Below are 55,167 nucleotides of genomic sequence, written 5' to 3'. Positions count from 1 at the left end.
ACCTGCCGTTGCTGCTGGTGCCGGAGGAGGGGCGGTTCGGCACGCTCTACGGGCATGTCGCCCGGGCCAATCCGCACGGGCGGGTGCTCGCCGAGGGCGGTCCGGCGCTGGCGGTGTTCAGCGGGCCGGATGCCTACGTGAGCCCGTCCTGGTATCCGGCGAAGGCCGAGCACGGCAAGGTGGTGCCGACCTGGAACTACATCGCCGTCCACGCGCAGGGTCGCGCCGAGGTCTTCGACGAACCGGCGCGCCTGCTCGACCTGCTCGCCCGCCTCAGCGATCGTCACGAGGGCGGGCGCGCGAAACCCTGGGCGCTGGGCGATGCGCCGCGCGACTATATCGATGCCATGCTGCGCGCCATCGTCGGTTTCGCGTTGCCCATCGAGCGCCTGGAAGGCAAGTGGAAGCTCGGCCAGAACCGCAGCGCCGCGGACCGCCAGGGCGTGCGTGTCGGTCTCGGCGCCAGCACCGACGCGCGCGACCGGGAACTGGCGCAGCGCATGCTTGAAGAACCCTGAATCCACGCAGAAGGAACCCGCATGTCCACCCTCGAAATCCGCGCCGTCACGGCGGCCGACCACGACGCCTGGCTGCCGCTCTGGCACGGCTACCTGAGCTTCTACAAGAGCGAACTCGCCGAAGGCACCACGCCGGTCACCTGGCGGCGCTTCCTCGACCCCGCGGAGCCGATGCACGCCGCGCTGGCCTGGCAGGACGGCCGCGCCGTCGCGGTGGTGCACTGGATCTTCCACCGCTCCTGCTGGACGCTGGGCGACTACTGCTACCTGCAGGACCTGTTCGTCGCCGGCGACCTGCGCGGCGGCGGCATCGGCCGGCGGATGATCGAGCACGTCTACGCCGAGGCCCGCGCCGCCGGCGCCTCGCGCGTGCACTGGCTGACCCACGAAACCAACACCGACGCCATGCAGCTCTACGACCGCATCGGCGACCGCTCCGGCTTCGTCCAGTACCGCAAGCTGTTCTGACCAGGAAGTGCCCCATGACTGCTGAACGACACCTCGACTGGCAACCCGTCGCCGCGCCGTCGCACACTCCCATCGACGGCCGTTTCGTGCGGCTGGAACCGCTGGATAGCGCACGCCACGGCGACGATCTGTGGCGGGCGCTGCAGGGGCCGGAGGCCGACCCGCTGCTGTGGGAATACCTGCCCTATGGGCCATTCGCCGAGCGCGCGTCCTTCGATGCCTGGCTGGCGGGCAACCAGGCCAGCGCCGATCCGCTGTTCTTCGCCGTCATCGATCGCGCCAGCGGGCGCGCGGTCGGCCTGCTCGCCTACCTGCGCCTGGCGCCGAAGGACGGCTGCATCGAGATCGGCCACATTGCCTTCGGCCGCGTCATGCAGCGCACGCCGGGCTCGACCGAGGCGGTCTACCTGCTGGCGCAACGGGTGATGGGCGAGCTGGGCTACCGCCGCCTGGAATGGAAGTGCAACGCGCTCAACGCCCGCTCGATGCGTGCGGCGCAGCGCCTGGGCTTCGTCCACGAAGGCACCTTCCGCCAGCACATGGTGGTCAAGGGGCGCAACCGCGACAGCGCCTGGTTCTCCCTGCTCGACAGCGAATGGCCGCGCTGCCAGGCGGCATTCGCGCGCTGGCTGGGCGAGGACAACTTCGATGGGGAAGGGCGCCAGAAGCAGAGCCTGGAAGCACTGCGCGGCTGAGGGGCGGCCGGCGCTTCAGGCCGCCGGTTCGTTGCTCAGCCTGAGCGTCACCTTGTTCTGGTTCAGGCACTGCAGCAGCTTGCCGGTGGGCTGCTGGTCGGTGATCAGGCAGTCGACCTGGTGCCAGGAGGCGTAGCGACCGGGGAAGGTGCTGTTGAACTTGGAATGGTCGGCGACGATCAGCGTCTTGCTCGAACGCTGCATCATCGTGCTGTACACCGCGCTGCAGTCGATCAGCGCATCGCTGGCGCCGTCGTCCGACAGGCCGCTGGCGCCGAGAATCGCGTAGTCCGCTGAGAAGCCGTTGAGGAAGGCGATGGTGTGCGCGCCGACCATCGCGCCCTCGGTGGCGTGGTACTCGCCGGGCAGCACGAAGACGCGGATGGTCGGGTTGATCGACAGCACCGTGGCCACGCCGAAGGAGTGCGTGAGCACGGTGATGTCCTTCATCTCGGTGGCGATGCGCCGGGCCACGTGCACGGTGGTGGAGCCGGAGCCGAGCATGAGGATCTGCGCATCGGCGATCAGCTGCACGGTGGCCCGCGCGATGCGTTCGCGCTCGTTGATGTAGAGGCGGTGGCGTTCGGTCAGCGAGGGCTCGCTGGCGATGGCGCGCACGGCGCCGCCGTAGGTGCGGTTCAGGTGGCCGCCCTGGGTCAGCTCGTCGAGGTCGCGGCGGATGGTTTCGGTGGACACGTTGTGCAGGCGGGCCAGGTCGACGATACGCAGGCTCGGCGCATTGTTGAGTTCCGCCATGATCTTGGCCTGGCGTGCGGTTTTCGCTCTGGACATGTGCCCTCGAATCGCTGCGTTGAAGGTGGGCGCCAACTGTGGGATTCACCACAAAAAGGCCGATGGATTGCGCATGGTAGATCATTCGCCCCCGTGCGGGAACGCCCGGCGCCGTCACCTGACTGCGCGGCGTTGAAGGCTTTCCCGTCGCCCGAAATGGGGTCGTCTCGCCATGAAAATGTTGCAAGCGCAATATTTAATCTTGTTGCAGTGGTTCAAATGTTGTACTTCTAGCGCACCAAGGTTGTGGGGTTTGTCATGTTGTACGAAAGCGAATTTCTTCAGCGGCTCGAAGCCGGGCTGCGCGGGGCGCTGCCGAACTGGGGGCTGCCGGGGGATGCGGCGGTCAGATTGCTGGCGATCTCGGAGAACGCCACCTATCTGGTCGAGGACACTGCCACAAAACGCCGGCAGGTGATTCGCGTGCAGCGCCCCGACTATCACAGCGTCGCCGAGATCGAGTCCGAGCTGAGCTGGATTCTCGCGTTGCGCGAGTCCGGCCTGGTCAGCGCGCCGGCGCCGATTCCCACCCTCGACGGACGCCTGCTGTGCTCCTTCGCCGATGGCGACAGGGTGCGCCACGTCGCCGCCTTCGAGTGGATGCCGGGCAGCGAGCCGGACGCCGCCGGCGACCTCGCCGAGTGGTATCGCGTGCTCGGCCAGATCAACGCGCGCCTGCACCAGCACAGCCGCAGCTGGGTCAAGCCAGAGGGCTTCGTGCGCAAGGTGTGGGACTTCGACACCATCATCGGCCCGCGGGCGCACTGGGGCGACTGGCGCCAGGCGCTGGGCCTCGATGCGCACGGACGCGACGTGCTGGAACGTACCCAGGCGCTGCTGCGCGCGCAGACCGCGGCCTACGGCACCGATGCGCAGCGTTTCGGCCTGGTCCACTGCGACATGCGCCCGGCCAACCTGCTGGTGCATGGCGACCGCCTCAGCGTGATCGACTTCGACGACTGCGGGTTGAGCTGGTACGCCTACGACTTCGCCGCCTGCGTCAGCTTCCTCGAGGAAGACCCGCGGATACCGGACTTCCTCGCCGCCTGGCTGGACGGCTATCGCAGCGTTGCCGAGTTGCCCCGGGAGGACGAGGACGCCATTCCCATGCTGCTGATGCTGCGTCGCATGCAACTCACCGCCTGGATCGCCAGCCACGCCGAAACGCCCACCGCGCAGTCGATGGGCGAGGACTACACCCGCGGCACCGTTGCCCTGGCCGAGCGCTACCTGAGCGCCTATGCAGAGAAGGACCCGAGATGACCGAGTCGAAGCAAATCCTCCAGTTGAACCGCTTCGACATGGCCAGCGCCGAGCGCCTCGACGCGCGCCTGGCGACGCTGGTCGAGCGTCGCCGCGCCTCGTTCGGCGCCTCCTCGGTGCTGTTCTACCAAAAGCCGCTGGAGATCGTTCGCGCCGAGGGCGTGACCATGTTCGACGCGGCCGGCAAGGCCTACCTGGACGTCTACAACAACGTGCCCACCGTCGGCCACTGCCACCCGCAAGTAGTCGAGGCGATCAGTCGCCAGGCCGCGCTGCTCGCCACCAACAGCCGCTACCTGTACGAGAACCTGCATACCTACGCGGAAACCCTGCTGGCGACCTTCCCGGCGTCGCTGTCGAATCTGGTGCTGACCTGTACCGGCAGCGAGAGCAACGACATCGCCCTGCGCATGGCGCAGACCCACACCGGCGGCAACGGCTTCGTGGTGACCGAGACGGCCTATCACGGCAACACCACGGCGGTGATGGAAATCTCGCCGTCGTCGTACCGCAAGGGTAGCCCGCTGCCGCCGCACATCCGCACCATCCCGGCGCCGGACAGCTATCACCTGGAGCCGGGGCAGGAGGTCGGCAAGGTGTTCGCCGCGCACCTGCGCGCGGCCATCGGCGACCTGCAGAACAACGGCATCACCTTCGCCGGGCTGGTGGTGGACACGGTGTTCTCCAGCGACGGCGTGTTCGCCGATCCCGCCGGCTTTCTCGCCGAGGCGCTGGCCGTGGTGCACGAGGCGGGCGGGCTGTTCATCGCCGACGAGGTGCAGCCGGGCTTCGGCCGCACGGGCAAGGGCCACTGGTGTTTCGCCCGGCACGGCATCGAGCCGGACATCGTCACCCTGGGCAAACCCATGGGCAACGGCTACCCCATGGCCGGTGTCGTCACGCGCCCGGAACTGCTCGAGGCGTTCTGCGCCGAAACCGGCTACTTCAACACCTTCGGCGCCAACCCGGTGGCCGCCGCGGCCGGTCTCGCGGTGTTGCAGGTGATCGAGCAGGAGGGGCTGATCGCCAACGCCGACCGGATCGGCACGCTGCTGCGTGACGGCCTGCGCGACCTCGGTCGTCGCGACGAGCGGATCGGCGACGTGCGTGGCGCCGGCCTGTTCATCGGCCTGGAGTTCAGCCGTGGCCAGCGCGAGCCGGATGCCAGCCTGGCGGCTTACGTGATCAACGCGATGAAGGAGGAGGGCATCCTGATCGGCGCGGCCGGCGCCTACGGCAACGTCCTGAAGATTCGTCCGGCGCTGTGCTTCGGCGAGGACAACGCCGGCTTCTTCGTCGAGACGCTGGAGAAGGTGTTGCGGGCCGTGTGAGCCGCGCTTGACCATAGGGCGGGTTAGCGGCGCGCGACATTTCCTTCGCCGCATCACCGGCGGGCGCCTTCACCCACCCTACGGCCCGCGGCGTACCTGGTTGGCGGCATACCGAAGCCGAGGATTCACCCCGAATCACCCACCGCTTAACCCACCAGGCGGAGTCGCGTGAACCTCCGCTCCGCGTGGGTTGCGGTGCTACGCATTTCCTTCGTCGCATCACCGGCGGGTGCCTTGACCCAGCCTACGGCCCGCGTCGTACCTGTAGGGTGGGTTAGCGGCACCACGGGCCCGAGGGGTTCATCCCGAATCATCGCCCGCGTAACCCACCAGGCGGAGTCGAGATGAGCCCATCCTGCGGTCCTCAACCCAGCGCGGCACTGGATTCGGGGAGGACCTGGCCGCCGTCGATCACCAGCGTCTGGCCGGTGATGAAGCCGGCTTCGCGGGTGGAGAAGAACAGCACCGCGTTGGCGATGTCGTCCACCGAACCGAGGCGGCGCAGCGGGATCGAGGCGGCCATTTCCGCCTGGTAGTCGGCGCCCATGCCGTCCAGGCCTTCGGTGAGGATGTTGCCGGGCATCACCGCGTTGATGGTGATCCCGGCGCTGGCCAGTTCGATGGCGGCGGTGCGCATGAAGCCCAGTTGCCCGGCCTTGCTCGCGGCGTAGTGCGACCAGCCCGGATAGCCGGTGATCGGGCCGGTGATGGAGGAGGTGAGGACGATGCGGCCGAAGCCGTTCTTCTTCATCACCGGCAGGACCGCCTTGGTGCTGAGGAAGCTGCTGCGCAGGTTGGTGGCGATCACGTGGTCGAAGTCCGCCGTGGTCATGTCCTCGATGCGCGCCGAGGGAAAGATCCCGGCGTTGGCGGCGAGCACGTCCACCGAGCCGTAGCGTTCCACGGCGGCGTTCACCATCGCCTGGCAGGCCGATTCCTCGCTCACGTCGGCGGCGAACGCCGAGGCGTTGGCGCCGATGCCCTCGGCCACCGCCTGCGCGTCGGCGAGCGAGCGCGACACCACCAGCACGTTCAGCCCGGCCTGGCCGAAGCGTTTGGCGATGCCCAGGCCGATCCCGCGGCTGGCGCCCGTCACGATGACGGTTTTGTTTTGTAGTGACTCAAACATTTGGTGGTCCTCTCTGAATAGTGAGAGATCTCTGGCAAAATACAGACCACCAATCAAATATAGAAAAATCAATATCTTATGGGTCATACTCTGAAATCGAACGGATTTCGTGCTGCTTTTTAGTGCGTGAAGGTCCACATCTGGTGCGAAAAAAAATGTTGAACCTGCCTCATTCGTGAGTTCTACTCGACGCATCGCTGAACCACGCCCCCGTCCGGGTAGGAGAGAAGATGAACGATCTGTCGAGAAGGAAATTGCTGAAGATGATGGGGGCTGGCGCCGGTGCGATGGCGCTGGGCGGTGGCACGCTGCTGGGCGGCTCGTCGGCCTTCGCCGCGGCGCGCAGCAAGGAGCTGAACATCCTCTGCTGGGAAGGCTACAACTCGGCGCAGGTGCTCGACCCGTTCCGCTCGATGACCGGGGCTACGGTGAAGGCCGAGAGCCTCACCAACGACCCAACCATGATCAACCGCCTGCGCGGTGGCGAGACCAACGTCTGGGACCTGATCAACGTGAACAACCCCTGGGCGCGCAAGGTCATGGCGCCCGCTGGGCTGATCAAGTCGCTGCCGCGCGCCGAGTTCGAGCCTTATTTCGACGCCATGCTGCCGGAGTTCAAGGCCCCCTATAAGTGGGCGATGAGCGAGGACGGCAAAGACCTGCTGGGCATGGCGCAGCGCTTCGGGCCGTTCAATTACGTGGTGAACACCAAGAAGATCAGCCGTGCCAGCGCCGAGGACACTGGCTGGGACCTGTTCAACGACAAGGCTCTTGCCGGCAAGTACGGCATCCAGGAGTCGGACGACTGGAACGTCTTCGACATCTTCCTGATCGCCGGCATCAACCCCTTCGTCAAGCACACGCCGGCGGAGATGGAGCTGTTCCAGCAGACCGCGGTGAAGGTCTTCAAGGGCGCGAAGATGGTCGGCGACGTCGCCAGCCTGAACCAGGCGATGATCTCCGGCGAGATCGACCTGTACCTCACCGGCGGCACCTACACCGCCTCGCCGGCACGCGCCGACGGCTATCCGGAAATCCGCGGGATCACGCCGCTGCGCGGGCCGATCGACGGCAAGGGCGGGGTTTCCTGGATCGAGATCACCTCGGTGGTGAACAACCCCAACGTCTCGCCGCTGGCCACCGAATTCCTCAAGTACGTGCAGAAGCCCGATGTCGCCCACCAGGTGGCGTTCGCCGAGGGCACCTTCAACCCGGTCAGCCAGATGGGCAGCCCGGAGTGCTTCAAGCTGTTCACCCAGGAAGAGCTGGACATCATCCAGTGGGACAGCCTGGCCGAGGAGATGAGTCGATGCGTCGAGTACGACATCGTTCCCGAGTACGCCGAGGCACTGGACATGATCACCGCCGCCAAGCGCATGCGCTGATCGCGACACCCGCAGGCCGGGCGTCGCCGGATGACGCGCGCCCGCGCCGCCGAATGGCCCCATCGCCCGCTCACGCGGCTGCTGCTTGCCGGCGCGTGGGCGGGACCCTGCACGTCCCGTAATCGAACAAGGCACGACTATGAGCAGCGCATTGAATGATGTCGCCAAGGCACCGCTACCGATTCTGCAACTGGTGGATGTCTACAAGCGTTTCAACGAGTTCACCGCGGTCAGCGGCATTTCACTGAACATCCTCGACGGCGAGTTCCTCACCGTGGTCGGCCCGTCCGGCTCCGGCAAGACCACGCTGCTGCGCATGCTGGCCGGCATGGAGGCGCCGAGCGACGGCAACATCACCCTGCGCGGCGAGCTGATCAACAACGTCCCGGCGAAGCAGCGGCCGACCTGCCTGGTGTTCCAGTCGCTGGCGCTGTTCCCGCACAAGACCGTCGGCGAGAACATCGAATTCCCGCTCAAGGTGAAGAGCGTGCCGCCAGCGCAACGCAAGGAGCGCGCGCTGGAGCTGCTGCGCATGCTGCGCCTGCCGGAGAGCTACTACGGCAAGAACGTGATGAAGTGTTCCGGCGGCGAGAAGCAGCGTGTCGCGCTGGCCCGCGCCTTCGCCTACGACCCCGACGTGCTGTTGTTCGACGAGCCGCTGTCGGCGCTCGACTACAAGCTGAAGAAGGTGCTGGAGAAGGAGCTCAAGGACCTGCACCGCGAGAGCGGCAAGACCTTCGTGTACATCACTCACTCGCTGGAGGAGGCGATGGTGATGTCCGACCGCATCGCGGTGATGAGTGCCGGCAAGATCGTCCAGATCGGTACGCCGGAGAGCATCTACGCGCGGCCGGAAACCGAATTCGTCGCCGAGTTCTTCGGCGAGGTGAACAAGTTTCCGCTGGTGCGCGACCCTGAGCGCGGATGGTTCAGCGCCGACACCGACAGCGCCGTGACCCTGACCCTGCCCGATTCGCTGCAGGGCGCCCAGGCGGCGACGGTGATCGTGCGCCCCGAGTACATGCGCTTCGCCAGTGCGCCGGACGAGTTCGACAACGTCATCCGCGGCAGCGTGTTCAACGAGTATTCGCTGGGTTCGCGCATCCAGTACCAGGTGCGTTGCGGCGAGAAGAGCGTGCTCATCGAGATCCCGCGCACCCTGGCGCGCGATGCGGCCCTGGACCAGCAGGTGATGATCGGCTGGAACGCCGCCGATGCCTTCGTGGCGGAGGCCTGAGATGCACGATTCCGACGCGCCACCCGTGGTTTCCACCGGCCTGCGCTACGCCAGCCCGGTGCTGCTCTTCCTGCTGCTGGGCTTCCTCGCGCCGCTGGTCACGGTTGTCGCCTACGCCTTCGCCTCGCCGAAGAGCTTCGAGGTGTTCACCTCGTTCACCCTGGCCAACTTCTCCGCGGTGCTGGATTCCTCCAACACCGTGTGGACCTCGTTCGTCTGGTCGTTGGGGCTGGCCGCGGCCTGCACGATCATCCTGGCGCTGATCGCCTATCCGATCGCCTACGGCCTCAACCACGCGTTCGGGCGTTTCTCCTCGCTGGTCAGCGTGCTCTTCGTGTTCCCGCTGTTCATCTCGGAAAACGTCCGTCTCTACGGCTGGGTGCAGTTCTTCATCAAGAACGGCGTGGTCGACGGCCTGCTCAACGCCCTAGGCCTGGGGTCGGGGCCCGAAGTGCTGTACACGCCGGGGATCACCCTGTTCGGCATGGTCTACGTGTACCTGCCGTTCATGCTGTTCCCGATGACCCTGGGCCTGTCGATGGTGCCGCGCGACCTGATCGACGCGGCCGCCGACCTCGGCGCCGGGCGCTTCATGGTCTGGCGCGAGGTCGAGCTGCCGCTGGCGATGCCGGGCATCCTCATCGGCATGCTGCTGACCTTCGTTCTCGCCGTCGGCGCGGTGGCCGAGGCGAAGATTCTCGGCGGGCAATCGGTGATCACCGTGGTGCACGACATCGAGATCGCCTTCACCTACGCCCAGGACTGGCCGCTCGGTGCCGCGCTGGCCGTGCTGCTGGTGCTGATCATTGGCGGGCTGACCCTGGCGGTGCTTTCCAGGCTGGACCTCGACCGCGTGCTGGGGAGACGCTGAGCATGAGAACCCAAGCGAAGATCCGTTCCGAATTCTTCATCCGCAGCTGGGCCGCCTTCGTGCTCATCGCGATCTACCTGCCGATCGTCTGCAGCGCGCTGGCCGGGCTGTCGAAGAGCCGCTACTTCCTGTTCCCGGTGCGCCAGTTCTCGCTGGACTGGTGGCAGCGCACGCTGGCCTCGCTGGAAGTGCAGACGCTGGTGCAGAACTCGATCACCGTCGCCCTGCTGGTGACGCTGATCTCAGTGCTGCTGGCGTTCTTCGGCGCGCTGGCGTTCGCCCGCTACGACTGGAAGGGCCGCAAGCTGTACCAGAAGCTGCTGCTGTTGCCGATCTTCTTCCCGCAGGCCGTGCTCGGCCTGGCGCTGCTGCTGTGGATGAACGCCCTGGGCATCACGCCGAGCTGGCGTACCGCGGTGGTCGCGCACCTGGTGTGGATCGTGCCGGTGGTGACGCTGGTGATCGCGATCCAGGTCTACAGCTACGACGCGACCCTGGAAGAGGCCGCCATTGACCTGGGCGCCGGCCGCCTGTTCATCTTCAGGGAGATCACCCTGCCGCTGCTGTGGCCGGGCATCTGGTCCGGCGCGCTGTTCGCCTTCCTGCTGTCCTGGGGCAACTTCCCGCTGTCGCTTTACACCGCCGGTGCCGACTCCACGGTGCCCAAGTGGCTGTACTCGAAGATGGTCGCCGGCTACACGCCGATGGTTCCGGCGCTCGGCACCATGAGCACGCTCAGCGCGGCGAGCCTGCTACTGCTGGGCGGCGCGGTGATCGCGGTGATCCGCCGGCGTCGGCAGAAGTAGCGCGTGCCTGGCGTGCGCCGGGCGCGTCGGCGGCGGCGATTGCACCTGCAAAAAGCTAGAGCGAAGGCTCTGTTCTCGGCATCATGGCAGGCTCAGGGAGTTTCCCGCCGCCTGACCCGGACAGTCGATGAGCCTTACCCCAACGCCTGGTAGCCTGACGCGCCTCGATGCCGGCGATGCCTCGACCCTGCGCATCGCCGGCGACTGGGTACTGGCCGACTACATGCGGCTGGAGCGCGAAGTCGTCTCGGCCCAGGGCGCCGAACCCCCACGGCATTTCGATCTCAGCGACCTCGGCCAGCTCGATACCGCCGGCGCCGCGCTGCTGGTGCGGCTGCTGGGCGTCGAACGCGCGGCCACCCAGGAATGCCTGCCGGCCAGGCAGCAGGCCTTGCTGACGCTGGTGGCGCGCTCGCAGGCGGATCAGGTGCCGCTGTCGCCGCCCGCGCCGCGCGCCGCCTACCTGGAATTGCTCGAGCGCATCGGCGCCTCGATGGTCGAGCACTGGTGCAACCTGGTGGAGATGCTCGGCTTCATCGGTCTGATCCTGCAGTCGCTGCTCGGCTACCTGCTGCGCCCGCGGCGCTGGCGGCTGACCTCGATAGTCGCGCACCTGGAGCAGACCGGGCTGAACGCGGTGCCCATCGTCGCGCTGCTGACCTTCATGGTCGGCGCGGTGGTGTCGTTCCTCGGTGCCACCGTGCTGCAGAGCTTCGGCGCGACCCTGTTCACCGTGAACCTGGTGGCCTATTCGTTCCTCCGCGAATTCGGCGTGCTGCTGGCCGCGATCCTCATCGCCGGGCGCACCGCCAGCGCCTTCACCGCGCAGATCGGCTCGATGCGCGCCAACGAGGAGATCGACGCGATCCGCACCCTCGGCCTCGATCCGGTCGAACTGCTGGTCCTGCCGCGCCTGCTGGCGCTGCTGGTCGCGCTGCCGATTCTCACCTTCGTCGGCATGCTCAGCGGCATCCTCGGCGGGCTGGCGGTGTGCGCCATCGCGCTGGACATCTCGCCCGGCATGTTCCTCAACATCGTGCACAGCGATATCGGCGTCAGCCACCTGGTGGTCGGCCTGGCGAAGGCGCCGCTGTTCGCCTTCCTGATCGCCGTGATCGGCTGCCTGGAAGGCTTCAAGGTCAGCGGCAGTGCGCAGTCGGTGGGCGAGCACACCACCATCAGCGTGGTGAAATCGATCTTCGTGGTGATCCTGCTGGATGCGCTGGTGGCCCTGTTCTGCATGGAGATGGACTGGTGAGCGAGGCGATCGTCGAAGTCCGCGACCTGAGCAACCGTTTCGGCCCGCAGGTGGTGCACGAGCACCTCGACCTGGATATCCGCCGTGGCGAAATCCTCGCCGTGGTCGGCGGTTCGGGCAGCGGCAAGTCGGTGCTGCTGCGCACCCTGATCGGCCTCAACCGGCCCAGCGCCGGCAGCGTGCGGGTGTTCGGCGAGGACCTGCTGACCCTGCCCGAGCAGCGTCGCTCGCAGCTCGAGCGGCGCTTCGGCGTGCTCTTCCAGCAGGGCGCGCTGTTTTCCTCGCTGACGGTGATCGAGAACATCGCCTTGCCGCTGATCGAGCACGCCGGCCTCTCGCGCGCCTCGGCCGAGCGCCTGGCCGCCGTCAAGCTGGCGCTGGCCGGGTTGCCGGCGAACGCCGGCGACAAGTACCCGGCCTCGCTGTCCGGCGGCATGATCAAGCGCGCCGCGCTGGCCCGCGCGCTGGCGCTGGACCCGGACATCCTGTTCCTCGACGAGCCCACCGCCGGGCTCGACCCGATCGGCGCGGCGGCGTTCGACCAGCTCATCCTCACCCTGCGCGAGGCACTTGGGCTGTCGGTGTTCCTGGTCACCCACGACCTCGACACCCTCTACGCGATCAGCGACCGCATCGCCGTGCTGTCGCAGAAGCGCGTGCTGGTGGCCGATCGCCTCGAGGTGGTGGCGGCGTACGACGACGCCTGGATTCGCGACTACTTTCACGGCCCGCGCGCACGGGCCGCCGAACACACCCATGCATCCCTGCGGGAGACGGATTGATGGAAACCCGAGCCCATCACGTATTGATCGGATTGTTCACGGTGATCGCCATCGCCGCTGCCATGCTCTTCGCCTTCTGGCTGGGACGCTCCGGGGAGGGCGAGTTCAACCGCTACCGGGTGGTCTTCAGGGAGGCGGTCAGCGGCCTTTCGCAGGGCAGCACCGTGCAGTACAGCGGCATTCGCGTCGGCGAAGTGGAGGAACTCCACCTCGACCCGAACGACCCGCGTCGTGTGGTGGCGCAGATCCGCATCGTCGCGACCACGCCGATCAAGCTGGACACCCGCGCCAAGCTGTCGATGAACGGCATCACCGGCACCTCGCAGATCCAGCTCAGCGGCGGCACGCCGGAAAGCCAGCCGCTGGTGGCGCAGAACGGCGAGCCGCCGATCATCGTCGCCGATCCGTCACCGATCGCCCGCCTGCTGGCCAACGGCGAGGACCTGATGACCGGCGTCACCCAGGCGCTGACGGGGATCAACCGGATGCTCTCCGAGGACAACGCCGAACGCATCAGCCGCACGCTGGACAACCTGCAGCAGGCCACCGCGATGATCGCCGACCAGCGCGACGACGTGCGCGAGATGGTCCACCAGCTGGCGCTGGCCAGCCAGCAGGCCAGCGCGACGCTGGAACAGACCACGCTGCTGATGCGCAATGCCAACCTTCTGGTCAACGACAAGGGCCGCGGGGTGCTGGACCAGGCCGAGCGGACGCTGGCCTCGCTGGAGGGCAGCAGCATGCGGCTGGACGGCATCCTCGCCGCCAACAGCGACTCGCTGGCCAACGGCCTGCAGGGCCTTGGCGAACTCGGACCGGCGATTCGCGAATTGCGCGAAACCCTGGCCTCGCTGCGCCAGGTCAGCCACGGCCTCAACGAAAACCCGGTGGGCTATCTGCTCGGGCGGGAACATGCACAGGAGTTCGAGCCATGATCCGCATTTTTCCGGGGCGCTCCCTAGCCCTGCTGGCCGGCGCGCTGCTGCTGGGCGGATGCTCGGCGCTGTCGCAGCCGGAGACGGTGGACACCTACCTGCTTCCCGGCGGCCACTTCGCCAGCGCGGCGGCGCCGGCCGGCGGCGAGGGTTCGCTACGCGTCACCCGGCCGAAAGCCGCCGGCGGGCTGGAAGGCACGCGCATCGCCGTGCTGCCGCAGCCGGACCGGCTGAGCTTCTACAAGGGCGCGCGCTGGAGCGACGCCGTGCCGGTGCTGCTGCGCGACCGCCTGATCGAGGCGCTGCGCGCCGGCGGCGGCATCGCCCGGCTGAGCAGCGACGACGACAACCTGCGCGCCGACCGCGAACTGGGCGGCAACCTGCGCGCGTTTCAGAGCGAGTATCGGGCTGGCCAGCCGCAGGTGCTGATCCGCTTCGACGCGCAACTGATCGATACCCGCAACCGCGCGATCCTCGCCAGCCGGCGTTTCGAGGTGAGCCAGGCGGTGCGGGGCCGCGCGGTGCCCGAAGTCGTCGACGCCTTCGGCCGGGCCAGCGACGACCTCGCCCTGCAAGTGAGCGGCTGGGTGTTGCAGGACGGCGAGTAACGGGCGCGAGCAGCACCGGTCGGCCGGGCGACGCGCGGTATCCGCTCGAATCGAACGAAAAACGGCCCCTCAGGGCCGTTTTTTGTCCGCGTCCGTTCGGCTAGCTGCGCTCGAAGGTGACGCCCAGCGAACCCAGGGCCTTCCAGTAGCCGGGGTAGGTCTTGCCGACGCATTCCGGGTCGAGGATGCGCACGCCGTGGATCTTCAGCCCGGCGAGGGCGAAGCACATGGCGATCCGGTGGTCGGCGTGGGTCTCGATCAGCGCGTCGCAGGTGCTGCCGGCCAGCGTCGGGTCGGCGGCCACCAGCAGGTCGTCGCCTTCCACGCTGGCGAGGCCGCTGCGGATCGCGTTGAGGCCGTCGTGCAGGGCGGCGACGCGGTCGCATTCCTTGACCCGCAGGTTGGCCAGGCCGACGAAGCGCACCGGGGTCTCGTTGAAGGCGGCGAGCACCGCCAGGGTCGGGATGGCGTCCTGCATCTGCGAGCCGTCGATCAGCGCCGGCATCCGCGGGAACTGGCGGATGAAGTCGTTGGCGCGGGCGTCCGGCTGGGTGAAGTCGGCATCCGCGACGCCGAGGTCGATGTCGCCCTCGCTGAGCACCTGAGCGGCCCACAGGTAGGTGGCGGCGGAGGCGTCGGGTTCGATGAAGTAGTCGCGCGCGACATAGCCGCCGGGCATTACGCGCCAGGTCATCTCGTCCTGCTGCTCGACCTGCGCGCCGAAGGCCCGCATCGCCGCCAGGGTCAGGTCTACGTAGCCACGGGCACCAATGTCCTTGCCGTGCAGGGCGATGTCCACCGGGCCTTCGGCGCAGGCGGCGGCCATCAGCAGGGCCGAGACGTACTGGCTGGAGAGGCCGGCGTCGACCTCGATGCGCCCGGCCGGAAAGCACCCGGTGCCGTGCACCGTCAGCGGCGGGCAGCCGCTGGCGCAGTCGACGCCGACGCCGACGCTGCGCAGTGCGTCGAGCAGCGGGCCGATCGGGCGTTTGCGCATGTAGTCGTCGCCGTCCAGGGTGACGGCGCCATCGACGCTGGCGACCGCGGCGGCGAGGAAGCGCACGGCGGTGCCGGCGTTGCCGAGGAACAGCGGCCCGGTCGGCGCGCGCAGGCGGCCGTCGCTGCTGACGACGAAGGTGGTGTCGTCCGGCTCGAGCACTTCGACGCCCATCTGCCGCAGTGCCTCGGACATGTGCCGGGTGTCGTCGCTCTTCAGCGCGCCGCTGAGGCGGCTGGTGCCCCTGGCCAGCGCCGCCAGCAGCAGCGCGCGGTTGGTGATCGACTTCGAGCCGGGCGGCGCGACCTGGCCACGCAGCGGCGAGGTGGGTGGAATCACTGTGAGGATGGGCCGGGCGGCCATGGGCGAACTCTCCTGGGAACCTGTGCAAGTCTGCTGCGCGTCCTGGGGCGAGCAGGCGCGGCGGGCTGCAATGATGCCAGCGCCGCCGCGCGGTGTCTGCGCCGCAGCTGCCTTTGTCACGCGGATTAAAGCCCGAGCAGGTAGAGCAGCAGCGAGGTGGTCAGCAGCGAGCCGAGGGTCGAGACCAGGATCACCCGCGATACCAGCGCGGCCTCGCGGTTGTAGAACTCGGCGAGCATGTACGGTCCGGTGCCGGTAGGCAGGGCGGCGAGCAGCAGCGCCGAGTTGGCCCACAGCGGCGGCAGGTGCAGCAGCGGGAACGCGATCACCCAGGTGATCAGCGGCTGCACGATGAGCTTGATCAGCACGATCGGCATCGCGCCCTCGCTGGAGCCTTTCTGCGCCTGGGCGAGGAACAGCCCGAGCGACACCAGTGCGCAGGGCGTGGTGGCGTTCGCCAGCAGGGTGAGCAACTGGTGCAGCGGGCCGGGCAGGGGCTGCCCGCCCATTGCCCAGAACGCGCCGAGGATCGGCGAGACGATCAGCGGATTCTTCGCCAGTGCCTTGAGCACCTTGAGCACGGCGTGGTGCAGGCTCTTCTCGGCCTGCAGGCCGATCTCGATGCACACCACCGCCAGGGAAAACAGCACGCAGACCACCAGGATCGAGGCGATCATCGCCGGCTCCAGGCCATCCTGGCCGAACACCAGCGCGCACAGCGGAATGCCGATGAACCCGGTGTTGGCGTAGGAGGCGCTGAGGCTGTCGATGCTGGCGTCGACCAGGCGCCGCTCGCCGCGCAGGCGGTAGGCCAGGGTCAGTAGGTACACCGCCAGGCAGCCGACGGTGACGGCGACGACGAAGCCCGGCTGCCAGACCTTCTCCCAGCTCGAGCCGGCGGTGACCTGGAACAGCAGCGAGGGCAGGCCCAGCCAGACCACGAACTTGTTGATCTCGGCGGCGGCGGTCGGTCCCAGGCGGCCGGTGCGGCGGCAGACGTAGCCCACCAGGATCAGGGCGAAGATCGGAATGACGACGTTGACGACGGAGTACATGGGCGCCCGCGTGTACGAAGGGAAACGCAGCTTAGAGTTGCCGGCCGATGCGGTCCAATGCTATCGCGGCGCCGGGCTTGCGCCGTCGGATCAAGGTCGCCGCCGAGGGCCGTCGCTGTTCCGTACAGGCGAGGAATTCGCCGGCGGGGCGTTGCAAAGCCGTGGGCAATCCTTACCCTGCGGCTGGCAGAGGATTCGGAGAAGCAGCGTGGACGAGGAAACCCGGCGAACCCGCGAGGTGGTGGAGCGCTATCACCAGTGCTGGATGGCACTCGACGTGGAAGGCGTGATGGCGCTCTATCACCCCGCTATCGAGTACTACGACTTCTTCAACAACCTGCGGATCCCCTTCGACGCGCTGCGCGACTACGTGCGCACCGCCATGCCGCACAGCCCGCAGCAACACATCGAACACACCGACCGCATCCGCGTCGACGGCGACACCGCATTCATCCAGTACTGCTCGCGGCTGACCCTGCGGCGCAGCGGCCGGCTGGCCTCGTTCCGCGCCAGCGAGGCGATCACCGTACGCGACGGGCTGATCTGGCGGGTCCACGAATACGCCACCGCGGTGCGCGAGGAAAGCGTCGGCGCCAGGGCCGAGGCGCCGACGGCGAAGATCCGGCGGCTCGGCCTGTCGTCGGTGCAGGTGCGCCTGATGCTGCTCGACCTGGAACAGTACTTCGCCAGCGAAAAGCCCTACCTGGCCAGCGACCTCGACCTGAGCAAGGTCGCCACCGACACCGGCTACAGCCGCAACCAGGTGTCCTACCTGCTCAACCAGGTGCTCGGGGTCAGCTTCTACCAGTACGTCAACCGCGCCCGCGTCGACCATCTGCTGGAGCGCCTCGGCGACGAGGACGCCGGTCGCATCGACGAGCTGGCCTTCGCCGTCGGCTTCAACTCGCTGTCGGTGTTCTACCGCTGCTTCCGCGAACGCACCGGCCTGCCGCCGCGCGGCTACCTCAGGCAGTTGCAGAAGAATTCCGCACGGACCCGCGCGAACGACCGCGACGCGGACGCGCCCTAGACTGGCCTCCACACGTCGCCCTGGAGCCCTCGCGATGCAGAACTGGGAAAACATCAGCCTGTGGATGGATCAGCTCGACACGCCGCTGCGCGCGCGACCGAGCCTTGCGCAGGACCTGGATGTCGACGTCGCGATCGTCGGCGCCGGCTACAGCGGGCTGTGGGCCGCCTACTACCTGAAGCGCCAGGCGCCGCACCTGCGCATCGTCATCCTCGAGGCGCAGACCGCCGGCTACGGGGCCTCCGGGCGCAACGGCGGCTGGCTGATGGGGCGCATGCTCGGCGAGGACCGCTACCTGGCGCCGCTGCCGAAGGAGGAGCGGATGCGCGCATACGCGGTACTCAAGTCGATTCCCGATGAAGTCGCCGGCGTGATCCAGGCCGAAGGCATCGACTGTGGTTATCTCAAGGGCGGCGTCCTGACCTGCGCGGCGCGCTATCCGGAGCAGCGCAGCCGCCTGCGCCACGAACTCGACGCGCTGTACCGCGAAGGCCACGACGAGCGCGACTACGTCTGGCTGGACCGCCCTGCGCTCGACGCCCAGTTGCGCATCGCCGATGCCTACGGCGCGATCTATTCGCCGCATTGCGCCACCATCCAGCCGGCGCGCCTGGTACGCGGCCTGGCGCAGGCGGTGGAGCGCCTCGGGGTGACGATCTACGAGCGCAGCCCGGTGAGCGACTGGCAGCCGCGCGAACTGCGCACCGCGGGCGCTCGCGTGCGCGCCGACTGGATCGTCCCGGCGGTGGAAGGCTACGCCGGCGGCTTCGGCCTGCTGCAGCCCTATCAGGTCGCGGTGCAGAGCCTGATTGTCGCCACCGAACCGCTGCCCGCATCGACCTGGGACGAGATCGGCCTGCGCGACGGCCAGGCGTTCGCCGAGAACAGCCGGCAGATCACCTACGGCCACCGCACCCGCGACGACCGCCTGGTGTTCGGCGCGCGCGGTGGCTACCGCTTCGGCGGGCGCGTGCGCGAGGACTTCCAGCTCACCGAGGCGGAGATCGGCTTGCGCCGCTACCTGTTCGAATCGCTGTTCCCCCGCCTGCGCGGAGTGAAGCTGTCTCACGCCTGGGGCGGCAACATGGGTATGGCGCGGCGCTTCCGCCCGCACATGCTGCGCGACGAGAAGAACGGACTGGCGCTGGCCGGCGGTTTCGGCGGCGAGGGCGTCGGCGCGACCAACCTAGGCGGGCGCACCGTCGCCGACCTGATCCTGCACAACGACAGCGCGCTGACCCGGCTGCCCTGGGTGATCCGCGACCAGCCGCTGGGCAAGAGTCTGCGCCGCTGGGAACCCGAGCCGTGCCGCTGGCTCGGCTATCAGCTGATCATGCGTTCCTTCGCCCACGAAGACCGTGTGCTCGCCAACCCAACGACACCGCCCTGGCGCCGGCGCCTGGCGAGAAGCGTCGCCGCCTACCTCGACACCTTCATGCACTGATCGCGCTGTGCCTGGCGAGGCTCCGGGCGGTGGGTTATGCCGCGACGGGATTTCGTGGAGCTACGGGCGATCCGTGCGGCGCGGCTAAACCCACACTACGGCTCCAGGCCGGATAGGGTGGGCTTCAGCCCACCGGTGCGCGGCTGGCTTTGCGTCTGGCGAAGCGCTGCTTGGCGGGTTACGCCGCGACGGGCTTGGAGGAGGCACGGGCGACTCGTGCGGCGCGGCTAATCCACCCTACGGTTCCGATCCGGGTAGGGTGGGCTTCAGCCCACCAACCAAACCCCGATCACGTCAGCCGATCACCACCGGCCCGTCGTGCTCCAGCGTGCAGTCCACCTGCTCGCCGGGGACGAAGCGCGGCAGGCCGAGGGCGACGGATTCCAGCGGAGTGCCGGCGACGTCCAGCCGGTAACGGGTGACCTCGCCGCTGTTCAGGACCTCGGCGATGCGTGCGCCGCGCCATACCGGCGCCGTCAGCTCACCGGGGCGGGCGATGCGCAGCTGTTCCGGACGGATCAGCACGCGTACCTGGCTGGACGCGGCGGGCACGCGGCAGCGCGCGCGGAACTGCCCGCCGAGGGCTTCGCACTCCAGCCCGGCGGCATCGCTGGCCAGGCAGCGGGCGTCGAGCAGGCTGCCGGCGCCGAGGAAGGTGGCAACGAATTCGGTGCGCGGCCAGCGGTACAGCTCGCCCGGCGCATCGATCTGCTCCAGCCGTCCGGCCTGCATGATGGCCACCCGGTCGGCCATGGCGAAGGCTTCTTCCTGATCGTGGGTGACCAGCAGCGCGGTCATCTTCAGCTCGCGCAGCAGGCCGGCGAGTTCGCGCTGCAGGCGTTGGCGGATCTGCCGGTCGAGCGCGCCGAGGGGTTCGTCGAGCAGCAGCACGGCGGGTTGCACGGCCAGCGCGCGGGCGGTGGCGACGCGCTGCTTCTGCCCGCCGGAGAGCTGCGTCACCGCGCGTTCGGCGAATTCGGCGAGGCCCACCAGTTCGAGCATCCGCAGCGCCGCGGCGCGGGTCTCGGCCTTGCCCAGGCCCTTCATGCGCAGGCCGAAGCCGATGTTTTCCAGCACGTTCAGGTGCGGGAACAGCGCGTAGTCCTGGAACACCGTGGCGGCGTCGATGCGGTCCGGTGGCAGCCCGGCGATGGAGCGCCCGGCGATGCGGATGTCGCCGCTGTCGAGGCCGAGGCGGCCGCTGACCATGCCCAGCAGGGTGGTTTTGCCGGAACCGGACGGGCCGAGAATGGCGACGATCTCGCCGTGGCCGACGTCCAGGCTGACGCGGTCCACCGCCAGGGTGGCGCCGTAGGTCTTGCTCACTGCATCGATGACCAGGTCGCGGGGGGAGTCGGGCGGGGTCATGCGCGTCCTCGGATGAGTTTGAGAGCGAAGGGCAGGATCATCCCGGCGACCAGTAGCACGCAGCCGACGGCCAGCGCGGAGTAGGCCAGCACGCTGGGCGGCAGGCCGTTGCGCGCCATCGAGTAGATCAGCATCGGCAGGGTGTTGAAGCCGCGCCCGGTGAAGAAGGCGATCGCCCATTCGTTGAACGACAGCAGGAAGGCCAGCAGCAGCCCGGAGCGGATGCTCGGCCAGAGGATCGGCAGGGTCACGTGGCGCAACATCTGCCGCTGGCTGGCGCCGAGGTCGCGGGCGGCTTCGTCGAGACGCTCGTCGTAGCGCAGCAACTGCGCCATCACCATCAGCGCGACGAAGGGCGAGGTGTAGAGCGTGTGGCCGATGATCACCGTGGGGTAGCCGAGCGGCAGGCCGAGTTCGACGAAGGCCACCTGCAGGCCGGCTGCGAGCACCAGCACCGGCACCACCAGCGGGAGGAAACCGAACGCCACCCAGAGGCGCTTGAAGCGCGCCTGAGCGCGCACCACGAAGAAGGCGAACAGCGTGCCGAGCAGCGTCGCCAGCAGCGCCACCAGCGTGGCGATCCCCAGCGAGGCGAGCAGCGAGGCGCCGATGCGCGGGTCGGCGACCAGCGCGGTGTACCACTTGCCGGTGAAGCCGGTGATCGGGAAGGCGTAGAACGGCAGCGGATTGAAGCTGAAGGCGATCACCGTGACGATCGGCACCAGCGCGTAGATCAGCATCGCCAGGGTGCACAGCAGCAGGAACGGGTGGCGCGGGCGCTTCATCGTCCGCCGCCCGTGCCGAGGCTCAGGCCGACGCGTCCGCAGGCGCGGGCGAAGAGTGCCAGCAGCGCCGCCAGCAGGCCGACGGCAAGCCCGCCGGCGACGATCAGCAGCACCGTCAGCGCGCTGCCCAGCGGCCAGTTCAGCGCGTGGAAGAACTGGTCGCGGATTTCCGTGGTGGTCAGCCGGCCGGAGGTGCCGCCGAGCATTTCCGGTTCCAGCACGGTGCTCAGGGTCGGTACGAACATCAGCACCGCGCCGACGCACAGGCCAGGCGCCGCCAGCGGCATGACGATGCGCCAGAAGGTGGCGCTGGCCGAGGCGCCGAGGTCGCGCGCCGCCACCAGGTAGCGGTCGTCGATGCTCCTCATCGCCAGGAACAGGGTGAACAGCATGAACGGGAAGCTGTTGTAGGTCATCGCCGCGATCACCGCCGGCCTCCCGTAGAGCAGCGCCATGATCGGAGCGTCGAGCAGGCCGCTGCTGGTCAGCGCCGTGTTGATCAGGCCCTTCACGCCGAGGATGCCGCGCCAGGACACGGTGCGGATCAGCGGCCCGACCAGGAAGGTTACGGTCACCAGCATCAGCACCAGCGCCTGCAACCGCGTCGAACGCACGCCCTTGGCGAGGTAGTAGGCCACTGGCAGCGCGATCAGCGTGGCCAGCAGCACGACGCCGAGTGCCACGCCGAGGGTGCGCGCCAGCACCTGCGGGCGGCCGGACGCCAGATCGAGAATCCCGCGGTAGTTGTCCAGGGTCGGGAACGCCGCCGTCGAACCGTTGCCCGGCGACAGCGAAAGCAGCAGCAGGCCGGCGATGGGCAGCACGAAGAATGTCAGCAGCAGGAGCAGCCAGGGGCCGCCGGTGATCAGCGGGTAACGGGAAAAGCGCACGCGGCCTCCGAAGGTACGTCCACCCACGCCCGCCGTCCGGGAGAACGGCGGGGCGTATCGGTATCAGGCGTTGAGTACCTTGTCCCACACCGCCTGATAGCCGGCGGGATTGGTCGGTGAGGTCCACCAGACGGCGTTCTTCAGGAAGGCGTCCGGCTTGGCCAGGTCGAGGGAATCGACCAGTTTGCCATCCATCGTGGCGATCGCCGCGGTGGAGGTGGTGCGGTAGCCGATGTCCTTGCCGATCATCGCGCCGTACTGCTCGCCGAGCAGGTAGTCGATGAAGGCCAGGCAGGCGGCCTCGCTCTCGGCGTTGGCGTCCTTGGTCAGGAAGGCCGCGTCGTACCAGGCCAGCTCGCCCTGTTTCGGGTGCGTCCAGCGCACGTCGACGTCGTACTTGCGGATTTCCAGCAGCGGCTGCCAGCCCCAGCACACCGCGACTTCGCCGGTGGCCATGAGGTTCTTCAGGTCGCCGATGTCGTTCCAGTACGAGCGCACCAGCGGTTTCTGCTTGATCAGCACCTCGGCGACGGCGTCGAGCTGGTCCTTGTCCATGGCGAACGGGGTCTTGATGCCGAGGTAGAGGGCGGCCACCACCACGCTCTCGAACAGGCCGTTGGGCATGGCGATGCGTCCGGCGAATTCCTTGTCGAAGAGGATCGCCAGGTCGTCGACGTCCTGGCCGACGATGCCGTGGTTGTAGACCATCGAGTCGGTGCCCCAGGCGTAGGGCACGCCGTAGGTCTTGCCGTCGTAGATCATCCCGGCGGCCTTGTCGAAGCCGGGGATCAGCTTCGACCAGTTCTTCAGTTTGCTGGTGTCGATGGGCTTGAGCACGCCGGCGTCATAGGTGATCTGCGCGTGGTAGGAGCCGTCGGTGAGCAGTTCGACGCCGGCGCCGCCGGATTGCAGCTTGGTGATGATTTCCGATGGGTCGGCGAACAGGCTGGTCTGCACCTCGATGCCGCTGGCCTTGAGGAAGGGCGCGAGGAACTCGGGCCGCGCGTAGTCGGCGTTGGTGCCCCAGGTGAAGCGTTTCGCCGCCGCCTGTGTGCGGCCGGAGAGCAACGGACCTCCGAGCAGACCGGCGGCGCCGGCGATGCCCAGCAGTTTGAGCATGTCGCGCCGCGAACGGGCGCCGTTGAAGAGGTCGTGGGTCAAGCGATCTGATGTATCCGTCATCTTCTTTCCTCTGCGTTGCTCGATTTACCCGCCTGTCCGCGCGGGATGCCTGCTGATGACACCACGGACACGGCCTCGCGCTCAACCGTTGCCGCGTTGCGCGCGCAGGGCTTGCCGCCGGACGGCAGTGGCCGCCGCGTCGACGGCGAGGTCGAGGCCGTCCAGCGAGCCGCTGAACACCACGCCGTAGAGCTCGAAGGCGCGCGACGGGGTTTCCCAGCGTTCCAGCACGTCGTGCAGCACGCGGCGCGGTTCGCGCTCCAGCGGGTCGCCATAGCCGCCGCCGGAGCAGTCGATGCCGCGGATCAGCTCGCCCTTGTGCAGCGTCAGCGCGACCACGTTGGGCAGCTTGCTCTGGCTGCCGTCGGCGCGGATGTGCCAGGCCGCGGCGGCGATGGCATCGCCGCCACCGCGCACGCCCCGCGGCGGGCTGAGCTGGCCGTCGCAGGGGAACATCACCGTCAGCGGCGCCTCGGTGGGGCCATAGGCCATGTCGCCGCCCGGCGCGCCGCGGAACTTGCCGGCGCCGCCGGAGCCGGGGATCAGGCGGATGTGGCTGAACTCGATGGGGTGCTTGAGCTCGTCGATCTCCACCGAGTCGCGGTACATCAGCCCGCAGTCCACCGGCAGGCCCCAGGTCAGCCAGCCGTCGGCGTGGGCGCTGGCGGGGCCGCCGTTGATGGCGATGATCAACTGGTTGACGTAGGCCTCGTTGCCCTGGCGCGGATCGTCGCCGGAGACCACCGCCAGGCCCACGCCCATGCCCAGGCCTCCCTCGGCGACGCCGTAGCCGTCGCCGAGCTGGGCGAAGGCCGCGCCGGCGCAGTTCACCAGGCGGTCCGCGACGTTGGTGGTGGCCACCGAACAACTGTGCGGGAACGCCGGGCGGCCGATCACCTTGCCTTCGCCGAGCAGCATGCGCACGCGGCGAAAGGCCCCGGAGTTCTTCGGGATGTCCGCCGGCAGCGAGTTGAACAGGCCGGTGAGCGAGGCGGAAATGGTGCAGGCCTCGCTGACGTTGAAGCCGCAGGGCAGGTTGTCGATGTTGTCGCGCATGTCCAGGGTGACCATCGCCGCTTCGGGGTCGACCTCGATTTCCAGCTTGATCGGAATCCCCTCGGGGACGATGCCCTCCACCGGGTCGTGGCCGCCGGTGTTCACCAGCCGCGCCCTGGGCAACCGGCGGATGGCCTGGGCCATGCGCTGCTCTGAGTAGTCCAGCCAGTCGCGGATGAAGGTCTTGATGCGCTCCTTGCCGTACTTCTCGCACAGCTCCTTGAGCCGCCGCTCGCCGATCCGCGCGGCGCCGAGGCTGGCGAGGAAGTCGCCGTACCACTGGCCGGGCACGCGGATTCGGCTCTGGCACATGCGCACGATGTCCTGGTTCATCTGGTAGTCGCGTTGCACGCGCACCGCCGGGAAGATCAGCGCGCCTTCCTCGTACACGTCCTTCGCCGAGGCGTGGTAGGTGGTCGGTTGCGAGTTGCCGATGTCCGCCTGGTGCGCCTTGGCGACCACGGTGAAGAGGTGTTCGCCCTCGACGAACACCGGCACCAGGATGGTGTGGTCGGCCGGGTGGGTGTTGCCGGTGTACGGGTCGTTGTGCAGGAAGGCGTCGCCCTCTGCGACGTCCGGGTGGAACTCGCACATGGTGCGCGTCTGCAGGTGCGCGCCGAAGCTGTGGATCGGCAGCCCGTCGGCGCAGGCCAGCAGCTGGTTGTCGGCGGTGCACAGGCCGCAGCTGAAGTCGCGCGCGCTGTTGATCACCGCCGAGCGCGCGGCGCGCAGCAGGGTGTTGGTCATCTCGCGGACGATGCCGTCGATGCGATTGGCGATCACCGCGGTGAGTACCGGGTTGATGGCTTGCTTCTGGTCCATTCCGGGCGTCCTCACTGGTAGCTCAGGATGTAGTTGCCGGCGTCGCTGACGCGCGCCGACATGCCCGGATAGACCACCAGCGTGGTGGTCGGCTCCTCGATGATCGCCGGGCCCTGCACGCGGTGGCCGGGAAGCAGGTCGGCACCGGCATGGATCGGCGTTTCGATGCTTACCCCGGCGTCGAAGTGGCAGGTCCGGTAGGTAGCCACCGGCGCATCCTCGCCTTGCGCCGCGCGGGCGAGGCTCTGCACCAGCGGCGAGGAGAGGGCGACGGTCAGGCGCGCCTTCCAGTTGATGCATTCCACGGCGCTGGCGCGGTCGTCGATGGCGAATACCCGCTGGTGGACCTGGTGGAAGGCTTCGACCAGCCGTTCGACGTCCGCCGCATCCTCGATACGGCTGAACGGCAGCGGCGTATCCAGCTCCCAGATCTGCCCGAAGTAACGCGCCTCGACGAAGAACTCGAGGCGCGCCTTGTCGCGTGCCTGTGCGCCGAGGCCTTCGAGAAAGCCCAGCAGGCGCCGTTCGAGTTCACCCAGGGTGCGGTTCACCGCGGCGTGGTCGAAGCGGTTCGAGGTGGTCACCAGGCTCGCGGTTTCCTCCTTGAGGATGTCGGCGAACTGCATGCCGGCGGCGGACAGCGCCGAAGCCGCCTTGGGCAGCACCACGCGTTCGCATTCCAGCTCGCGGGCGATCGGCAGGATGTTGATGCCAGCCGCGCCACCGCCGGCGACCAGGGTGCTTTCGTTCGGATTGACACCCTCGGCGATGGTGATTTCGCGGATCGCCTTGATCATCAGCTCGCTGGCCAGGCTGATGATGTCGTAGGCGGTCTGCTCGATGCTGGCGCCGAAACGCTCGGCCAGCGGCGCGAGGGCACGGCGCGCGGCCGCCACGTCGAGGCGCATGCGCCCGCCGAGGAAGGCCTCGGCATTGAAGTAGCCGAGCACGCAGGCGGCGTCCGACACCGTCGGCAACTCGCCGCCGCGGCCGTAGCAGGCCGGGCCGGGATCGGAGCCGGCGCTCTGCGGGCCGACGCGCATCAGGCCGCCCTCGTCGCACCAGGCGATGGAGCCGCCGCCGGCGCCGACCGAGCGGATGTCCACCGAGGAAATGCCCAGCAGGTGACCGCTCCACAGGCCGCCGAGCCAGGTGTCGCGGCTGTAGGTGAGGTTGCCGTCGCGGACCAGGCCGACGTCGAAGGTGGTGCCGCCGGTGTCGCAGACGATGGCGTTGCTGCCGAGGTCTTCCAGGCGCGTGTAGGCGGCCGCGGCGACCGGCGCCATGGCCGGGCCGGATTTCACCGTGTGGATCGGCGCCTCGATCAGCTCGGCGACGTTCATGCAGCCGCCCAGCGTGGTCGAGACGAGGATGTCGTTGGCGTAACCGGCCGCGCGCAGGTCGCGCTCCAGCCCGCTCAGGTGCTGCTGCATCAGCGGCTTGAGCGAGGCGTCGATGCTGGTGGCCGAGGCCCGACGGTACTCGCGGATCACCGGCAGGATGCGGTGCGAAAGGGTGTAGGGCACGCCGGGCAGCAGTTCGTCGAGGAGCGCGGCGAGGCGCTGTTCATGCGCCGGATTGGCGATCGACCAGAGCAGGCACACGGCGATCGCCTCGAAATCGTGCCGCGCCAATTGGCCGATCACCTCGCGCGCCTGCGCCTCGTCGAATTCGCGCGACACGCTGCCATCGGCGCGGATGCGCTCGCGCACCTCGAAGGTGTAGCGGCGCGGGACGTAGGGCTCGGGGTAGTCGCGGCTGAAGTCGTGGGGATTGAGCTTGCCGCCCTCGCGCAGCACGAGGATGTCGGGGAAACCTTCGGTGACCAGCAACGCGGTCTTCGCCACGCGCTGGGTGACGATGGCGTTGGTCGCCCGCGTGGTCCCGTAGATGAACAGATCGGTCGCACCGAGCAGCGCCTCGACGCCCATCCCCAGCTGTTCGGCGGCGACGCCGAGGGCCTCGCGCATGCCGTCGAAGATGCGCGCATGGGTGGTGAGGGCCTTGCCGATGGTGTAGCCACCGCTGCTGTCGGTCACCACCACATCGGTGAAGGTGCCGCCGGTATCCACGGAAATCCTGTACATGCTGATGATCCCTCTCATTAGTCGCGGCCACGACGAGGAATGCAGTATCGCGCAAAACAGGGCCGTCTCCGCGCCAGGGTGAAGCAGGCGCTGAACGGTATCGCCGTTTCCGGCGGGGAGGGATGAGCAGGGGAGCGGTCAGGCCGCTTCGTAGTGCCAGACCTTGGAGACGATCTTCCAGGTGTCACCGAGGAAGATCAGGGTCATGTCGTCGACGAAGCTCTGCGGCAGGTAGAGGTCGCGCACGCGCACGTGGGCGGTGGTCGGCGTCGGCATTTCCAGGCTGATGATCTCGTCGACGCGCGGGTCGTTGCGCTGCGCGGGCGCTTCCCGGCGGGTGATCCGCTCGAGGTACAGCGGCAGGTCGAGCATGATGAATTCATCGTCCGTGGACGAGAACAGCCGCGCCTCGGCGTGGAAGATCTCGTTGAACCAGTCCGAACGGCCGAAATACAGCGCGTCGAAATAGCGCTGGATGACCTTTAGCAGTTCGCTCTTGGGGGTGCTCATGCGATCGCTCCATTGATGCATTGCTCGACGGCCGCTTCATGCGGCAGTTCCAGGCCGTAATCCAGTGCGGCCAGCAGGGTTTCCAGTTCGCTGTCGGAAATGATCAGCGCGGGCGCGAGGAACAGGGAGGTCTGTTCCCCGCTGGTGCCGATCAGGACACCGGCCTCCAGCGCGCGCTCGGCGACGCGCGAGGCGAGGGTGGGCTCCAGGGTGTCGGCCCGCCAGTCGCGCCAATCCGGGCCGTGCAGCTCGATGGTCCAGTGCAGACCACGGCCGTCGACACGGGCGACGATCGGATGGCGGGCGGCGATTTCGCCGAGGCGGCGCTTCATCACCTGTTCCAGATGCGCGGTTCGCTCGAGCAGCTTTTCGCGCACCACCACGCGCAAATAGGCGCGTACCGCGGCGACCATGCTCGGATGGGCGCGGAAGGTGCTGTAGCTCTGCCAGGACTTGTCTTTCAGCCGCTCCATCACGTCCTTCGAGAGCACCACCGCGCCGGCCGGCGCCGCGCCACCGGCCAATGGCTTGCCTAGGGTGACGATGTCCGGACGGCTGTCGCCGCCCTGGAAGGCGAACCAGCGCCCGCTGCGGCCCAGGCCGGTCACCACTTCGTCGGCGATCCACAGGCAGCCAGCCGCGCGGGCCATCGCCGCCATGCGGTCCTGATAGTCTGCGTCGTGATAGATGCCGCCCTGGGTGTAGTCGATGATCATCGCCGCGCTGTCGGCCAGCTGCTCCGGAACGCCGGCGAGGCGCGTCTCCAGCGGCGGCACGCAGACATCGCCGCCGTAGCTGGCGCCGACCGGCGCGGGCAACTGGTGAACCGCTACGCGCCAGGGCGTCGCCCGGGTGCCGCCATGATGCGAGGCGAGGCCGCCATGCCAGTGCGGCTGCAGAGTGGCGTCGCGGGACAGACCGGTGAGGCCGTGATAGGCGCGCTCACGGGTGGCGAACGGCGCCCTCCCGCTGAGCACCTGGGCAAGCGACAGCGCCTGATCGTTGGCCTCGCTGCCGCTGAGGAAGAAGCGCACGCCGCCGACCCAGTCGTGTTCGCCGGCGAAGGCGATATCGACCAGCTCATCCGCCGCGGCTTCACGCTCGCCCCAGGCCCAGCCTTCGCTGACCACCGGGGCACTGGCGGCCCTGCGCAGGGCGTCCTGCATGTCCGGATAGGCATGGCCGAGCGGGCCGCCGGTGCTGCTGCCATCGATGACCCGACGGCCGTCCGCGAGGAAGAAGTACACCCCTTCGCCGCCAACGATGCGGAAGCTCGGCTCTTCGCCGGCGTTCAGCCCTGTCTGGATCAACCTGCCCATGCCCGTGCCTTCCTCGGGATCGGTATATGGACATAGCATTTCATGTCGACTGTATATTGTCGACAATCTTTTTATATCCTTCTATCATTGCCCTCCACCAAGCCCGCCCTGGCTTTTCGTAAAGCCGCATCCTAGAGCCTTCACGGCGGCGTTCGGGCGTTTCCGACGGAGGTCGGAGTGAGCTATCTCCTCCCTTGTGTTAGGGTCTTTTTAATCGTTACCTCGCCGGCCGGAGAATCCGATGGCTTCCTTTGAATCACCCGAAAGATCCGACAGCGCCATGCCGCTGCATCGAACGCGCATGGCCGACCTGGCCTACGAGCGTATCCGGGAGCTGATAATCGTCGGGGACCTGCCCATCGGCTCGCGCTTGATCGAGACCCAGCTGGCGCAGGAGTTCGGCACCAGCCGGGCGCCGGTTCGCGAGGCCATCCGCCGCCTGGTGGAAGACGGCCTGATCGAGGAGCGGCCGCAACACGGCGCCACCGTCAAGGTGCTCGACGCCGCGGCGATCATCGACCTCTATAACGTGCGCCTCGCCCTGGAGACCATGACCATTCGCCTGGCGACGCTGCGCGGCATGTCCACCGACCGCCTGCGTGAACTGGTCGCGCTGATGGACGAGGCGGCGCGGAAGGGCGACACCATGCTGGTGGCGCGGCACGAGCTGGATTTCCATGCGGAGATTTGCCAGCACAGCGGCAATCAGCTGGCCATCGAACTGTTCCGCAGCCTCGGCGGTCGCCTGCTGATGGCCGTCGCCCTGGACAACACCTCGCAGCAGGACCTGCTGGGTGTCGCCGCCGAGCACGAGCCCCTGCTGGCCGCCATCGAGTCCGGCGACGACCGTCGCGCCGCCGAGGAAATGCGTCTGCACATCCTTTCCACGGTCGGCGACCTGCTGGCACGGCTCGACGGCAATCCGCTGGATCTGCTCGACTACCCGCAAAACGCCTGATCGATCTCGACTTTGCCCGCGGCGCGCCGGATCATGCCGGCCCCGCATCGCCCGAGTCCGCCATGAAACGCTTCGTCCTCCTCGATACCACGCCGATCCCCGACAACGGCGGCGCCCTCTGCCTGTTCGAGTACGGCGAAGACTTCGTGATCAAGTTCGAGGGTGGCCGCGGCAATCAGTTGATGAACACGCGCATGCACGGCTCGGAGGATGCGCTGGCGGAAATCCCCTGCAAACGCGTGGCCGGCCGGCCCCAGGTGCGCGTGCTGATCGGTGGCCTGGGCATGGGCTTCACCCTGGCCGCAGCGCTGCGGCACCTGGGCAAGGACGCGGAGGTGCAGGTGGCCGAGCTGGTGCCGGGCGTCATCGAATGGAACCACGGTCCGCTCGGGGAAAAGTCCGGCTATCCGCTGCGCGATCCGCGCGCCAGGGTGCTCAACGACGACGTCGCGGTGATCCTCAAGGCCGGGCCCGGCGCCTTCGACGCCGTCATGCTGGACGTAGACAACGGTCCCGAGGGGCTCACGCAGAAATCCAACAGTTGGCTGTACTCGATGGAGGGCCTGCGCACCTGCGCGAAGGCGCTGCGCAAAGGCGGCGTGCTCGCCGTATGGTCGGCCAGCGCCGACCGGCAGTTCTCCGAGCGTCTCTCCAGGGCGGGATTCAAGGCCGAAGAGGTGCAGGTATTCGCCCACGGCGACCGTGGCCCGCGCCATACGATCTGGATCGCCGACAAGCTCTGATCACTCGCCCCGTTCGCCCTGCGGCAACCCGCCATGTGGCGATTTTACTGGGCTCGCGGCGCTGGAAATTCCTTTTTGCGCACGCGAACTTATCGCCTTTTTCGGCCTCCTATCGCGGTAGCCAGTGATCGCGACGGCCTGCTAAGCTCGCGCCTTCACTCGATTGCCCACTACGGCGCAGGTTAAGGAAATAGCATGAGACAACATCGGTTGGCGGCAGCGATGGCCCTGGTAGGTCTGGTTCTGGCCGGCTGCGACTCGCAGACCAGCGTGAAACTGGAAACGCCGGCTCAGAAGGCCTCCTACGGCATCGGCCTGAACATGGGCAAAAGCCTGGCTCAGGAAGGCATGGACGATCTGGACTCCAAAGCCGTCGCCCAGGGCATCGAAGATGCCATCGGCAAGAAAGAGCCGCGCCTGAAGGACGAAGAGCTGATCGAAGCCTTCGCTTCCCTGCAGAAACGCGCCGAGGAGCGCATGAAGACGGTTGGCGAAGAAAACGCCAAGGCCGGCAAGAAATTTCTCGAAGACAACGGTAAGCGCGAAGGTGTGACCACCACCGCGTCGGGCCTGCAGTACGAAGTGCTGAAGAAGGCGGACGGCGCCCAGCCCAAGCCGACCGACGTCGTCACCGTTCATTACGAAGGCAAGCTGATCGACGGCAAGGTCTTCGACAGCTCCATCGAGCGCGGCACCCCTATCGATCTGCCGGTCAACGGCGTGATTCCGGGTTGGGTCGAAGGTCTGCAACTGATGCACGTTGGCGAGAAGTTCAAGCTCTACATCCCCAGCGAACTCGCTTACGGCGCACAGAGCCCGAGCCCGATGATTCCGGCCAACTCGGTGCTGGTGTTCGAGCTGGAACTGCTGGCGATCAAGGACCCTAACCAGGCTCCGAGCGACGCCGAGCAGCCCGCCGAATCCAAGTAACCCCCGCGTTACCGACCAACGCCCCGTTCTGCGGGGCGTTGTCGTTTCCGGGGTAACGAACCGTCACTCGACCGGGCAGTCTGAACAGGTACGGAACGAGGTCGCTGTTACGGTTATGCACACTGCCTTAAGGATTACAAGCGGAGCGTCGAGAACGCCTTCGCACTTTTCCAGTGCGATCACAACTTACTGATTTTATTGATATTTTATTGCTGTTTAAAAATTGCTCGATCTGAGCGGAAGCCGCATGAGGCGGGCTTTTGGCCCAGCCATCCATAATCTGTTCACATAGTTATCCACAGCTTTTGTGGGTAACCGCAGCCAGCCCAGCGGGCACGCGGTCTGCCGAGGAGTCAGGATGAAAATGCCGTTGAATCTTGCACGCTACCTGCCCATCGCCGAGCGCATTCTGGTGCGTGGCCGCCTACCTGCGTTGCTGCTGGCGGTGGCTCGCAAAGGCGCGCGGAAGGACAGGCGAAAGGGTGGCTTAACGGACGACCTGCGCGTGCTTCAGTCGCTTGCGCTGGCCTACTGGCGTGGCGAGTACCGCGCGGTCAGTCGGCAGGCGCTGCTCGCCTCGGTGGCGGCGCTGGCTTACTTTCTGTCGCCGCTGGATCTGATTCCGGATTTTCTCATCGGGGTCGGCCTGCTGGACGACTTCGCCGTGCTCGCCTGGGTCACCCGCACCTGGAGCAAGGAGCTCGACGCGTTCCGCCTGTGGCGCGATACCCAGTCTCCCGCCCGGCGAGCGGAACTGGAACGGCTGCCATCGCCCGAGGAAATCCGCCGGGAACGATGAGCTGTCGCCAATCGTCCCGGCCGCCCTCAGTCAGTGTCGAAACCGCTTCCGCTCGCCGCCTGTTAAGATCGTCGCTGATCTTCAGAGGGGAGCGCCCATGAGTGTGCAAGTGATCAGCCGTGACGGCGAGGCGGAATACGCCGTCGTGCCGTGGGCCGAATACCAAGCGTTGCTCGCCGCTGCCGGACGGCCCAGCGAGCAGATCGCGGTCTCGGAATCCGGGGATGGCCTCGCGCAGCTTTCCAGCCGACGTGAGGCGCTCGGGCTGAGTCGTGAGCAACTGGCGCGTCAGGTCGGCATCAGCCCGTCCTACCTCGAGTTGATCGAGCGCGGCGAGCGCGAGCCGGACGCCGCGATCCGCCGCTCCCTTGCGTTCGTGCTGGGCAAGGCCGCGCGGGAGCAAGAGGCTCCCGCGCCGTGAGCGTGCGCATCTCCCAGCAGCACTGGCAGGCATTGCTCGCCGAACTGGCGGATGCGCGTCGACAGCGCCACCTGGTGACCTACCGCGCGCTGGTCGAGCGTCTGCAACTGCCGACTCCGGCGCTGCAGACCCTGACCGCCGCGCTCGAACACCTGGCGGCGCTCGACGCCAAGGCGGAGCGCCCGCTGCGCAGCGCGCTGGTGATCAGCCAGGGCGCCAGCCGTCTTCCACGCCCGGGGTTCTTCGACTGCGCGGTACGCCTGGGGCGTTTCAGCGGTCCGTGTGACGGTGTCGCCGCGGCCTCCTGGCATGCGGCGGAAGTCGCCCGTGTTTTTGACTTCGACTACCCGGAGGGCAACTGATGTTGTGGAAACTGCGCGCCAGGGCGGGCTACTGGCTCGCCCGGCAACTGCTGGGCTGGCGCTGGTGGGTGGCGCAGCCGCGCGCCTGGCACTGGATGGAAGGGCAGTACGCGCGGATGGCCAATCTGGGCGATCGTCAGGCGCAGAGCTTCTACGGGCACCTGTTGCTGTTCCGTGGCCAGGGCCTGGGGGCGCGCGAGGAGGGCTTGAGGCTGCTCGATCTGGCCGCCCGCGCCGGTGACGCGAAGGCGGCCTATCAACTCGGCATGAGCAGCCTGGCCGGTTCCACGCAGCAGCCGCCCGACGGCCGGGAGGCCGCGCGCTGGTGGACCCTGGCTGCCGAGAATGGTCACCCGCTGGCGGCGCACCGGCTCGCCGAACTCTATCGGCAGGGTGGAGAAGGGCAGCCCGCCGACCCCGACCTGGCCGGGCGCTACGCGGATCGCGCGGGCGAACTCGGACTCTGAGTCTTTCTCGGTGTTTCGTGGAATGCGTAAGGCCGCGTTCGCCATTCAGGCCTCTCGTTCCGCTTCTTCCATCCGCTTCCTCGCTCCGACTCGTTCGAGACGGGCCCTCGCTTTACCCCGCCAGCGGCAGGGTATCGATGACTTCCAGGCTGTAGCCCGGCACCGCCTTGGCCATGCGCTTGGCTTCGGAGGCGAGGTCGGCGAGCTGGGTGGCGTCGAGGCGTGAGCAGGCTTCCGGGCGCAGGTGAACGATGCCGATGGAGAGCGACAGCAGTGGAAACTCCTGGCGCTTGCCCTGGCGGTCGTGGGCGACGAAACAGCCGGCCTGCAGGTGTTCCTCCCGGTAGAAACGCCGGCACTGGCTCTGGAAGTCCTCGAGCAACTGCTGCAGGCGCAGACGCCAGTCCGCCGAACCCAGCACCAGCAGGAAATCGTCGCCGCCGATATGGCCGACGAAGTCGCGCATCGGATCGACCCGTTCGCACAGGCACTGCGCCAGGCAAAGCAGCACCTCGTCGCCACGGGCGTAGCCGTAGAGATCGTTGAAGGGCTTGAAGCTGTCGATGTCGACATAGCAGATCACGGCCTCGCGCTCCTGCTGCAGCAGGCGCGTCAGGCATTGCTGGATCGGCACGTTACCCGGCAGCAGGGTCAGCGGGTTGGCGTGACGGGCCTGCTGGATCTTCTGTTCTGTGATCAGCTTGAGCACGTCGATCACCCGGCCAAGCCCGCGGTACTCGCCGTCCTCGGTGATGATGAAATCCTCCTCGATGCGTTGCCGCGCGCGACTGGTGAGCAGCCGGCTCACCTGCTGCAACGACTGGCGCAGGTCGACGCTGAGGAAGTCGTCACCCATCAGCCGGCTGATCGGCTTGCGCGCGAACAGGTCGGTGGCGAAGGGCTTGAGCAGGGCGTCCGAGAGGGAATGGCGGTGCACGATGCCGACCGGATGGCGCGCTCCATCGAGTACCGCCAACGAGTTCAGGTTGGCCTGCAGGCGAAACGCCTCGAGCACCTCACCGATGGTGGTTTCCTGATCGACCGCCTGTTGTTCGATCAGCAGGGTGGCGAGCGCCTCTTCCTCTTCGGCGCTCAGCGCGGCCCCGAGTCTCGGCAGCAGCACACGGGCGTCGCGCGACGGGTTTTCCTGCGGCCGGGCGAGCAGGTAGCCCTGCACCAGGTCGACCCCCATCTCGGCCAGCACGCTCAGTTCCTCGATCAGCTCGATGCCTTCGGCGATCACCTGGGCGCGGGAAACTTTCGCCATCTTCAGGATGGATTCGACGAACTCGCGCTTCACCGCATCCTGGTGAATCCCGTCGATGAAGTGACGGTCGATCTTCACGTAGTCCGGGCGCAATTCCGACCACAGGCGCAGGCTCGAATAACCGGCGCCCAGGTCGTCCAGGGCGATCGAGAAACCCATGGCGCGGTAGTGGTGCAGGGCCGTCTGGAGCAGCGCGTAGTCCTCGATGGGCGCCTGCTCGGTGAGTTCGATCACCACCTGGCTCGGCGGTATTCCCAGGCTTTGCAGCAGCTTCAGAGTGCGTCCGGGCTGATGTGCCGGCTCGAGCAGTGATTCGGGGGAGACGTTGAGGAACAGCTTGCCTTCGAGCTGCAGGTCGCGGAAGGCCTGGCAGGCGGTCCTGCGCGCCAGCTGTTCCAGTTCGCTCAGGCGGCCGGCATGGCGGGCTGCGGCGAACAGCGTGAGAGGCGAATGCAGCGGGCTGTTGGAGGGGCCCCGGCTCAGTGCTTCGTAGCCGAGGATGCGCCGTTCGGACAGGCAGACAATCGGCTGAAAGAGGCTGTGCAGATCGCCCTGAGCGAGGATCAGGCCCAGTGCGCTGGCTTGCTCGGTGACGGGCATCGTAGGTCTCGAATACAGAAATGAAAAAGGGCCGGCTTTCACGCCGGCCCCTCCATTTCACGACACTCGTGTTACCGCCGTATTACAGGCTCAGTCCTTCTTCGCCACGGCAGTGTTCAGGCCGAGGTAGTCGAGGAGAATCTGCCCGGTTTCCTGCAGGTAGGCGTCGTCTTCCGGCTTGGTCTTGTCGTCCGGGCTGGGAACGGCGTCCTCGTCCTCTTGCTTGAGCTCCTTCAGCGGCTCCTCACCCTTGGCCTTGCGGCGGGTATTTTCCAGCGCCAGCTGCTCGCCCTCGACCTTGGTCTGCTCGGCGCGACGCTTGGTTTCGTTGAGGCTGACGGTCTTCTCGTCCATCAGGTGCTGAGCCAGCTTGAAGCGTTCCTGGGTGAAGACGAAGTCGGGGTTTTTCGCGGCTCGGGCTTCGTGGCGCGCGCGCAGTTCGGCGAGGAACGGCGCGAACGGATCGCGCTCGGCACTGATCGCCGGGCGGATGCTGTCCCACGGCATGGCTTCGGGCAGCGAGCTTTCGCCGATCTCGTGGGTGTTCACCACTGGCGGGAAGTCGACATCCGGCAACACGCCCTGATGCTGCGTGCTCTGGCCGGAAACCCGGTAGAACTTCGCCAGCGTCAGCTTCAGCTCGCCGTGGTTGAGCGGCTGGATGGTCTGTACGGTGCCTTTGCCGAAGGTCTGCCCGCCGATGATCAGCGCACGATGGTAGTCCTGCATGGCGCCGGCGAAGATTTCCGAGGCCGAGGCGGACAGCCGGTTGACCAGCACGGCCATCGGCCCGGTGTAGTAGGCGCCGGGGTTCTCGTCGGCGAGCACGTCGACGCGCCCGTCGGCGTTGCGCACCAGCACGGTCGGCCCCTTCTCGATGAACAGGCCGGTGAGGTCGGTGGCTTCCTGCAGCGAGCCACCGCCGTTGTTGCGCAGGTCGATGACCACGCCGTCGACTTTCTCCTGCTGCAGTTCGCCGAGCAGCTTCTTCACGTCGCGGGTGGTGCTCTTGTAGTCCGGATCACCGGCGCGATAGGCCTTGAAGTCGAGGTAGAAGGCCGGCAGCTCGATGACGCCGAGCTTGTACTCGCGCCCGGCGTGCTCGAGTTTCAGGACGCTTTTCTTCGCCGCCTGTTCTTCCAGCTTGACTGCCTCGCGAGTGATCGACACCACCTTGCTGGTCTGGTCGTTCGGCCCGTTGCTCGCCGGAATCACTTCCAGGCGAACCTTGGAGCCCTTCGGTCCGCGGATCAGTTTTACCACTTCGTCGAGACGCCAGCCGATCACGTCGACCATCTCGTCGTCACCCTGGGCGACGCCGATGATCTTGTCCGCCGGAGAAATCTGCTTGCTCTTTTCCGCCGGGCCGGCCGGCACCAGGCGCACGACCTTGACGTTGTCGTTGTCGTTCTGCAGCACGGCGCCGATCCCTTCGAGGGAAAGGCTCATGTTGATGTCGAAGTTTTCCGCGTTGTCCGGCGAGAGGTAGTTGGTGTGCGGGTCGTAGGTCTGCGCGAAGGCGTTGATGTAGGCCGAGAACACGTCTTCGCCACGGGTCTGGTCCAGGCGCGCGAGCTGGTTGCGATAGCGCTTGGTGAGCAGCTCCTGGATCGCCTTGGGCTCCTTGTGGGCCAGCTTCAGGCGCAGGACTTCGTCCTTGACGCGCTTGCGCCAGAGGTCGTCCAGTTCCGCGGTGTTCTTCGCCCAGGGGGCCTTTTCGCGATCGATCAACAGGTCTTCGTCGATGCTGAAGTCGATGTTATCGACGCCCTTGTCGAGCATCGCCAGGGCGAAATTGAGGCGTTCCTCGAGGCGATCCAGGTAGCGTCGATAGATGGCGAAGCCCGGGTCCAGGTTGCCACTCTTCAGGAAATCGTCGAATTGCGTGCGCCACTTATCGAACTCGGCGATATCGCCGGCGGTGAAGTAGCTGCGCGCCGGATCGAGGGCTTTCAAGTAACCCTCGTAGATCTTCACCGAGCGCTCGTCGTTGAGCGGGGGCTTGTTGTAGTGATGACGCTTGAGCAGTTCCACCACGTTCAGGCTGGCGATCACCTGCTCGCGATCCGGCTGCAACGCATCCCAACTGTGGGAAGCGGTTGTCTTGGCCCACAGCGGCAGCGCGCTGAAACCTATCAATAAGGCAAGGGTGGTGCGGGTAAGGGTTCGCTTCATGCTGATTCGACGTGTGGGCAAGTGATGACGCATATTAGGTCGTCAATACGGGCGCCGGTTCAATCGAACCGGGCATAACGCCGGAGCCGGTTGCCGGCTCGGTTGAAGCCACTATGGAGGCAGCGTGAAGGCATTGCAAGGCATCGACGGGAACCTGGAGTGGGCCGAACGCGCCGCTCTGGAATGTGACGTGGGGCAGATCCGCATTCGTGTGGCGGCTGCCGGACTCAACCGCGCGGACCTGCTTCAACAGGCCGGGCACTATCCACCGCCACCGGGGGCCAGCGACGTCATCGGCCTGGAGTGCGCCGGGGTGATCAGCGAAGTGGGCGCCGGCAGTTCATGGAAAGTCGGCGATCGCGTCTGTGCCTTGCTGGCCGGCGGCGGCATGGCCGAGGAGGTGGTGATCGACGGTCGCCACGCGCTGCCGGTTCCGGAAGGCATGAGCTTGCTCGAGGCGGCGGTGCTGCCGGAGGTGTACGCCACCGCCTGGCTCAACCTGTTCAAGCTAGCCGCGGTGCAGCCCGGCGAGAAGGTGTTGATCCACGCGGGCGCCAGCGGCGTCGGTTCGGCGGCGATCCAGCTGTGCAAGGCGTTCGGCAATCCGTGCTGGGTGAGCGTCGGCTCGCCCGAGCGTCTGGAGCACTGCGAAGCGCTGGGTGCGCAGGGTGGCGCGCTGCGCCATGACGGGTTGGACAACCTGCGCGATTTCGGGCCCTACGACGCCATCCTCGATCCGGTGGGCGGGGGTTACGCCGCACTGAACCTCGACCTCATCGCGCTCGACGGGCGCTGGGTGACGATCGGCATGATGGGCGGGCGCAAGGCCGAGATGGATTTCGCCAAGCTGCTGGCCAAGCGCGTCCAGCTGATCGGCTCGACCCTGCGCAACCGCGACGACGACTACAAGGCCGAGCTGTTGCTCGACCTGCAGCAGCACGTCTGGCCGCTGTTCGCCGAAGGTCGTCTGAGTCCCGAGCTGGCGCGCAGCTACCCGATTGCCGACGCCACTGCCGCTTACGCCGAGCTGGCGGGCAATACGGTCAACGGCAAGTTGGCGCTGGTGATCGACGCCAGCCTGAACTGACCGGTACAGGCCCGGATTCTCCGGGCCGTTCGGCTATGTCCGGCCCGCGGGAACTCAGTAGTTCTGCGGGCATAGCTTGCGTTCTATCAGCTCGATGAGGATGTGCAGGACCTTGATGTGCAGCTCCTGCACGCGGTCGGCATAGTCGCCGCCCGGGGCGCAGATGCACACGTCGGCGATGTCTTCGAGCGCCGAGCCCGGCTTGCCGGTCAATGCCACCACTTTCACCCCGAGCTTCCGCGCGGCTTCGGCGGCCTTGAGCACGTTCGGGCTCTTGCCGCTGGTGCTGATGGCGATCAGCACGTCGCCGGCGCGGCCGTGGGACTCGATGTAGCGCGAGAAGATGTAGTCGTAGCCGAAATCGTTGGCCACGCAGCTGATGTGGCTGGCGTCGCTGATCGACACCGCGGCGATGCCCGGGCGGTTGTTGCGATAGCGCCCGGTGAGTTCTTCGGCGAAATGCATGGCGTCGCACATCGAGCCGCCGTTGCCGCAGGAAAACGCCTTGCCCTTGTTCTCGAAGCTTTCCACCAGCAACTGCGCGGCGCGCTCGATGCCGTGCAGCGCCTGGTCGTTGGCGATGAAGCGATCCAGTGCGGTGCGGGCTTCTTCGAGGCTGTAGCGGATATGTTCGATCATCAGGGTTCTCAAGGAAGATCGTGGCTGGAATAGAAGGCGCCGAGCACTTTCACCAGATGGGCGAGGTCGTGGCTGCCGGCCAGCTCGCGGATCGAGTGCATGGCGAAGGTCGGCAGACCGATGTCCACCGTGCGCACCCCGAGGTGGCCGGCGACGATCGGGCCGATGGTCGAGCCGCAGCCCATGTCGCTGCGTACCACGAAGCTCTGCACCGGCACTTCGTTTTCCAGGCACAGGTGGCGGAAATAGCCGGCGGTTTCGCTGTTGGTGGCGTAGCGCTGGTTGCTGTTGATCTTGATCACCGGGCCGGCGTTGAGCTTCGGCCCGTGGTTGGCGTCGTGGCGATCGGCGTAGTTCGGGTGCACGCCGTGAGCGTTGTCGGCGGAAACCAGCAGGGATTTCTGGATGCTGCGGACGAAGCGCTCGCCGTCCGGCAACAGCCGGCGCAGGGTCTGTTCCAGCATCGGGCCGTCGGCGCCACAGGCCGAGCAGGAACCGACTTCTTCGTGATCGGTGCATACCAGTACGCAGCTTTCCTCGCCCTCGGCCGCCAGCAATGCCTGCAGGCCGGCGTAGCAGGAGAGCAGGTTGTCCAGTCGCGCCCCGGCGATGAAATCGCCGTTGAGGCCGACGACGGCGGCGCCCTGGGTGTCGTAGAAGCTCAGTTCGTAGTCGAGCACGGCGTCGGCGCTGATGCCGTGTTCCTCGCTCAGCTGGTCGGCGAGCAGGGCGCGGAAATCCACCGATTCGTCGCCGGCGACCTGGGCGAGGATCGGCGGCAGTTCGTTCTGCGCATTGATCGCCCAGCCTTCGTTGGCGGTGCGGTTGAGGTGGATCGCCAGGTTCGGAATCACCGCCAGCGGCACCTTGAAGTCGATCAGCTGGCTTTCCACCTTGCCGGCCAGGCGGAAGGTGACGCGCCCGGCCAGCGACAGGTCGCGGTCGAACCAGGGCGCCAGGAGGGCGCCGCCGTAGACTTCGACGCCGAGCTGGAGAAATCCCTGGCGTTGCAGCTCGGGATTCGGCTTGACCCGCAGGCAGGGGCTGTCGGTGTGCGCGCCGACCAGGCGCAGGCCGCCGTCTTCCGGGGGCTGTTTGCCGAGGCGGATGGCGATGATCGAGGAGTCGTTACGGGTCACGTAGTAGCGACCGCCGGCTTCGGTGTGCCAGGTCTCGCGCTCGTCGAGGCGGTGGAAACCGGCGGCTTCCAGGTGCTTGATCAGGCTGGCGGTAGCGTGGAAAGGCGTGGGCGAGGCCTTGAGAAAATCGATCAGACCCTGGTTCAGCTGTTCGCGCATAACGGACTCCGGACGGCAATGCCGCCGAGTTTATCGTATTTGCGCGGCCCGCTCGGCATCAGCCCCTGCGCCCCGGCGTCTAGAACGGCGCCGGGCACTCGAAGCGCAGGCGTTCGCCGCTGTGCGGGTGGCTGAGGCTGAGCATGCTGGCGTGCAGGCACAGGCGTTCGTGCGCGGCCAACGCCTCGGGGTTGGCGTAGAGGCGGTCGCCCAGCAGCGGGTGGCCGATCGACAACATGTGCACGCGCAACTGGTGCGAGCGCCCGGTGATCGGCGTCAGCTCGACGCGGCAGTGCCGCTCGAAGCGTTCCAGTACGCGCCAGTAGGTGAGGGCGTGCTTGCCCTGCTCGAAGTCGACCACATGGCGCGGCTTGGTCGGCGGGTCGTAGCGCAATGGTAGCTCGATGCGCCCGCTGTCGAGCGCCGGCTGCCCCCAGCAGAGCGCGGTGTAGGCCTTCTCCGTTTCGCGGTCGTGGAACTGGCGGGACAGCTCGCGGTGGCTGTCGGCATCGCGGGCGAGCACGATCAGGCCCGAGGTTTCCCAATCCAGGCGATGCACGACCAGTGCCTCGGGGTAGCCGTTTTCCTGCAGCCGGGTGACCAGGCAATCCTTGTTGTCATCGGCGCGGCCGGGGACGGAGAGCAGCAGGGTCGGCTTGTTGATGACCAGCAGGGCGGCGTCCTGATGGACGATTTCAATGTTCGACAGCGGCATTATCTGGCCTGAATGAAAAAGCGGCCCTCGGGCCGCCCTCTCGATGTGGTGAAACGAACGCGGGCGCTATCAGCGATCCGGCAGGGTGATATTCAGCTCCAGGATCGAGCAGCTGCCCTGGCTTTCCAGTGCGACCTGAACCTGATCCTGCTCGATGTTCACGTACTTGCGTATCACCTCGACCAGCTCCTTCTGCAGGGCAGGCAAGTAGTCCGGCTGGGTACGCTGGCCCCGTTCATGGGCAACGATGATCGACAGACGCTCCTTCGCGATCGATGCAGTGGATTCCTTTTTGCGATCGCGGAAGAAGTCAAAAATGTTCATTCGCGACCTCCGAACAGTCGTTGCAGGAAGCCGGGTTTCTTGACGTCCAGGAAGCGGTGCGCGAGGTCCTTGCCGAGCAGGCGGTCGACCGCGTCGCTGTACGCCTGGCCGGCGTCGCTCTGCTCGTCGAGGATCACCGGGACGCCCTGGTTGGAAGCCTTGAGCACGGCCTGCGATTCGGGAATCACGCCGAGCAGGTTGATCGCGAGGATTTCCTCGACGTCTTCCACGCCGAGCATTTCGCCCTTGGTGACGCGCTCCGGGTTGTAGCGGGTCAGCAGCAGGCGTTCCTTGATCGGGTCGAGACCTTGTTCGGCGCGGCGCGATTTGCTCGCCAGCAGGCCGAGCATGCGGTCGGAGTCGCGTACCGAGGAGACTTCGGGGTTGGTCACGACGATGGCTTCGTCGGCGAAATACATCGCCAGGTGCGCACCTTTCTCGATACCGGCAGGGGAATCGCAGATCACGTACTCGAAGGTTTTCGACAGTTCGTCGATGACCTTGCCGACGCCTTCCTGGGTCAGCGCGTCCTTGTCGCGCGTCTGGCTGGCGGCCAGCACGTAGAGGTTCTCCAGACGCTTGTCCTTGATCAGGGCCTGGGTCAGCGTCGCCTCGCCGTTGATGACGTTGACGAAGTCGTACACCACGCGGCGTTCGCAGCCCATGATCAGGTCGAGGTTACGCAGACCGACGTCGAAGTCGACGATGACGGTCTTGTGCCCGCGCAAGGCGAGGCCGGTACCGATGGCGGCGCTGGTGGTGGTTTTGCCCACGCCACCCTTGCCGGAAGTGACTACGAGGATCTTGGCCAAGGTGATTAACCCCAAAATGTAAGGAAGAGTGGGCATCCGCGGCCGGCGCAGGCCTGCGAATCGCCCTTGTATGGTCCTGACTGCCGGTGAGGATCGACCGCGTCCGATGGCGTCGTGAGCGGCGGCCGAAACCCGCTGCAGGTACCTGAAAAAGTGGCGGCAGTATCCGTTAAAGGCGGGTGATGTTCAACACGTCGCCCGCCAGGCCGACCTGCACCGGCTGGCCCCACAAGGGCTCGCGGCGGAGGTCTTCGGCGACCTTGTAGTGGCCGGCCACGGAGACCATTTCGGCGGCCAACTGCTGGCAGAAAATGCGTGCCTTGGAGTCGCCCTTGACGCCGGCCAGGGCGCGTCCGCGCAACGGACCGTAGACATGGATATTGCCGTCGGCGAGAAGTTCCGCCCCCGGACTGACCGCCGCAATGACCACCAGATCGCCGCCCTGGGCGTAGATCTGCTGGCCGCCGCGGATCGGCGTGGTGATCACCCGTGTCGGCTTGGCGACCGGTTCCGCGGGTTTCTCCGGCTTCTTCACCAGCGCCGCGCCGGCGGTCGGATCGAGCGGCCGTTCGCGCGCGCCCGACGGTGGAAGCACCGGCAGATCCATGGAGTCGGCGGCGGCCACGTGCTCGAAGGTGTTGGAGCGGATCGCCAGCGTGCGCAGGCCGTGACGACGGCAGACGCTCATCAGCGCGGCGAGATCGAGACGCCCCTCGCTGGGTGACAGCTTGTCCAGCGCGAGGACCAACGGCGTATTGCTGAAGAAGGCCGGTGCCTGTGCGACTTTGGCCGCCAGCTGGCGGTCGAGCCGCTGCAGGTCATTGTGTGCCAGCTCCATCACGGTGATGGCGAGCATGCTGCCCTTGAGCTGGAACACGGGTTCTTGGTCGAGTAGGTCGGTTTGGCTCATGGTTTGCCCGAAACGTTGAATCGCGAGGACTTATAACGGGAAACGCGCTGCCCCGCCATAGCGCGGGGCGGCGCTCGGCCCCGTGTATCCGTCGGCGCGGCTTTCGGCGCGTGCCTCATTTGTCGCTAGAATGCCGGCTTTCTCCGCTTCCCGAGACCCGCATGGATCGTCCGCAATTCAGCCCCGCTTTTCTCCATCCGCGCTTCTGGTTGCTCTGGCTCGGCCTTGGGCTGCTCTGGCTTGTAGTGCAATTGCCGTATGCGGCGCTGCTCGCCCTCGGTCGCCTTGGCGGAGCGGCGATGTTGCGTCTGGCGGGGTCGCGTCGGCGCATCGCGGCACGCAACCTCGAACTGTGCTTCCCCCATTTGTCGGAGAGCGAGCGAAAGGCGCTGCTTGAGGCCAATTTCGCCTCCATGGGCATCGCCTTCTTCGAAATGGCGATGAGCTGGTGGTGGTCGCGCGAGCGGCTCGCCCGGCTCGCTCATATAGAAGGGATCGAGCACCTGCAGCAGGCCCAGGCGCAGGGACAGGGGGTGATCCTGATGGCGCTGCACTTCACTACGCTGGAGATTGGCGCCGCGCTGCTCGGCCAGCGCCACACCATCGACGGCATGTACCGCCAGCACAAGAACCCGGTGTTCGACTACGTGCAGCGCCGCGGTCGCGAGCGGCACAACCGCGACGCTACCGCCATCGAGCGCGAGGACGTGCGGGCGATGCTCAAGGTACTGCGCGCCGGGCGGGCGATCTGGTACGCGCCGGACCAGGACTACGGCGCCAAGCAGAGCCTGTTCGTGCCGCTGTTCGGAATCCCCGCCGCCACCGTCACCGCCACCAGCAAGTTCGCCCGGCTCGGCCGCGCGCGCGTGGTGCCCTTCACCCAGGAACGTCTGGCCGATGGCAGCGGCTATCGGCTGACGCTGCACCCGCCGCTGGCGGATTTCCCCGGCGAGAGCGAGGAAGCCGACTGCGCGCGCATCAACACCTGGGTCGAGCAGGCGGTAAGCGAGTTGCCGCAGCAGTACCTGTGGGCGCATCGGCGTTTCAAGACGCGCCCGCCGGGGGCGCCTAAGCTCTACTCCTAAAGTCCCCAGGATGAGCCATGAGTGAAAGCAAAGCCGCGCCGGTCACCGGACTGATCCTTTCCGGCGGTGGCGCCCGGGCGGCCTACCAGGTCGGCGTGCTGGCGGCGATCGCCGACCTGTTGCCGGACACCGCGCGCAACCCGTTCCCGGTGATCGTCGGTACGTCCGCCGGGGCGATCAACGCGGTCGGCCTGGCCTGCGGCGCGCTGCATTTTTCCGAGGCGATCCGCAATCTCACCCAGGTCTGGCAAAGCTTCCATTGCGCCCAGGTGTACCGCAGCGACTGGCCGGGCGTGCTGCGCCAGGCCGGGCGCTTCGTCTCCAACGCATTGTTCGGGCTCGGCGGTACGGCGCCGGTGGCGTTGCTGGACAGCGCGCCGCTGCGTGAGCTGCTGGCCGAGCGGCTGGATTTTTCCGGGATCGCCGCGGCGGTGGCGCGCCGTCAGTTGCGCGCGGTGGCGGTCTCCGCGTTCGCCTACGAGTCGGCGCAGGCGGTGACCTTCTACCAGGGCCGCGCGGCCATCGATCCGTGGTTTCGCCATCGCCGCGTCGGCGTGCCGACGCGCCTGGACGTCGAGCACCTGATGGCCAGTTCGGCGATTCCGTTGATCTTTCCGCCGGTGAAGATCAACCGCGAATACTACGGCGACGGAGCGGTGCGCCAGTCGGCACCGATCAGCCCGGCGCTGCACCTGGGCGCGACGCGGGTGCTGGTGGTCGGCGTCAGCGGCAAGTCGCGTGGCAGCCTGGACGACGTGCAGATCGACAGGCCGCCCGTGGCGCGCAGCCAGCGCCCACCAAGTCTGGCGCAGATCGGCGGGCACATGCTCAATAGCACCTTCATCGACAACCTGGAAAGCGACATCGAGCTGCTCGAGCGGCTCAACTACATGGGCGCGCTGGTGCCGGACGACGTCCGCCGGCGCGGCCTCGGACTGAAGCCGGTGGAGGTTCTGGTGGTGGCTCCGAGCAAGCCGCTGGACCAGATCGCCGCGCGCCACCGGCGCGAGCTGCCGGCGGCGTTGCGGGTGTTCCTGCGCGGTCCCGGCGCGACCCGGGCGAGCGGCGCGGGGGTGCTTAGCTACCTGCTGTTCGAGGCCGGCTACTGCAACGAACTGATCGAGCTGGGCTACCAGGACGCCATGGCGCAGAAGGCGGAACTGCTGCGCTTTCTCGCCTTGGAGCCGAGCGTCGAGGCCCAGGCGTCCACGCGCTGAGCGCGCTTCAGGCCAGCACGCCGTTATGGAAGTCGCGTAGCGCCTGCTCGATTTCCTCGCGGCTGTTCATCACGAAGGGTCCGTACTGCACGATCGGCTCGCCCAGCGGCCGGCCGGCGAGCAGCAGCACGCGCGCGCCCTGGTCGCTCGACAGGCGCAGCTCGCCCTGTTCGGAGAGCCGCGCCAGGCGTCCCCGGATCACCTCGGCCGGCGCGTCGCCGGCGACCAGCAGCGTGCCTTCATAGACGTAGAGCATCGGCCGCAGGCCTTCGGCGAGGCGCAGGTTCAGCTCGACGCCGGCCGGTATCACCAGGTCGAACAGGTGAGGCTCGCTGTGCGGACGCTGCACGACGCCGTAGAGCTGCCGCTCGCCGTCGTCGAAGCGACCGGAGATGACCTTCACCTCGACGCCGCCTGCAGTGCGCAGGCGGGGGATTTCCGCGGCATCGAAGTCGCGGCAGCCGGGCTCGCCGAGCTTGTCCTTGCCCGGCAGGTTCAGCCAGATCTGGAAGCCGCGCATGGCACCCTGTTCCTGCTCGGGCATCTCGCTGTGGATCACGCCGCGTGCGGCGGTCATCCACTGCACGCCACCGCTCTGCAGCAGGCCGACGTTACCCATGTGGTCTTCATGGCGCATGCGTCCTTCGAGCATGTAGGTGATGGTCTCGAACCCGCGGTGCGGGTGCGGCGGGAAGCCGGCGATGTAGTCGTCCGGGTCGTTGGAGCCGAACTCGTCGAGCATCAGGAAGGGATCGAAGCGCTCGATGCCGGCGCCGCCGATCACACGGTTCAGGCGCACGCCGGCGCCGTCGGAGGCCGGTTGGCCGATGTGCTGGGTGATCACGCTGCGAAACGAAGTCATGGGAATCTCCGCGAAAAACAGACGTGCATCGTAAGCGAAGGATTCGATTCGATGGTTGCGATTATCGCGGGATAACTATCGAAGAACTGGATAGTTCAGGGGCCGCCCGCGCCGAAGCGCGGGGGGGCTGGGTCACTCGGCGACCTGCAGGTCGCGCGCACGGGTGTAGACGTAGCGGACCTTCTCGTACTCGAACGGTGAGTTCAGCTGGCCGTAACGGAAGTTGGTGGTGTAGCGCGCGTTGACCGAACGCAGCAGAAATATCTCCGGGTGATCCTCGCTGGCTTCGGCGACGTTGAGGAAGTTGGCCTCGCTGTCGACCGCGAAGTCGAACACCCGGCCGCCGGCGTCGCGCAGGTTGGACGGGCCGAAGAACGGCAGCACCAGGTAGGGACCGTCGCCGACGCCGTAGAAGCCAAGCGTCTGGCCGAAGTCTTCGCTCTGCTTGGGCAAGCCGATGCGCGATGCCGGGTCCCACAGGCCGAACACGCCGACCGTGGTGTTGACCAGCAGCCGCCCGGTGGTCTGCAGCGAGCGCTTGCCCTTGAGCTGCAGCGCGCTGTTCACCAGGTTGGGTATGTCGCCCAGGTTGCCGAAGAAATTGCTCACGCCGCTGCGCACGAAGCGCGGCGTGACGTACATGTACCCGCGCACGACGGGCAGCAGCACCCATTCGTCGAGGCGGTAGTTGAAGTGGTACATGTGCCGGTTGAAGCGCTCCCACGGGTCGTAGATTTCCAGCGCTTCGAGGGTGGCGCGCTCGAACTCGGTCTGATCCAGGCCGGGGTTGAACTTCAGGCTGTCCAGCGGGCGGGTGAAACCGTCGCCGTCGGTGTCCGCCTGGGCGGCCATCGGCAGCAGCAGGCTGAGGGCGAGCAGCAGCGGTTTGGTGAGGCGAGCGAGTTGCACGTATGGGGTCGTCATAATGCGATCGTTCCCTGAATGGGCCGGCGCCTGGGCGCGAAGGTGAGCGTCAGCCACGGAAGAAGTCCAGCATGGCCTGGGTGTTGACCTTGTAGTTGAGGTTGCCGAGGTGGCCGCCGTACGGGTAGACGGTCAGGCGTTCGCCGAAGGTGCGGCGCAGGAAGCCAAGGTCGCCGGGGCCGAGGATCACGTCGTCGGCGTTATGCAGCACGGCGATCTTTGGGCTGTTGCGCAGGTAGTCCTCGAGCCCGTAGAGGCTCACCGCATCGACAAGCTGGGTGAAGCTGCCGCCGTTGTGCCGGGCGCGCCACATCGGGATCAACTGGTTGACCATGTAGCAATCGAAATCGCACTGCAGGGCGCGCTTGAAGAACGGCGTCAGGCTGGTGCCCTCCGTGATCGGGAAGTTCGGCGGGGTGATCAGGCCGCGACGGTTAATCAGGTCCGAGGTGAAGGCGATGTCGGCCGAGGAGAAGCGGAACACCGTACCGATCAGCATTGCCATCTGTTCATCGGTCAGGCGCTGTTTGGACTGTTGGAAGTCATAGAGCACCGCTTCGTTGAGGTCGATGTAGCCTTTCTGCTGGAAGTATCGCGAGAGCTTGCGCAGCATCAGTTCATAGAAGGTGGTGCTGCCGGTCACGCCCTTCACCTCGGTTTGCACCAGGCGGTCGAGGTTGCTCACCGAGGTGTTCAGATTGACCGGCGGGTTGATCAGCAGCACGCGCTTGAAGTTGAAGCTGCGCCGGGTTTCGTCGAGATGGCTGACGAAGGCCGCCTGCAGGCCGCCGAGACTGTAGCCGGTGAGGTAGTACTCGGTCACCGGCAGGTCGGGATGCTGGGCGCGCACCGCCTGCATGACCCGGTAGAGGTCGTCGGCATCGTCCGCGGAAATGCCCGGCGTGGCGTAGCGCGAGGCCGAGGCCATGAAGTCGTAGCTGGTCGGCGAGGACAGCTGCACGACGTGGTAGCCGGCCTGGTAATAGAGCTTCTTGAGGAAGTCCATGGTGCTGTTGGCGTAGTTCGCCCCGGTGCCGGCGATGATGAACATCAGCGGCGCCGGCTTGCTCTGCTTGGCCAGCCGGTAGTGCATCTTGGTCACCGGCCAGAAGTTCTCCGGCAGCTCGAACTCGCGCTCCGGCCGTAGCAGCAGGGCGTAGTCGGCCTGGTCGATGTCGGTGTCGAAGGGCAGGGTGGGGCGCAGCGCCGTGGGCGTGGTGGCGATGGTCGCCTCGAACGGGTTGTGCAGCGGGAAGCCGTAGGTGGCCGGATCGACATCCGCGGCCCACAGCGGCGCACTCAGTAAGCTGCCAAACAATGCGGCTAAGCGAAGAATACGTGGCATGGAAGTTCCCTTTCGGAAGAAGGCGTTCTGAGTAATCCGCAGGCTATGACAACCGCGGGACCAGCAAAGTGCCAGCAGTTCGGGAGGTGTCGTTCGCGACCGCTACAGCGGCGCGAAAATCGCCCGGCTGCGCGGCAGGGCCCTGAGCATCGTCGGCGTCCGACTCCTGACCGGATCGGTTTCCCGCCGCTACGGGGCTGACGAGGAAAGTTGAACCCATTCTACGCGCGACGCGGTCGGTAATAATTGCACCGGTGTGTGCGGTTTGCAGCGGCATGGCTGGCGGCTATTCTGTGCGCCTTTCTCGCCGGAGTCGCCCTTCATGCGCCGCAAGCCCGTGATCCTGCTGTTGATCTGCCTGTCGTTGTGGTTGGCCGCCTGTCTCGCCCTGCGCTACGGCTTCATGCAGGACAGTCGCTGGGTCGGCGCCTGCGCCGACGATCCACTGCGCTGGGAATGCCAGGTCCGTTCTGTGCTCGGGCTGACCATTCATTTCCGCATTCTGGCCTGGGCGGCGCTGGTTACCGCCGTGCTCGGCTTTCTCCTGCCGGGCGTCGCCGGTCGCCGGGTCGCCCTGCTCGGCATGCTTTTCGCGCTGCCGGCGCTGATCCTCTATACCGCCAGCCTGGCGGTTTTCGCCGTGGTGCTGTCGGCGCTGCGCCTGGTGCGCGCGCCGCGGCAGATCGCGGCGCGTTGAAACCCGCTTCTCAGCCCGCGATCGCACTCGGCTCCCGGCGCAGGCAGCGGTAGAGGGCGAGGGTCAGCAGCAGGCTGACGACGGCCCAGCCGATCGCCTGCTGGTTGCCCAGGGTTTCCTCGACCAATTGCGGAATGATGCCCAGCCCGACGAACAGCGCCAGCAGCGTCAGCTCGCGGCGCGGGCCGGCGACCGGGCGGCACAGGTAGACCACCGCCGGTAGCAACAGCGCGGCGCTGGGAAAGCTGCGGTAGCGCGCATCGAAGACCAGCGCCAGCATCATCACCGCACCGGCGAAGCCCGCCGCCGCGATCCACCAGCCACCGCGCGCTTCCAGCCAGGCGAACGCTCGCCCGCGGCGCCCCAGGGCGAGCGTGGCGTGCGCCAGCACCAGTAGGTTGAGCACCACCAGCGCCGCGGCCCACAGCCATTCGCCGACGAAACGGCTGGTGACCCAGGCCAGTTCGCACCACAGCGCGATGCTGCCGGCGCCGAGCCCGGCCAGCAGCGGCAACAGCAACGCCGAACGGGTGGATGACGGGCGCCCGCCGAGGATCAGGCCGGCGGCGAAGATCGCCAGCGAGAAGCCCAGCCAGATCGGCCAGTTCGGCAGGTTGGAGACCGGTCCGGCGAGCACCGCCTTCTCCTGGCGGTCGGCGTCGAACAGGCCCCAGTAACCGCCCACCGCGCCTTCGCTGGCGCGCTTCCAGGGCTGGTCGAAGGCCTCGATCAGGTTGTAGCGCCAGCCGTTCTGCTCGGCCATGGCGACGAACCCGCGGATGAACTTGGCCTGGTTGACCAGACTCGGCACCGCGGTTTCGCGTTGGCGGCCCTCGCTGGGCCAGCCGGTTTCACCGATGAGGATGTCCTTGGGCGCGAACTTCCTGCCGAATTCCTCGCGAATCTGCGCGACGTGGCCGAGCGCATCGTCGATGCCCGCCGGCTCGTCTTCCCAGTACGGCAGCAGGTGGATGGTGAGGAAGTCCACGGCCGGCGCGACTTCCGGGTGCTGTAGCCAGAATTCCCAGACATCGGCGTAGGTCACCGGCTGGCTGACCTGGGCTTTAACCTGGCCGATCAGCTGCGCCAGACGCGCGCCGGTGACTTCCTTGCGCAGCAGCGTCTCGTTGCCGACGATCACTGCCGTGACCACGTCGGGGTTGGCCTTCGCCGCGGCGATCAGCGCGTCGACTTCCTTCTGCGTGTCTACCGGGTTGCCGTTGACCCAGGCGCCGAGCATCAGCTTGAGCCCGTGTTTGCGCGCCAGGGCCGGGATTTCCTCTAGGCCAGTCATCGAGTAGGTGCGCACGCACTCGAAGCGCTTGGCGAGCAGCGCGAGGTCGGCGTCCATGCGCTCGGGGCGCAGGATGAAGGGCTGGTCGAAGGGCGACTGGTCCTTGTCGAACGGGCTGTAGGAGGCGCATTGCAGCTTGTGCGAGGGCGTGGCCGCGTCGGGCAGCAGCACCGGCTGGCCGATGGCATACCAAAGGCCGAAAAGTGCAAAGACGGCGAGCAGGCTGGCGAACAGGTAGGGAAGAGCGGGGAAGGAGATTTTTTCCGGCATGATCGGCTGCGCCTGGGAACAAGTCGCGCATCTTACCTGCAATCCGGTGACCGATCAGCCCGGTCGGAGCGTTGCAAAATGCTTCGCGTCAGGCGGCTTGATGGGCTTTTCATCGGTACGGGCCGATGGGCGGTGCGCGGGCGTCATCCGGCTGTCATCTGCCTTTCGTAGCGTCGCGCAAAACCACAGAAGAAGAGAATTCCATGGACGATTACCAGGAAGAACTGCTCGAACGTCGCGCCGCCGAAGACGCCATGCTGGACACCAGCGAAGACGCCAGCGAGATGTGATCAGCCGACCTGGCGCTGGGCGCGGCGGAATTCGCCGGGCGTCTGCCCGCTCCAGCGCTTGAACGCACGCTGGAAGGCTTCCGCCGAGGCGAAGCCGAGCAGGTAGGCGATCTCGCCAAAGGCCAGTTCGGTGTCGCGGATGTAGGCCATCGCCAGGTCGCGGCGGGTGTCGTTGAGGATGGCGCGGAACTGCGTGCCTTCCTCGGCGAGCTTGCGCCGCAGGGTCCAGGTTGGCAGTTGCAGGCGTGCCGCGACTTCCTCCAGGTCGGGCTCGCGGCCATTGAGCAACGGGCCGATCAGCCGGCCGATGCGCTCGCTGAGGCTGCGCGTGCGGGTCTGCTGTTCCAGTTCCGCTTCGCAGATTTCCAGCAGATGACGCCAGGTGCTCGGGCAGTGCTCGGGATTACGCAGCGCCAGGGTGTCGCGGCCGAGGCGCAACTGGTTGAATTCGCTGGAGAACTGCGCCGGGCTGCCGAACAGGCCAGCGTAGCGTTCCAGATACTCCGGTGGCGGGAATTCGATCTCGACGCGCTCGGCCACCAGGTGGCGGCCGACCAGCGCGCTCAGCTGGCTCAGCCAGCCGGCCAGCACCGAGTCGACGACGAAGCGGTTGTAGGCATTGTACGGACTGATCGAATAGAAGCGCAGCCAGGCCCCGCGGGTGTCCTCGTGGAAACTCGACTGGCCGCGGTAGTTACTGGCGTAGAGCGGCTCATAGCGGATCAGCGCACGCGCCGCTTCGCGCACCGTTGGCGCCTGCGCGGCGCTGACGCCCGCCAGGCCGAGCTGTGGCAGCCGGCTCAGGCGACCCATGTCCAGGCCCAGGCCGGCCTCTCCGCTGAGGCCGATGGCGGCATGGCCCAGACGCATGAACCGCGGGATGGACAAGCGCGCACGTGGTTCGGCGAGGCGCGCGGCATCCAGGCCGTAGCGTTCCAGCAGTGCGCCGGCATCCTGGCCGCGTTCCTCCAGCGCGGCTGCCAGCCCGTGGACGAAACCGACCGAAAGGTCGCCCAGGCGCACGCGGCGGGCTTTCACTGCGGCGCGATCCACAGGTTGAGCAACTGGCTGCCCGGCGCCTGGCCGCGCTGCATTTCCAAGGGCGTCAGCTCCACCCGGCGTGGCGCGCCGCCGACCGGCCAGCTCAGTTTGCCGCGCAGGTACAGCGGCTCGCTGACCTGGTCGCCATTGGCCGTGAGCACCCGGCTTTGCGGGTAGCCGGGCTGCCAGTCGCGCTCGATCAGCAGCTCGCGCTCGCCGATGCGCAGGCGTTGCGGTGCGCGTCTGTCGTGCGGCTGCGGCCAGGCCTCGCTGTAGAGTTCGCCGAGCACCTGGCCATCCGGGCCGAAGGCCAGGCTGACGGTGCGCAGCGGGCCGTCGCCGACCGTCAGCTGGCCGTTTTCCAGGTGCGGCAGCGGCAGGAGGATCGAGCCGGCGAGCAGGTTGACCCGGTATTGGCGCGCCAGCTCGGAGAACAGGTGCTGATAGTCCGCCGCCATGCGCCGGGCCTTCATCCGCAGCAGCGCCTCGTCGAGGCGTTCGGCATCCAGGTTCTGCATCAGCACCTGCACCGCCAGCAGCGGGTTGCCGAGCAGCATCCAGTCGCGCACCTCCTGGCGGTCACGCGCCTGGTACAGCTCGGTTTTCTCGCCGGCGGCGATCAGCCAGGTGCCGACGTGTTCGGGCAGCACCACCAGGGTCTGCGGGCTGAGCAGCCCGGCAGCGCGGGCGCGATCCAGCGCCGCGGCGAGTTTCAGGCGCAGGTGCGCCGGGCTCTGGTAGTCGACCGGGAACAGCTGCGGGCGGATCAGCAGCAGGTTGCCGGACGCGCCGGGCGTGCCCGCGTCGGTGCTCAGCTCGCTGCGCAGATCGGACAGGTAGTGGCTGGCCGGACGGCGCTCGGCCCAGCCGACGAAGGTCGCCAGGCCGGCGATCAGCGCACCGAGGATCGACAGCAATAGCAGCTTGCGCATGGACGCTCCATGAAGACGGACGCGCACAGGGTAGGGAGGTACGTCGCGCTTGCGCAACCCTGTGCTGCGCGCTGCGATCAATAAGTTGTCACTTTCGATCATTGAGTGGGCCCGGCGCGCTGACTATCGTCTGCCCATCGATTCCCTCCACAGATGAGGGGACATCCGTGCCACAGCCGATTTCCGGAGAAGCCATGACTACGCCTTACCCGCACCTGCTCGCGCCCCTCGACCTGGGTTTCACCACGCTGCGCAACCGCACCCTGATGGGGTCGATGCACACCGGCCTGGAGGAGAAACCGGACGGTTTCGAGCGCATGGCGGCGTACTTCGCCGAGCGCGCCCGCGGCGGCGTCGGCCTGATGGTCACCGGCGGCATCGGCCCGAACCTCGAAGGCGGCGTGTATTCCGGCGCGGCGAAGCTGACCAGCGCGGAGGAAGCGGCCAAGCACCGCATCGTCACTCAGGCGGTGCACGAGGCGGGCGGCAAGATCTGCATGCAGATCCTGCACGCCGGGCGCTATGCCTACAGCCCGAAGTCGGTGGCGCCGAGCGCGATCCAGGCGCCGATCAACCCGTTCAAGCCGCACGAGCTGGACGAGGAAGGCATCGAGAAGCAGATCCAGGACTTCGTCACCTGCTCCGTGCTCGCCCGGCAGGCCGAATACGACGGCGTCGAGGTCATGGGTTCCGAGGGCTACTTCATCAACCAGTTCCTCGCCGCCCACACCAACCACCGCACCGACCGCTGGGGCGGCGCCTACGAGAACCGCATGCGCCTGCCGGTGGAAATCGTCCGCCGCGTGCGCGAGGCCGTGGGCCCGAACTTCATCATCATCTATCGCCTGTCGATGCTCGACCTGGTGGAAGGCGGCAGCACCTGGGACGAAATCGTCCTGCTGGCCAAGGCCATCGAGAAGGCCGGCGCCACCCTCATCAACACCGGTATCGGTTGGCACGAAGCGCGTATCCCCACCATTGCCACCAAGGTGCCGCGGGCCGCGTTCACCAAGGTCACCGCCAAGCTCAAGGGCGAGGTGAAGATCCCGCTGATCACCACCAACCGCATCAACACCCCGGAAGTCGCCGAACAGGTGCTGGCCGAGGGCGACGCCGACATGGTCTCCATGGCGCGTCCGTTCCTCGCCGACCCGGAATTCGTCAACAAGGCGGCCGCTGGGCGCAGCGACGAGATCAACACCTGCATCGGCTGCAACCAGGCGTGCCTGGACCACACCTTCGGCGGCAAGCTGACCACCTGCCTGGTCAACCCGCGCGCCTGCCATGAAACCGAGCTGAACTACATCCCCACCGCGCAGGTGAAGAAGATCGCCGTGGTCGGCGCCGGCCCGGCCGGGTTGTCCGCCGCCAGCGTCGCCGCCGAGCGCGGTCACCAGGTGACGCTGTTCGACTCGGCCAGCGAGATCGGTGGGCAGTTCAATGTCGCCAAGCGCGTGCCGGGTAAGGAAGAGTTCTTCGAGACCCTGCGCTACTTCAAGCGCAAGCTGGAAACCAGTGGCGTCGAGCTGCGCCTGAACACCCGTGTCGGCGTCGAGGAACTGGTCGCCGGCGGCTATGACGAGATCATCCTCGCCACAGGCATCGCGCCGCGTACCCCGGCGATTCCGGGCATCGAGCATCCTAAGGTGATCAGCTACCTGGATGCCATCCTCGGACGCAAGCCGGTCGGCCAGCGCGTCGCGGTGATCGGCGCCGG

General features: G+C 67.2%; 54 protein-coding genes. 28 read left to right on the top strand and 26 right to left on the bottom strand.

Going from position 1 to position 55,167, the window contains the following annotated elements; genetic code table 11:
* The 3 genes from B2X67_RS05250 to B2X67_RS05240 form a co-directional block, all read left to right on the top strand.
* On the top strand, window positions 1-518 hold a 518-nt coding region (locus B2X67_RS05250), incomplete at its 5' end, for an FMN-binding negative transcriptional regulator (RefSeq protein ID WP_286784831.1).
* 21 nt (window positions 519-539) lie between these two features.
* Window positions 540-986, top strand: coding sequence for a GNAT family N-acetyltransferase (locus B2X67_RS05245; RefSeq protein ID WP_286784830.1), 447 nt, complete (start codon window positions 540-542; stop codon window positions 984-986).
* Window positions 987-1,000: 14 nt separating this feature from the next.
* Window positions 1,001-1,681, top strand: a complete 681-nt coding sequence (locus tag B2X67_RS05240; RefSeq protein WP_286784829.1) for a GNAT family N-acetyltransferase — start codon at window positions 1,001-1,003, stop codon at window positions 1,679-1,681.
* 15 nt (window positions 1,682-1,696) lie between these two features.
* Here B2X67_RS05240 and B2X67_RS05235 read toward each other — a convergent pair whose 3' ends face one another.
* Window positions 1,697-2,473: a DeoR/GlpR family DNA-binding transcription regulator gene (locus B2X67_RS05235; protein ID WP_286784828.1), complete on the bottom strand. Its 777-nt coding sequence runs from the start codon at window positions 2,471-2,473 to the stop codon at window positions 1,697-1,699.
* A 258-nt stretch (window positions 2,474-2,731) separates the two neighbouring features.
* On the opposite strand from B2X67_RS05235, the gene B2X67_RS05230 reads away from it, so the two are divergent.
* On the top strand, window positions 2,732-3,736 hold the full coding sequence (locus tag B2X67_RS05230; RefSeq protein ID WP_286784827.1) for a phosphotransferase enzyme family protein: 1,005 nt from the start codon (window positions 2,732-2,734) through the stop codon (window positions 3,734-3,736).
* Window positions 3,733-5,067: an aspartate aminotransferase family protein gene (locus B2X67_RS05225; protein WP_286784826.1), complete on the top strand. Its 1,335-nt coding sequence runs from the start codon at window positions 3,733-3,735 to the stop codon at window positions 5,065-5,067. The genes B2X67_RS05230 and B2X67_RS05225 overlap by 4 nt, the downstream gene beginning before the upstream one ends.
* A 364-nt stretch (window positions 5,068-5,431) precedes the next feature.
* Here B2X67_RS05225 and fabG read toward each other — a convergent pair whose 3' ends face one another.
* A complete protein-coding gene (gene fabG / locus B2X67_RS05220) occupies window positions 5,432-6,196 on the bottom strand; it encodes a 3-oxoacyl-ACP reductase FabG (protein ID WP_282338831.1) in 765 nt (254 codons plus the stop codon).
* A gap of 230 nt (window positions 6,197-6,426) precedes the next feature.
* On the opposite strand from fabG, the gene B2X67_RS05215 reads away from it, so the two are divergent.
* The 8 genes from B2X67_RS05215 to B2X67_RS05180 all read left to right on the top strand — a co-directional run bounded on the left by B2X67_RS05215 (window position 6,427) and on the right by B2X67_RS05180 (window position 14,078).
* The gene (locus B2X67_RS05215) at window positions 6,427-7,581 is read left to right on the top strand and encodes an ABC transporter substrate-binding protein (protein ID WP_282338832.1); all 1,155 of its coding nucleotides are present in this window, start codon (window positions 6,427-6,429) and stop codon (window positions 7,579-7,581) included.
* Window positions 7,582-7,720: 139 nt separating this feature from the next.
* Entirely contained in the window at window positions 7,721-8,818 is a 1,098-nt protein-coding gene (locus tag B2X67_RS05210; RefSeq protein WP_286784825.1) for an ABC transporter ATP-binding protein, read from the top strand.
* Between the two features lies 1 nt (window position 8,819).
* On the top strand, window positions 8,820-9,689 hold the full coding sequence (locus B2X67_RS05205) for an ABC transporter permease (protein ID WP_286784824.1): 870 nt from the start codon (window positions 8,820-8,822) through the stop codon (window positions 9,687-9,689).
* 2 nt (window positions 9,690-9,691) lie between these two features.
* Window positions 9,692-10,495 (top strand): ABC transporter permease, encoded by an 804-nt coding sequence (locus tag B2X67_RS05200; RefSeq protein ID WP_286784823.1) that lies wholly within the window; start codon window positions 9,692-9,694, stop codon window positions 10,493-10,495.
* Between the two features lie 127 nt (window positions 10,496-10,622).
* Window positions 10,623-11,753, top strand: a complete 1,131-nt coding sequence (locus tag B2X67_RS05195; protein ID WP_286784822.1) for an ABC transporter permease — start codon at window positions 10,623-10,625, stop codon at window positions 11,751-11,753.
* Window positions 11,747-12,535 carry an ABC transporter ATP-binding protein gene (locus B2X67_RS05190; protein ID WP_282338874.1) on the top strand — a complete coding sequence of 263 codons (789 nt, stop codon included), beginning with the start codon at window positions 11,747-11,749 and terminating at the stop codon, window positions 12,533-12,535. Before B2X67_RS05195 ends, B2X67_RS05190 begins: the two co-directional genes overlap by 7 nt.
* A complete protein-coding gene (locus B2X67_RS05185; RefSeq protein ID WP_286784821.1) occupies window positions 12,535-13,470 on the top strand; it encodes an MlaD family protein in 936 nt (311 codons plus the stop codon). Before B2X67_RS05190 ends, B2X67_RS05185 begins: the two co-directional genes overlap by 1 nt.
* On the top strand, window positions 13,467-14,078 hold the full coding sequence (locus B2X67_RS05180; RefSeq protein ID WP_286784820.1) for an ABC-type transport auxiliary lipoprotein family protein: 612 nt from the start codon (window positions 13,467-13,469) through the stop codon (window positions 14,076-14,078). The genes B2X67_RS05185 and B2X67_RS05180 overlap by 4 nt, the downstream gene beginning before the upstream one ends.
* Before the next feature lie 100 nt (window positions 14,079-14,178).
* On the opposite strand, the gene B2X67_RS05175 is transcribed toward B2X67_RS05180, so the two are convergent.
* Together B2X67_RS05175 and B2X67_RS05170 are read right to left on the bottom strand one after the other, a co-directional pair.
* A complete protein-coding gene (locus B2X67_RS05175) occupies window positions 14,179-15,438 on the bottom strand; it encodes a 3-phosphoshikimate 1-carboxyvinyltransferase (protein ID WP_286784819.1) in 1,260 nt (419 codons plus the stop codon).
* A 125-nt stretch (window positions 15,439-15,563) separates the two neighbouring features.
* Complete coding sequence (locus tag B2X67_RS05170; protein ID WP_286784818.1) at window positions 15,564-16,493, bottom strand: AEC family transporter; 930 nt, start codon at window positions 16,491-16,493, stop codon at window positions 15,564-15,566.
* A gap of 208 nt (window positions 16,494-16,701) precedes the next feature.
* Here B2X67_RS05170 and B2X67_RS05165 point away from each other — a divergent pair, with 208 nt between their 5' ends.
* Both B2X67_RS05165 and B2X67_RS05160 read left to right on the top strand, forming a co-directional pair.
* Window positions 16,702-17,523 carry a helix-turn-helix domain-containing protein gene (locus B2X67_RS05165; RefSeq protein ID WP_376747755.1) on the top strand — a complete coding sequence of 274 codons (822 nt, stop codon included), beginning with the start codon at window positions 16,702-16,704 and terminating at the stop codon, window positions 17,521-17,523.
* Between the two features lie 34 nt (window positions 17,524-17,557).
* Complete coding sequence (locus B2X67_RS05160; protein WP_282338842.1) at window positions 17,558-18,967, top strand: NAD(P)/FAD-dependent oxidoreductase; 1,410 nt, start codon at window positions 17,558-17,560, stop codon at window positions 18,965-18,967.
* Window positions 18,968-19,261: 294 nt separating this feature from the next.
* Here the strand turns inward: B2X67_RS05160 and B2X67_RS05155 are convergent, their stop codons facing one another.
* The 8 genes from B2X67_RS05155 to B2X67_RS05120 all read right to left on the bottom strand — a co-directional run bounded on the left by B2X67_RS05155 (window position 19,262) and on the right by B2X67_RS05120 (window position 28,986).
* Window positions 19,262-20,335, bottom strand: coding sequence for an ABC transporter ATP-binding protein (locus B2X67_RS05155; protein WP_286784817.1), 1,074 nt, complete (start codon window positions 20,333-20,335; stop codon window positions 19,262-19,264).
* Entirely contained in the window at window positions 20,332-21,120 is a 789-nt protein-coding gene (locus B2X67_RS05150) for an ABC transporter permease (protein WP_282338844.1), read from the bottom strand. The genes B2X67_RS05155 and B2X67_RS05150 overlap by 4 nt, the downstream gene beginning before the upstream one ends.
* The gene (locus B2X67_RS05145; protein ID WP_286784816.1) at window positions 21,117-22,010 is read right to left on the bottom strand and encodes an ABC transporter permease; all 894 of its coding nucleotides are present in this window, start codon (window positions 22,008-22,010) and stop codon (window positions 21,117-21,119) included. The genes B2X67_RS05150 and B2X67_RS05145 overlap by 4 nt, the downstream gene beginning before the upstream one ends.
* A gap of 63 nt (window positions 22,011-22,073) precedes the next feature.
* Window positions 22,074-23,192, bottom strand: coding sequence for an ABC transporter substrate-binding protein (locus B2X67_RS05140; protein WP_286784815.1), 1,119 nt, complete (start codon window positions 23,190-23,192; stop codon window positions 22,074-22,076).
* An 81-nt stretch (window positions 23,193-23,273) separates the two neighbouring features.
* Window positions 23,274-25,070, bottom strand: a complete 1,797-nt coding sequence (locus tag B2X67_RS05135; protein ID WP_286784814.1) for a hydantoinase B/oxoprolinase family protein — start codon at window positions 25,068-25,070, stop codon at window positions 23,274-23,276.
* An 11-nt stretch (window positions 25,071-25,081) separates the two neighbouring features.
* The gene (locus B2X67_RS05130; protein WP_286784813.1) at window positions 25,082-27,157 is read right to left on the bottom strand and encodes a hydantoinase/oxoprolinase family protein; all 2,076 of its coding nucleotides are present in this window, start codon (window positions 27,155-27,157) and stop codon (window positions 25,082-25,084) included.
* Between the two features lie 138 nt (window positions 27,158-27,295).
* Complete coding sequence (locus B2X67_RS05125) at window positions 27,296-27,667, bottom strand: nuclear transport factor 2 family protein (protein ID WP_175534407.1); 372 nt, start codon at window positions 27,665-27,667, stop codon at window positions 27,296-27,298.
* Entirely contained in the window at window positions 27,664-28,986 is a 1,323-nt protein-coding gene (locus B2X67_RS05120; RefSeq protein ID WP_286784812.1) for an aminotransferase class III-fold pyridoxal phosphate-dependent enzyme, read from the bottom strand. Before B2X67_RS05120 ends, B2X67_RS05125 begins: the two co-directional genes overlap by 4 nt.
* A gap of 280 nt (window positions 28,987-29,266) precedes the next feature.
* Between B2X67_RS05120 and B2X67_RS05115 the strand changes: the two genes are divergently transcribed.
* The 7 genes from B2X67_RS05115 to B2X67_RS05085 all read left to right on the top strand — a co-directional run bounded on the left by B2X67_RS05115 (window position 29,267) and on the right by B2X67_RS05085 (window position 33,666).
* The gene (locus B2X67_RS05115; protein WP_286784811.1) at window positions 29,267-29,944 is read left to right on the top strand and encodes a GntR family transcriptional regulator; all 678 of its coding nucleotides are present in this window, start codon (window positions 29,267-29,269) and stop codon (window positions 29,942-29,944) included.
* A 62-nt stretch (window positions 29,945-30,006) separates the two neighbouring features.
* A complete protein-coding gene (locus B2X67_RS05110; RefSeq protein ID WP_286784810.1) occupies window positions 30,007-30,687 on the top strand; it encodes a spermidine synthase in 681 nt (226 codons plus the stop codon).
* A gap of 195 nt (window positions 30,688-30,882) precedes the next feature.
* Window positions 30,883-31,617 carry an FKBP-type peptidyl-prolyl cis-trans isomerase gene (locus tag B2X67_RS05105; protein ID WP_273229706.1) on the top strand — a complete coding sequence of 245 codons (735 nt, stop codon included), beginning with the start codon at window positions 30,883-30,885 and terminating at the stop codon, window positions 31,615-31,617.
* A gap of 358 nt (window positions 31,618-31,975) precedes the next feature.
* Entirely contained in the window at window positions 31,976-32,416 is a 441-nt protein-coding gene (locus B2X67_RS05100) for a YkvA family protein (RefSeq protein ID WP_286784809.1), read from the top strand.
* Window positions 32,417-32,513: 97 nt separating this feature from the next.
* Complete coding sequence (locus tag B2X67_RS05095; RefSeq protein ID WP_286784808.1) at window positions 32,514-32,837, top strand: helix-turn-helix domain-containing protein; 324 nt, start codon at window positions 32,514-32,516, stop codon at window positions 32,835-32,837.
* Complete coding sequence (locus B2X67_RS05090) at window positions 32,834-33,199, top strand: hypothetical protein (protein ID WP_286784807.1); 366 nt, start codon at window positions 32,834-32,836, stop codon at window positions 33,197-33,199. Before B2X67_RS05095 ends, B2X67_RS05090 begins: the two co-directional genes overlap by 4 nt.
* Window positions 33,199-33,666 (top strand): sel1 repeat family protein, encoded by a 468-nt coding sequence (locus tag B2X67_RS05085; protein ID WP_286784806.1) that lies wholly within the window; start codon window positions 33,199-33,201, stop codon window positions 33,664-33,666. The genes B2X67_RS05090 and B2X67_RS05085 overlap by 1 nt, the downstream gene beginning before the upstream one ends.
* 112 nt (window positions 33,667-33,778) lie before the next feature.
* Here B2X67_RS05085 and B2X67_RS05080 read toward each other — a convergent pair whose 3' ends face one another.
* Window positions 33,779-35,533, bottom strand: a complete 1,755-nt coding sequence (locus tag B2X67_RS05080) for a bifunctional diguanylate cyclase/phosphodiesterase (RefSeq protein ID WP_282338858.1) — start codon at window positions 35,531-35,533, stop codon at window positions 33,779-33,781.
* Window positions 35,534-35,623: 90 nt separating this feature from the next.
* The gene (locus tag B2X67_RS05075; protein WP_286784805.1) at window positions 35,624-37,708 is read right to left on the bottom strand and encodes a carboxy terminal-processing peptidase; all 2,085 of its coding nucleotides are present in this window, start codon (window positions 37,706-37,708) and stop codon (window positions 35,624-35,626) included.
* 124 nt (window positions 37,709-37,832) lie between these two features.
* Between B2X67_RS05075 and B2X67_RS05070 the strand changes: the two genes are divergently transcribed.
* A complete protein-coding gene (locus B2X67_RS05070) occupies window positions 37,833-38,795 on the top strand; it encodes an NAD(P)H-quinone oxidoreductase (protein WP_286784804.1) in 963 nt (320 codons plus the stop codon).
* A 54-nt stretch (window positions 38,796-38,849) separates the two neighbouring features.
* Here B2X67_RS05070 and lpcA read toward each other — a convergent pair whose 3' ends face one another.
* The 6 genes from lpcA to minC all read right to left on the bottom strand — a co-directional run bounded on the left by lpcA (window position 38,850) and on the right by minC (window position 43,493).
* Window positions 38,850-39,434: a D-sedoheptulose 7-phosphate isomerase gene (gene lpcA / locus B2X67_RS05065; protein WP_282338862.1), complete on the bottom strand. Its 585-nt coding sequence runs from the start codon at window positions 39,432-39,434 to the stop codon at window positions 38,850-38,852.
* A gap of 8 nt (window positions 39,435-39,442) precedes the next feature.
* Window positions 39,443-40,732 (bottom strand): M18 family aminopeptidase, encoded by a 1,290-nt coding sequence (locus B2X67_RS05060; protein ID WP_286784803.1) that lies wholly within the window; start codon window positions 40,730-40,732, stop codon window positions 39,443-39,445.
* Between the two features lie 79 nt (window positions 40,733-40,811).
* The gene (locus B2X67_RS05055; protein WP_286784802.1) at window positions 40,812-41,447 is read right to left on the bottom strand and encodes an RluA family pseudouridine synthase; all 636 of its coding nucleotides are present in this window, start codon (window positions 41,445-41,447) and stop codon (window positions 40,812-40,814) included.
* A 69-nt stretch (window positions 41,448-41,516) separates the two neighbouring features.
* Window positions 41,517-41,771: a cell division topological specificity factor MinE gene (gene minE / locus B2X67_RS05050; protein WP_090231612.1), complete on the bottom strand. Its 255-nt coding sequence runs from the start codon at window positions 41,769-41,771 to the stop codon at window positions 41,517-41,519.
* Window positions 41,768-42,583, bottom strand: a complete 816-nt coding sequence (gene minD, locus B2X67_RS05045) for a septum site-determining protein MinD (protein WP_090231613.1) — start codon at window positions 42,581-42,583, stop codon at window positions 41,768-41,770. The genes minE and minD overlap by 4 nt, the downstream gene beginning before the upstream one ends.
* Window positions 42,584-42,752: 169 nt before the next feature.
* Window positions 42,753-43,493, bottom strand: coding sequence for a septum site-determining protein MinC (gene minC, locus B2X67_RS05040; RefSeq protein ID WP_282338865.1), 741 nt, complete (start codon window positions 43,491-43,493; stop codon window positions 42,753-42,755).
* Window positions 43,494-43,654: 161 nt separating this feature from the next.
* On the opposite strand from minC, the gene B2X67_RS05035 reads away from it, so the two are divergent.
* Window positions 43,655-44,578 (top strand): lipid A biosynthesis lauroyl acyltransferase, encoded by a 924-nt coding sequence (locus tag B2X67_RS05035; protein WP_286784801.1) that lies wholly within the window; start codon window positions 43,655-43,657, stop codon window positions 44,576-44,578.
* 17 nt (window positions 44,579-44,595) lie between these two features.
* On the top strand, window positions 44,596-45,795 hold the full coding sequence (locus B2X67_RS05030; RefSeq protein ID WP_286784800.1) for a patatin-like phospholipase family protein: 1,200 nt from the start codon (window positions 44,596-44,598) through the stop codon (window positions 45,793-45,795).
* A 7-nt stretch (window positions 45,796-45,802) separates the two neighbouring features.
* On the opposite strand, the gene B2X67_RS05025 is transcribed toward B2X67_RS05030, so the two are convergent.
* From B2X67_RS05025 to B2X67_RS05015, 3 genes are all read right to left on the bottom strand, one after another.
* Complete coding sequence (locus tag B2X67_RS05025) at window positions 45,803-46,657, bottom strand: pirin family protein (RefSeq protein ID WP_286784799.1); 855 nt, start codon at window positions 46,655-46,657, stop codon at window positions 45,803-45,805.
* A gap of 132 nt (window positions 46,658-46,789) precedes the next feature.
* Complete coding sequence (locus tag B2X67_RS05020) at window positions 46,790-47,509, bottom strand: MlaA family lipoprotein (protein ID WP_286784832.1); 720 nt, start codon at window positions 47,507-47,509, stop codon at window positions 46,790-46,792.
* Window positions 47,510-47,630: 121 nt separating this feature from the next.
* On the bottom strand, window positions 47,631-48,926 hold the full coding sequence (locus B2X67_RS05015) for a serine/threonine protein kinase (RefSeq protein WP_282343790.1): 1,296 nt from the start codon (window positions 48,924-48,926) through the stop codon (window positions 47,631-47,633).
* A 322-nt stretch (window positions 48,927-49,248) separates the two neighbouring features.
* Here B2X67_RS05015 and B2X67_RS05010 point away from each other — a divergent pair, with 322 nt between their 5' ends.
* Window positions 49,249-49,623 carry a hypothetical protein gene (locus tag B2X67_RS05010; protein WP_286784798.1) on the top strand — a complete coding sequence of 125 codons (375 nt, stop codon included), beginning with the start codon at window positions 49,249-49,251 and terminating at the stop codon, window positions 49,621-49,623.
* 10 nt (window positions 49,624-49,633) lie between these two features.
* Here B2X67_RS05010 and B2X67_RS05005 read toward each other — a convergent pair whose 3' ends face one another.
* Window positions 49,634-51,187 carry a glycosyl hydrolase family 17 protein gene (locus B2X67_RS05005; RefSeq protein ID WP_286784797.1) on the bottom strand — a complete coding sequence of 518 codons (1,554 nt, stop codon included), beginning with the start codon at window positions 51,185-51,187 and terminating at the stop codon, window positions 49,634-49,636.
* 125 nt (window positions 51,188-51,312) lie between these two features.
* Here B2X67_RS05005 and B2X67_RS05000 point away from each other — a divergent pair, with 125 nt between their 5' ends.
* Window positions 51,313-51,477 (top strand): hypothetical protein, encoded by a 165-nt coding sequence (locus B2X67_RS05000; protein WP_282343796.1) that lies wholly within the window; start codon window positions 51,313-51,315, stop codon window positions 51,475-51,477.
* On the opposite strand, the gene B2X67_RS04995 is transcribed toward B2X67_RS05000, so the two are convergent.
* Both B2X67_RS04995 and B2X67_RS04990 read right to left on the bottom strand, forming a co-directional pair.
* Window positions 51,478-52,515 carry an AraC family transcriptional regulator gene (locus B2X67_RS04995; protein WP_286784796.1) on the bottom strand — a complete coding sequence of 346 codons (1,038 nt, stop codon included), beginning with the start codon at window positions 52,513-52,515 and terminating at the stop codon, window positions 51,478-51,480. It abuts the gene before it with no gap.
* Window positions 52,512-53,450, bottom strand: coding sequence for a hydrolase (locus B2X67_RS04990; protein ID WP_286784795.1), 939 nt, complete (start codon window positions 53,448-53,450; stop codon window positions 52,512-52,514). The genes B2X67_RS04995 and B2X67_RS04990 overlap by 4 nt, the downstream gene beginning before the upstream one ends.
* A 194-nt stretch (window positions 53,451-53,644) precedes the next feature.
* Here B2X67_RS04990 and B2X67_RS04985 point away from each other — a divergent pair.
* On the top strand, window positions 53,645-55,167 hold a 1,523-nt coding region (locus B2X67_RS04985), incomplete at its 3' end, for an NADPH-dependent 2,4-dienoyl-CoA reductase (RefSeq protein WP_286784794.1).

The sequence above is a fragment of the Pseudomonas sp. UBA3153 genome, assembly GCF_002364635.1.
GTDB classification, from domain to species: domain Bacteria; phylum Pseudomonadota; class Gammaproteobacteria; order Pseudomonadales; family Pseudomonadaceae; genus Pseudomonas_O; species Pseudomonas_O kuykendallii.
This window is presented reverse-complemented; position numbering and strand designations above follow the sequence as displayed.

What these genes read in the sequence shown, in the direction of transcription:
- B2X67_RS05245 (WP_286784830.1), top strand. Translation starts at nt 540, where the DNA reads ATGTCCACCCTCGAAATCCGCGCCGTCACGGCGGCCGACCACGACGCC.
- B2X67_RS05240 (WP_286784829.1), top strand. Translation starts at nt 1,001, where the DNA reads ATGACTGCTGAACGACACCTCGACTGGCAACCCGTCGCCGCGCCGTCG.
- B2X67_RS05235 (WP_286784828.1), bottom strand. Translation starts at nt 2,473, where the DNA reads ATGTCCAGAGCGAAAACCGCACGCCAGGCCAAGATCATGGCGGAACTC.
- B2X67_RS05230 (WP_286784827.1), top strand. Translation starts at nt 2,732, where the DNA reads ATGTTGTACGAAAGCGAATTTCTTCAGCGGCTCGAAGCCGGGCTGCGC.
- B2X67_RS05225 (WP_286784826.1), top strand. Translation starts at nt 3,733, where the DNA reads ATGACCGAGTCGAAGCAAATCCTCCAGTTGAACCGCTTCGACATGGCC.
- fabG (WP_282338831.1), bottom strand. Translation starts at nt 6,196, where the DNA reads ATGTTTGAGTCACTACAAAACAAAACCGTCATCGTGACGGGCGCCAGC.
- B2X67_RS05215 (WP_282338832.1), top strand. Translation starts at nt 6,427, where the DNA reads ATGAACGATCTGTCGAGAAGGAAATTGCTGAAGATGATGGGGGCTGGC.
- B2X67_RS05210 (WP_286784825.1), top strand. Translation starts at nt 7,721, where the DNA reads ATGAGCAGCGCATTGAATGATGTCGCCAAGGCACCGCTACCGATTCTG.
- B2X67_RS05205 (WP_286784824.1), top strand. Translation starts at nt 8,820, where the DNA reads ATGCACGATTCCGACGCGCCACCCGTGGTTTCCACCGGCCTGCGCTAC.
- B2X67_RS05200 (WP_286784823.1), top strand. Translation starts at nt 9,692, where the DNA reads ATGAGAACCCAAGCGAAGATCCGTTCCGAATTCTTCATCCGCAGCTGG.
- B2X67_RS05195 (WP_286784822.1), top strand. Translation starts at nt 10,623, where the DNA reads ATGAGCCTTACCCCAACGCCTGGTAGCCTGACGCGCCTCGATGCCGGC.
- B2X67_RS05185 (WP_286784821.1), top strand. Translation starts at nt 12,535, where the DNA reads ATGGAAACCCGAGCCCATCACGTATTGATCGGATTGTTCACGGTGATC.
- B2X67_RS05180 (WP_286784820.1), top strand. Translation starts at nt 13,467, where the DNA reads ATGATCCGCATTTTTCCGGGGCGCTCCCTAGCCCTGCTGGCCGGCGCG.
- B2X67_RS05175 (WP_286784819.1), bottom strand. Translation starts at nt 15,438, where the DNA reads ATGGCCGCCCGGCCCATCCTCACAGTGATTCCACCCACCTCGCCGCTG.
- B2X67_RS05170 (WP_286784818.1), bottom strand. Translation starts at nt 16,493, where the DNA reads ATGTACTCCGTCGTCAACGTCGTCATTCCGATCTTCGCCCTGATCCTG.
- B2X67_RS05160 (WP_282338842.1), top strand. Translation starts at nt 17,558, where the DNA reads ATGCAGAACTGGGAAAACATCAGCCTGTGGATGGATCAGCTCGACACG.
- B2X67_RS05155 (WP_286784817.1), bottom strand. Translation starts at nt 20,335, where the DNA reads ATGACCCCGCCCGACTCCCCCCGCGACCTGGTCATCGATGCAGTGAGC.
- B2X67_RS05150 (WP_282338844.1), bottom strand. Translation starts at nt 21,120, where the DNA reads ATGAAGCGCCCGCGCCACCCGTTCCTGCTGCTGTGCACCCTGGCGATG.
- B2X67_RS05140 (WP_286784815.1), bottom strand. Translation starts at nt 23,192, where the DNA reads ATGACGGATACATCAGATCGCTTGACCCACGACCTCTTCAACGGCGCC.
- B2X67_RS05135 (WP_286784814.1), bottom strand. Translation starts at nt 25,070, where the DNA reads ATGGACCAGAAGCAAGCCATCAACCCGGTACTCACCGCGGTGATCGCC.
- B2X67_RS05130 (WP_286784813.1), bottom strand. Translation starts at nt 27,157, where the DNA reads ATGTACAGGATTTCCGTGGATACCGGCGGCACCTTCACCGATGTGGTG.
- B2X67_RS05125 (WP_175534407.1), bottom strand. Translation starts at nt 27,667, where the DNA reads ATGAGCACCCCCAAGAGCGAACTGCTAAAGGTCATCCAGCGCTATTTC.
- B2X67_RS05120 (WP_286784812.1), bottom strand. Translation starts at nt 28,986, where the DNA reads ATGGGCAGGTTGATCCAGACAGGGCTGAACGCCGGCGAAGAGCCGAGC.
- B2X67_RS05115 (WP_286784811.1), top strand. Translation starts at nt 29,267, where the DNA reads ATGCCGCTGCATCGAACGCGCATGGCCGACCTGGCCTACGAGCGTATC.
- B2X67_RS05110 (WP_286784810.1), top strand. Translation starts at nt 30,007, where the DNA reads ATGAAACGCTTCGTCCTCCTCGATACCACGCCGATCCCCGACAACGGC.
- B2X67_RS05105 (WP_273229706.1), top strand. Translation starts at nt 30,883, where the DNA reads ATGAGACAACATCGGTTGGCGGCAGCGATGGCCCTGGTAGGTCTGGTT.
- B2X67_RS05100 (WP_286784809.1), top strand. Translation starts at nt 31,976, where the DNA reads ATGAAAATGCCGTTGAATCTTGCACGCTACCTGCCCATCGCCGAGCGC.
- B2X67_RS05095 (WP_286784808.1), top strand. Translation starts at nt 32,514, where the DNA reads ATGAGTGTGCAAGTGATCAGCCGTGACGGCGAGGCGGAATACGCCGTC.
- B2X67_RS05085 (WP_286784806.1), top strand. Translation starts at nt 33,199, where the DNA reads ATGTTGTGGAAACTGCGCGCCAGGGCGGGCTACTGGCTCGCCCGGCAA.
- B2X67_RS05080 (WP_282338858.1), bottom strand. Translation starts at nt 35,533, where the DNA reads ATGCCCGTCACCGAGCAAGCCAGCGCACTGGGCCTGATCCTCGCTCAG.
- B2X67_RS05075 (WP_286784805.1), bottom strand. Translation starts at nt 37,708, where the DNA reads ATGAAGCGAACCCTTACCCGCACCACCCTTGCCTTATTGATAGGTTTC.
- lpcA (WP_282338862.1), bottom strand. Translation starts at nt 39,434, where the DNA reads ATGATCGAACATATCCGCTACAGCCTCGAAGAAGCCCGCACCGCACTG.
- B2X67_RS05060 (WP_286784803.1), bottom strand. Translation starts at nt 40,732, where the DNA reads ATGCGCGAACAGCTGAACCAGGGTCTGATCGATTTTCTCAAGGCCTCG.
- B2X67_RS05055 (WP_286784802.1), bottom strand. Translation starts at nt 41,447, where the DNA reads ATGCCGCTGTCGAACATTGAAATCGTCCATCAGGACGCCGCCCTGCTG.
- minE (WP_090231612.1), bottom strand. Translation starts at nt 41,771, where the DNA reads ATGAACATTTTTGACTTCTTCCGCGATCGCAAAAAGGAATCCACTGCA.
- minC (WP_282338865.1), bottom strand. Translation starts at nt 43,493, where the DNA reads ATGAGCCAAACCGACCTACTCGACCAAGAACCCGTGTTCCAGCTCAAG.
- B2X67_RS05035 (WP_286784801.1), top strand. Translation starts at nt 43,655, where the DNA reads ATGGATCGTCCGCAATTCAGCCCCGCTTTTCTCCATCCGCGCTTCTGG.
- B2X67_RS05030 (WP_286784800.1), top strand. Translation starts at nt 44,596, where the DNA reads ATGAGTGAAAGCAAAGCCGCGCCGGTCACCGGACTGATCCTTTCCGGC.
- B2X67_RS05025 (WP_286784799.1), bottom strand. Translation starts at nt 46,657, where the DNA reads ATGACTTCGTTTCGCAGCGTGATCACCCAGCACATCGGCCAACCGGCC.
- B2X67_RS05020 (WP_286784832.1), bottom strand. Translation starts at nt 47,509, where the DNA reads ATGGCCGCCCAGGCGGACACCGACGGCGACGGTTTCACCCGCCCGCTG.
- B2X67_RS05015 (WP_282343790.1), bottom strand. Translation starts at nt 48,926, where the DNA reads ATGCCACGTATTCTTCGCTTAGCCGCATTGTTTGGCAGCTTACTGAGT.
- B2X67_RS05010 (WP_286784798.1), top strand. Translation starts at nt 49,249, where the DNA reads ATGCGCCGCAAGCCCGTGATCCTGCTGTTGATCTGCCTGTCGTTGTGG.
- B2X67_RS05005 (WP_286784797.1), bottom strand. Translation starts at nt 51,187, where the DNA reads ATGCCGGAAAAAATCTCCTTCCCCGCTCTTCCCTACCTGTTCGCCAGC.
- B2X67_RS05000 (WP_282343796.1), top strand. Translation starts at nt 51,313, where the DNA reads ATGGGCGGTGCGCGGGCGTCATCCGGCTGTCATCTGCCTTTCGTAGCG.
- B2X67_RS04990 (WP_286784795.1), bottom strand. Translation starts at nt 53,450, where the DNA reads ATGCGCAAGCTGCTATTGCTGTCGATCCTCGGTGCGCTGATCGCCGGC.